This window comes from Brevundimonas sediminis, from assembly GCF_048799765.1.
Classification (GTDB): domain Bacteria; phylum Pseudomonadota; class Alphaproteobacteria; order Caulobacterales; family Caulobacteraceae; genus Brevundimonas.
Genome location: NZ_JBLYQK010000021.1, coordinates 1 through 45,796, shown reverse-complemented (window position 1 = coordinate 45,796; position 45,796 = coordinate 1). Strand labels below are relative to the sequence as shown.

40 protein-coding genes are annotated in these 45,796 nt (G+C 68.6%); 19 read left to right on the top strand and 21 right to left on the bottom strand.

All coding sequences use genetic code 11. From position 1 onward, the window contains the following. The 4 genes from ACLQ7T_RS11955 to ettA all read right to left on the bottom strand — a co-directional run. The coding region (locus tag ACLQ7T_RS11955; protein WP_420479636.1) for a beta strand repeat-containing protein at positions 1–3,189 on the bottom strand (3,189 nt) is incomplete at its 3' end. A 151-nt stretch (positions 3,190–3,340) separates the two neighbouring features. Beyond that, a complete protein-coding gene (locus tag ACLQ7T_RS11950; protein WP_420479635.1) occupies positions 3,341–4,954 on the bottom strand; it encodes a bifunctional AfsR/SARP family transcriptional regulator/alpha/beta hydrolase in 1,614 nt (537 codons plus the stop codon). A gap of 134 nt (positions 4,955–5,088) precedes the next feature. After that, the gene (locus ACLQ7T_RS11945) at positions 5,089–8,880 is read right to left on the bottom strand and encodes a calcium-binding protein (RefSeq protein ID WP_420479634.1); all 3,792 of its coding nucleotides are present in this window, start codon (positions 8,878–8,880) and stop codon (positions 5,089–5,091) included. Positions 8,881–8,986: 106 nt separating this feature from the next. Further along, on the bottom strand, positions 8,987–10,654 hold the full coding sequence (gene ettA / locus ACLQ7T_RS11940) for an energy-dependent translational throttle protein EttA (RefSeq protein ID WP_420471013.1): 1,668 nt from the start codon (positions 10,652–10,654) through the stop codon (positions 8,987–8,989). 185 nt (positions 10,655–10,839) lie between these two features. Here ettA and ACLQ7T_RS11935 point away from each other — a divergent pair, with 185 nt between their 5' ends. Further along, entirely contained in the window at positions 10,840–12,357 is a 1,518-nt protein-coding gene (locus tag ACLQ7T_RS11935) for a serine hydrolase (RefSeq protein WP_420479633.1), read from the top strand. 6 nt (positions 12,358–12,363) lie between these two features. Here the strand turns inward: ACLQ7T_RS11935 and ACLQ7T_RS11930 are convergent, their stop codons facing one another. Then, on the bottom strand, positions 12,364–13,113 hold the full coding sequence (locus ACLQ7T_RS11930; protein WP_420479632.1) for an SDR family oxidoreductase: 750 nt from the start codon (positions 13,111–13,113) through the stop codon (positions 12,364–12,366). Positions 13,114–13,224: 111 nt separating this feature from the next. On the opposite strand from ACLQ7T_RS11930, the gene ACLQ7T_RS11925 reads away from it, so the two are divergent. Next, complete coding sequence (locus ACLQ7T_RS11925) at positions 13,225–13,827, top strand: TetR/AcrR family transcriptional regulator (RefSeq protein WP_420479631.1); 603 nt, start codon at positions 13,225–13,227, stop codon at positions 13,825–13,827. On the opposite strand, the gene ACLQ7T_RS11920 is transcribed toward ACLQ7T_RS11925, so the two are convergent. The 3 genes from ACLQ7T_RS11920 to ACLQ7T_RS11910 form a co-directional block, all read right to left on the bottom strand. Then, on the bottom strand, positions 13,824–14,702 hold the full coding sequence (locus ACLQ7T_RS11920; protein ID WP_420479630.1) for a hypothetical protein: 879 nt from the start codon (positions 14,700–14,702) through the stop codon (positions 13,824–13,826). The genes ACLQ7T_RS11925 and ACLQ7T_RS11920 overlap by 4 nt on opposite strands. A 70-nt stretch (positions 14,703–14,772) precedes the next feature. Continuing rightward, on the bottom strand, positions 14,773–15,384 hold the full coding sequence (locus ACLQ7T_RS11915; protein WP_420479629.1) for a TIGR02466 family protein: 612 nt from the start codon (positions 15,382–15,384) through the stop codon (positions 14,773–14,775). 157 nt (positions 15,385–15,541) lie between these two features. Further along, positions 15,542–16,300 carry a tRNA1(Val) (adenine(37)-N6)-methyltransferase gene (locus tag ACLQ7T_RS11910; RefSeq protein ID WP_420479628.1) on the bottom strand — a complete coding sequence of 253 codons (759 nt, stop codon included), beginning with the start codon at positions 16,298–16,300 and terminating at the stop codon, positions 15,542–15,544. 116 nt (positions 16,301–16,416) lie between these two features. On the opposite strand from ACLQ7T_RS11910, the gene ACLQ7T_RS11905 reads away from it, so the two are divergent. Both ACLQ7T_RS11905 and ACLQ7T_RS11900 read left to right on the top strand, forming a co-directional pair. Further along, complete coding sequence (locus tag ACLQ7T_RS11905) at positions 16,417–17,433, top strand: polyprenyl synthetase family protein (protein WP_420479627.1); 1,017 nt, start codon at positions 16,417–16,419, stop codon at positions 17,431–17,433. Between the two features lie 181 nt (positions 17,434–17,614). Next, positions 17,615–17,854, top strand: coding sequence for an acyl carrier protein (locus ACLQ7T_RS11900; protein WP_092312098.1), 240 nt, complete (start codon positions 17,615–17,617; stop codon positions 17,852–17,854). A 66-nt stretch (positions 17,855–17,920) separates the two neighbouring features. On the opposite strand, the gene ACLQ7T_RS11895 is transcribed toward ACLQ7T_RS11900, so the two are convergent. Beyond that, positions 17,921–18,394: a MarR family winged helix-turn-helix transcriptional regulator gene (locus ACLQ7T_RS11895; protein WP_420479626.1), complete on the bottom strand. Its 474-nt coding sequence runs from the start codon at positions 18,392–18,394 to the stop codon at positions 17,921–17,923. Between the two features lie 64 nt (positions 18,395–18,458). On the opposite strand from ACLQ7T_RS11895, the gene ACLQ7T_RS11890 reads away from it, so the two are divergent. From ACLQ7T_RS11890 to gmk, 7 genes are all read left to right on the top strand, one after another. Then, entirely contained in the window at positions 18,459–20,234 is a 1,776-nt protein-coding gene (locus ACLQ7T_RS11890) for an N-acetylglutaminylglutamine amidotransferase (RefSeq protein ID WP_420479625.1), read from the top strand. Beyond that, positions 20,224–21,993 carry an N-acetylglutaminylglutamine synthetase gene (gene ngg, locus ACLQ7T_RS11885; protein WP_420479624.1) on the top strand — a complete coding sequence of 590 codons (1,770 nt, stop codon included), beginning with the start codon at positions 20,224–20,226 and terminating at the stop codon, positions 21,991–21,993. Before ACLQ7T_RS11890 ends, ngg begins: the two co-directional genes overlap by 11 nt. Positions 21,994–22,003: 10 nt before the next feature. After that, on the top strand, positions 22,004–23,128 hold the full coding sequence (locus ACLQ7T_RS11880; RefSeq protein WP_420479623.1) for an osmoprotectant NAGGN system M42 family peptidase: 1,125 nt from the start codon (positions 22,004–22,006) through the stop codon (positions 23,126–23,128). A 107-nt stretch (positions 23,129–23,235) separates the two neighbouring features. Next, positions 23,236–24,516 carry a beta-ketoacyl-ACP synthase II gene (gene fabF, locus ACLQ7T_RS11875; RefSeq protein WP_420479622.1) on the top strand — a complete coding sequence of 427 codons (1,281 nt, stop codon included), beginning with the start codon at positions 23,236–23,238 and terminating at the stop codon, positions 24,514–24,516. Continuing rightward, the gene (gene mltG / locus ACLQ7T_RS11870) at positions 24,517–25,656 is read left to right on the top strand and encodes an endolytic transglycosylase MltG (RefSeq protein ID WP_420479621.1); all 1,140 of its coding nucleotides are present in this window, start codon (positions 24,517–24,519) and stop codon (positions 25,654–25,656) included. It begins immediately after the preceding gene. Further along, positions 25,653–26,537, top strand: a complete 885-nt coding sequence (locus ACLQ7T_RS11865; RefSeq protein WP_420479620.1) for a YicC/YloC family endoribonuclease — start codon at positions 25,653–25,655, stop codon at positions 26,535–26,537. The genes mltG and ACLQ7T_RS11865 overlap by 4 nt, the downstream gene beginning before the upstream one ends. Then, entirely contained in the window at positions 26,527–27,168 is a 642-nt protein-coding gene (gene gmk, locus ACLQ7T_RS11860) for a guanylate kinase (RefSeq protein ID WP_420470999.1), read from the top strand. The genes ACLQ7T_RS11865 and gmk overlap by 11 nt, the downstream gene beginning before the upstream one ends. A gap of 4 nt (positions 27,169–27,172) precedes the next feature. Here the strand turns inward: gmk and ACLQ7T_RS11855 are convergent, their stop codons facing one another. The 4 genes from ACLQ7T_RS11855 to ACLQ7T_RS11840 are packed head-to-tail and all read right to left on the bottom strand — an operon-like array spanning position 27,173 to position 29,500. Beyond that, the gene (locus ACLQ7T_RS11855) at positions 27,173–27,601 is read right to left on the bottom strand and encodes a DoxX family protein (RefSeq protein WP_420470998.1); all 429 of its coding nucleotides are present in this window, start codon (positions 27,599–27,601) and stop codon (positions 27,173–27,175) included. Then, on the bottom strand, positions 27,598–28,362 hold the full coding sequence (locus tag ACLQ7T_RS11850; protein WP_420479619.1) for an HvfC/BufC family peptide modification chaperone: 765 nt from the start codon (positions 28,360–28,362) through the stop codon (positions 27,598–27,600). The genes ACLQ7T_RS11855 and ACLQ7T_RS11850 overlap by 4 nt, the downstream gene beginning before the upstream one ends. Continuing rightward, the gene (gene bufB / locus ACLQ7T_RS11845; RefSeq protein WP_420479618.1) at positions 28,359–29,207 is read right to left on the bottom strand and encodes an MNIO family bufferin maturase; all 849 of its coding nucleotides are present in this window, start codon (positions 29,205–29,207) and stop codon (positions 28,359–28,361) included. Before bufB ends, ACLQ7T_RS11850 begins: the two co-directional genes overlap by 4 nt. Then, positions 29,207–29,500, bottom strand: a complete 294-nt coding sequence (locus ACLQ7T_RS11840; protein ID WP_420479617.1) for a BufA1 family periplasmic bufferin-type metallophore — start codon at positions 29,498–29,500, stop codon at positions 29,207–29,209. The genes bufB and ACLQ7T_RS11840 overlap by 1 nt, the downstream gene beginning before the upstream one ends. 163 nt (positions 29,501–29,663) lie before the next feature. On the opposite strand from ACLQ7T_RS11840, the gene ACLQ7T_RS11835 reads away from it, so the two are divergent. Both ACLQ7T_RS11835 and ACLQ7T_RS11830 read left to right on the top strand, forming a co-directional pair. Beyond that, positions 29,664–30,203: a sigma-70 family RNA polymerase sigma factor gene (locus ACLQ7T_RS11835; protein ID WP_420479616.1), complete on the top strand. Its 540-nt coding sequence runs from the start codon at positions 29,664–29,666 to the stop codon at positions 30,201–30,203. After that, the gene (locus tag ACLQ7T_RS11830; protein ID WP_420479615.1) at positions 30,193–30,828 is read left to right on the top strand and encodes an NrsF family protein; all 636 of its coding nucleotides are present in this window, start codon (positions 30,193–30,195) and stop codon (positions 30,826–30,828) included. Before ACLQ7T_RS11835 ends, ACLQ7T_RS11830 begins: the two co-directional genes overlap by 11 nt. A 19-nt stretch (positions 30,829–30,847) precedes the next feature. On the opposite strand, the gene ACLQ7T_RS11825 is transcribed toward ACLQ7T_RS11830, so the two are convergent. The 8 genes from ACLQ7T_RS11825 to ACLQ7T_RS11790 all read right to left on the bottom strand — a co-directional run bounded on the left by ACLQ7T_RS11825 (position 30,848) and on the right by ACLQ7T_RS11790 (position 41,411). Beyond that, the gene (locus ACLQ7T_RS11825; RefSeq protein WP_420479614.1) at positions 30,848–31,633 is read right to left on the bottom strand and encodes a crotonase/enoyl-CoA hydratase family protein; all 786 of its coding nucleotides are present in this window, start codon (positions 31,631–31,633) and stop codon (positions 30,848–30,850) included. Between the two features lie 414 nt (positions 31,634–32,047). Beyond that, positions 32,048–33,205, bottom strand: coding sequence for a pyridoxal phosphate-dependent aminotransferase (locus tag ACLQ7T_RS11820; protein WP_420479613.1), 1,158 nt, complete (start codon positions 33,203–33,205; stop codon positions 32,048–32,050). A gap of 1 nt (position 33,206) precedes the next feature. After that, on the bottom strand, positions 33,207–34,085 hold the full coding sequence (rsmA, locus tag ACLQ7T_RS11815; protein WP_420479612.1) for a 16S rRNA (adenine(1518)-N(6)/adenine(1519)-N(6))-dimethyltransferase RsmA: 879 nt from the start codon (positions 34,083–34,085) through the stop codon (positions 33,207–33,209). Positions 34,086–34,222: 137 nt separating this feature from the next. Further along, positions 34,223–35,242: a 4-hydroxythreonine-4-phosphate dehydrogenase PdxA gene (gene pdxA / locus ACLQ7T_RS11810; protein WP_420479611.1), complete on the bottom strand. Its 1,020-nt coding sequence runs from the start codon at positions 35,240–35,242 to the stop codon at positions 34,223–34,225. Beyond that, positions 35,242–36,582, bottom strand: a complete 1,341-nt coding sequence (locus ACLQ7T_RS11805) for a peptidylprolyl isomerase (RefSeq protein WP_420479610.1) — start codon at positions 36,580–36,582, stop codon at positions 35,242–35,244. The genes pdxA and ACLQ7T_RS11805 overlap by 1 nt, the downstream gene beginning before the upstream one ends. Before the next feature lie 81 nt (positions 36,583–36,663). Beyond that, the gene (locus tag ACLQ7T_RS11800) at positions 36,664–39,105 is read right to left on the bottom strand and encodes an LPS-assembly protein LptD (protein WP_420479609.1); all 2,442 of its coding nucleotides are present in this window, start codon (positions 39,103–39,105) and stop codon (positions 36,664–36,666) included. A gap of 45 nt (positions 39,106–39,150) precedes the next feature. Next, entirely contained in the window at positions 39,151–40,281 is a 1,131-nt protein-coding gene (locus ACLQ7T_RS11795) for an LptF/LptG family permease (RefSeq protein ID WP_420479608.1), read from the bottom strand. Continuing rightward, positions 40,278–41,411 (bottom strand): LptF/LptG family permease, encoded by a 1,134-nt coding sequence (locus ACLQ7T_RS11790; RefSeq protein WP_420479607.1) that lies wholly within the window; start codon positions 41,409–41,411, stop codon positions 40,278–40,280. Before ACLQ7T_RS11790 ends, ACLQ7T_RS11795 begins: the two co-directional genes overlap by 4 nt. 133 nt (positions 41,412–41,544) lie before the next feature. Between ACLQ7T_RS11790 and ACLQ7T_RS11785 the strand changes: the two genes are divergently transcribed. From ACLQ7T_RS11785 to ACLQ7T_RS11760, 6 genes are all read left to right on the top strand, one after another. After that, a complete protein-coding gene (locus tag ACLQ7T_RS11785; RefSeq protein ID WP_420479606.1) occupies positions 41,545–43,020 on the top strand; it encodes a leucyl aminopeptidase in 1,476 nt (491 codons plus the stop codon). 85 nt (positions 43,021–43,105) lie between these two features. Continuing rightward, positions 43,106–43,564, top strand: a complete 459-nt coding sequence (locus ACLQ7T_RS11780) for a DNA polymerase III subunit chi (protein WP_420479605.1) — start codon at positions 43,106–43,108, stop codon at positions 43,562–43,564. A gap of 194 nt (positions 43,565–43,758) precedes the next feature. Continuing rightward, positions 43,759–43,890 carry a hypothetical protein gene (locus tag ACLQ7T_RS11775; protein ID WP_420479604.1) on the top strand — a complete coding sequence of 44 codons (132 nt, stop codon included), beginning with the start codon at positions 43,759–43,761 and terminating at the stop codon, positions 43,888–43,890. A gap of 25 nt (positions 43,891–43,915) precedes the next feature. After that, positions 43,916–44,209: an I78 family peptidase inhibitor gene (locus ACLQ7T_RS11770; RefSeq protein ID WP_420479603.1), complete on the top strand. Its 294-nt coding sequence runs from the start codon at positions 43,916–43,918 to the stop codon at positions 44,207–44,209. Continuing rightward, the gene (locus ACLQ7T_RS11765; protein WP_420479602.1) at positions 44,200–44,472 is read left to right on the top strand and encodes a peptidase inhibitor I78; all 273 of its coding nucleotides are present in this window, start codon (positions 44,200–44,202) and stop codon (positions 44,470–44,472) included. The genes ACLQ7T_RS11770 and ACLQ7T_RS11765 overlap by 10 nt, the downstream gene beginning before the upstream one ends. Before the next feature lie 54 nt (positions 44,473–44,526). Then, positions 44,527–45,796: tetratricopeptide repeat protein (locus tag ACLQ7T_RS11760; protein ID WP_420479601.1), on the top strand; the 1,270-nt coding region annotated here is incomplete at its 3' end.

Genomic DNA, 45,796 nt, shown 5'->3' with positions numbered 1-45,796 from the left:
GATCAGCGTATTGCCCCCCGCGCCGCCGCGCAGCACATCGTTCCCGTCGCCGCCGTCCAGGGTGTCGTTGCCGCGGCCGCCCAGCAGGACATCGTCGCCGGCCCGGCCCTCGAAGGTGACCGAGACGCTGCCGTCATCGCCCTGGGCGTCGACCGCCAGCCGGTTGGCCGCGCCGTTGCCGCGCACCGTGTGCGACCCGGCGCCCGTGCCCTCGATGGTGACGTTCTCGACGGTGTAGATGCCCACCGCCGTCCCGCCGACCGTCGCGGTTCCCGCCGCGAGGTCCGTCGTGCTGGACGCGCCGCGCAACACGGCGGTGTCCACGCCGGCCCCGCCCGCGATCAGCGATCCGGCCGCGCCGCCCCCGCCGGTGAAGACCAGGGTGTCGTCGCCGTCCTCGCCGTACAGGGCGTCCCCCGCATCGCCGTTGACCGTGTCGTTGTCGGCCCCGCCGTACAGCTGGTCCACGCCCGCCCCGCCGGTGATCACGTCATCGCCGTCTTCGCCGCGCAGGACATTGTCGCCCGCGTCGCCGGTCAGGACGTCATCGAAGGCTGAGCCGAGAATGTTCTCGAATCCCGAGACCACGTCGCCTTCCGCATCACCGCCCGAGGCCGTACCGTCGGCCAGGCTGACCGTGACGCCCCCGGATGTCGCGTAGTAGTAGCTCAGGGTGTCGCGACCGGCGCCGCCGTCCAGGACATCGGCCCCGTCGCCGCCCTCGATGTAGTTGTCCCTGGCGTCGCCCGTCAGGGTGTCGGCGAATTCCGAACCCATCACGTTTTCGAACCCGGAGATGGTGTCGCCCTGGGCTTCGCCGCCCGAGGCGGTGTTGTTCAGCAGGCTGACGGTCACGCCGGCCCAGGAGGTGCTGTAGTCGACCGTGTCGAAGCCGCCCGCCCCGCCGTTGAGCAGGTCGGCGCCGCCGCCGCCGGCGAGCCAGTCGTCGCCGTAGGAGCCATAGAGGGCGTTGTCACCGTCGTCGCCGGTGAGCCTGTCGTTTCCGTCGCCGCCCGCGATACCTTCGATACTGATCAGGGTGTCTTCGCGGCTGTTGAATCCGGTGAAGAGATCGATCTCCAGATCCTCGTCGAGTTCGTCATAGGACGCGATGTCGAACCCGTCGCCGCCGTCGAGGATGTTCTGGCCGATGCGATCCTCCAGAAAATCGTCGCCGTCGCCGCCGAACAGGGAGTCATTGCCCTGTCCGCCGAACAGCTGGTCATCGCCGGCGTCGCCGCGCAGGACGTCGTCGCCGTCATCGCCGATCAGATCATCGTTTCCGTCGCCGCCGCGCAGAAGGTTATCCGGATCGCCGCCCAGCAGTATGTCGTCGTGGCTGGAGCCGGTCAGGTTCTCGATGCCGGAGAAGGTGTCCCCCTCCGCGCCCGACTGGGCGTTGTTGAACAACAGGTCCACATAGACGCCTTCAGAGGAGTCATAGTAGTTGACCGTATCGTTCCCGGCGCCGCCGATGAAGGTGTCAGCGCCGGCGCCGCCGAGCAGCATGTCGTCGCCATCGCCCCCGTCGAGGGTGTCGTCACCGTCACCCCCGTACAGAATGTCGGCGCCGTCGCCGCCCTCCAGGGTATCGTCGCCCTCTCCGCCTCGAATGACGTCATCCCCGGCGCCGCCCTCGATCAGGTCGGCTCCGCCAAGACCCTCAAACGCATTGGCGCCGTCGTCGCCGATGATGTGGTCGTTACCCGAAGTGCCGACAGCGTCCCGGAAGCTGAGCATGGTTTCGGTATGGCCGTCCCCGTCTGTCGCCGTCCCTGCGGCAAGGTCGATGATCAGCCCGGATTCACCGGATCCGCTCCAGTCGATGGTGTCGGCGCCGCGTCCACCCAGATAGGCGTCCCCATCGACGACAGAGCCCACATTGATCCGGTCGTTCCCGTCCCCGCCGTCGAAGGTGCGCAAGGAGCCGGTCGAGGTGGCGTTGATGGTGTCGCTGCCCGCGCCGCCGCCGATGTAGGTAGCCGCTCCTTCGTAGGTGATGATGTCGTTTCCGATCGTGCCGGTGACGATGGAGCCGCCTGCGCCGGTCGTGTTTCGGGTGTCCAGAATTTCCATCACGACCTGTCCGGAGGCGTCGATGAAGGTGACGACCAGCCGGCCATCTGGCGTGAGCGCGAGATCAGGCGGCGAACTGGCGTCGGCCGTATGGAAGATGCCCCGCGCGCCCGCCGGATCCCCGGTGACGTCGAAGCGCTGAACCTGGATCGTGCCGGTGGAGCTGTCTGTCACGACTACGGCGTAGCCATTGTCGCCCAGGTCCTGGACGACAGGCCGGTCACCCTCTCCGACGGTCAGCCCCGGGATCCTGCCCTGTGCGCCGACCGTATTCCCGTTGTTGCTGAACAGCTGCACCTGAATCTCGCCGTCGGCCGACCAGGTCATCACGAACCGGTCTCCGAGGCGGGTCAGGCTGGGCGCCACATCCGCAATCCCCGTCGCGCCGTTCACTGCATCGTGGGCATTGGAAACATCGCCTTCTGCGTTCACGATATAGAGCCGGATCTGGCTGTCGCCGTCGATGTCGGCCTGAACCGCGACCGCATAACTGCCGTTGGCCAGAGCGACAATCGCGGGCTCGCCCTGGATGCCGGCGCCCGTCGCGAGGTCGAACAGGTTGGGATCATTATGCCCGGCAGAAGCCGGGCTGGAGGCGTCGAAGACAAAGCCGCGAAGGATGCTCTCCCCCGTCTCCGTCGTTTGGCGCCAGATCGCCAGTCCGGAGGTCTCCGAAGCGACCGCGACCTGCGGATCGAAGCCGGAAGGGTTCGCCCCCGATAGCGTTGTGTCAAAGAACAGATTGCCCAAGGGGGACGGCGTGCCGGACGCGTCGAACCGGACGATCAGGATATCTTCAAACCCGGCCTGGTTCCGCTCAAACACAGCGAAGAAGCCGCCGTCCGCCGTCGCCTGGATGTCGCTGTTGCCGACCAGGTTGCCCGCGATGCCCGCGCTGACGACGAACTCGCCGTTCACCGGATTGCCGAGCGGGTCCAGGATCTGGCCGACGATGTTGCTGACGTCGCCCCCCCCCGGCGCCTCGGTCGTCGCGGTCCAGGCGATCAGGATGTTGCCGTTGCTGAGAACGGTGACGCGCGCGTCGGCGCGGGTTCCGTCGGTCGTGGTGTTGACGGTGACGGCGTCGAGCCAGGTGGTGGGCGTAGTGGGCATCGGACAGTCCTTGCACGCCGAGGCTCCTCCGCCGCGGCGTCTCTGAACCGCCAGTTGAACAGCCGGGCGTTGGCGTCACCGTTTGAATCAGCGTTGGAATCGCGAGGTCCGCCGAGATTTCCGGTCGCGCGCCGGAGCGCGGATCGGCCCTTCAGTGGTCGGCGATGAAGCGGCGCACAGCCGAAATGAAGGCCGTGGCGGCGGGCTCCCGGCCGATCAGCAGGTGATTGTTGCTGTCCAGGCCGATGAACTCGGCCGAGGGAATGCTGGTCGCCAGGTCTCGTCCGGTCGACAGGGGAATCCGGCGGTCGCCACGACTGTGAATCACCAGCGTCGGGGCCTTCACCTGATCCAGCCGATGTCGGACGTCCAGCGTCGAGAAGGCCTCAAGGAAGCGAACGGCGTTGCGCGCGGACGTGGTCCGGCGCTGGAACTCGTCGAACCAGTCCAGCTCGTCCGGGGTGGCGTCCGGCATGAAGGTGCCGGAAAACAGGCGGCGGTAGGCCGGATCGGCCCGGCCCCAGCCCGCCTCGGTCAGCACCATGACGGCCTCGCGCTCGCGCACCTCCGCAGGGGTCGCCAAATGGCGCCATCCGGCGGGATAGCCGCCGAACAGGATCAGGTGGGAAACACGCTCCGGATGGCGGACGGCGTATTCGATCGACACCGACGCCCCCTGGCTGATGCCGAGCAGCGGGAAGCGGTCCAGACCGGCGGCGTCGACGGCCGTCTCCAGATCGGACACGAAGGTCTCGAAGGTGATCTCCGGGACTTCCCAGTCCGACAGGCCGCAGCCCCGACCGTCATAGCGCACCAGCCGGTGAGACATCGCCAGCTCACGGTAGAGGGGGCTCCAGATCGGCGCTTCCCAGTCGAGCTCCAGGTGGGTCAGCCAGTTGGCGGCCTTGACCAGCGGCGGAGCGTCTTCCGCGCCGACCGAGGCCCAGGCCAGGTTCACGCCATCCCGGGCGCGGACGAACCGCACGGTCTGGCGCGGGCGGGGCGGCGGCGCCGGGGTGGACAAGGGCGGGGGGGCGTCGTTCGTGGTCGTCCAGTCCGGCGCGGGCAGGCCCGCGTCCCGGAAGGCGGCGTCGAGGTCGTCGGCGCGCCGGCCGGCCTCGACGCCGCCCCTGATGCGTCGCGTCAGGCGGACCACGGCGCGCGCGGCTTCCGGGTCAAAGGGGGCGTCTTCGAGCCAGCGGCCGGCCCAGACCAACTGCTCTTCAGCCGGGACCTCCGGGACGAAGGCGAGGCGGCGCGCCAGAGTGGCCCGCGCCTGCCGGATGCTGTCCCTCTCGGCTTCCAGCCACAGGGTGAAAGCGCCCTGATTGGGCAGGTCGCTGTCCTCCAGAAGCACGCCGGTGGCGCTCCTCCACGCCTCGGCCAGCGCGTCGGCGGGGGCGGCGGCGTCGTCCGCGCAGGCGCGGACCCGATGCAGGTCGACGTCAATGTCCGGCGTCAGGACCTCGACGCGTTCCCGGTCCGCCGTGAGCCGTTCGGCGCCGTCGCGGTTCAGCAGGGGGCGAAGCTTGGTCAGTGACCAGCGCAGGGCGCCGCGCGGATCGTCGGGAATGTCCCAGAACAGCTCGCACAGCCGGTCGCGTCGCTGCGGACTGCCTGTGAGGAGCAGATAGCCGAGCAGGGCCCGCGTCTTGCGGGACGCGGGCAGGGGGAGGGGCTGGGCCCGGTCGCGCGACCGCACCTCGAGACGCCCCAGCAGATTGACCGACAGACCCGGGGAGGGCGCGGAAGGAGAGGTGGCCATTACGCGCCTCCGTCTGATTCCGGGGATACGAGCTTGACCTTACCACGCGCGGATCGACGAAGAGAATGATTTGCAATGTGCGCGCGACTTCGCCGCACGACCGCGCCCCGCCTTCCGGAGTTGACGACCGTGTATCAGGCCCAGGGGTCGTGGGGGACGCCCGAATGCAGGAGGTGGAGGTCCAGAAGGACAGGGCCGTGCCGCCCCATGACGACCAGTCCGGAGTCGTCCGCCGCGCGGAAGAGGCCTCCACCCGGCTCCTCGGCACCCGGCAAGACCAGCGGCCCGTCGTCGAAGACCTTGCCGGAGAGTCCAGGCAGGACATGCGGGGCATCAGGCAGGAGGAAGTTGTCGTCGGCGGGCAGGACCTGGGGCTGGTCGGTCTTGGAACCGGTCGAGGGCTCGGAGGGACGAACCTGCGGTTCGTCGCCGGCCCCGAAGCCGTCCACGAAGGCGCCCCAGCCGTTCGGACCGTACTGGATGCGCAGATCGATCATCTCGCCGTCACCGAACTTGATGAGTTCGACGTTGGTCAGATAATCGCGGCCGTCGGCGCTTTTCAGAATGAAGCCGTCATTGGTGATGAGCAGCCGCGCGAGTGCCCGCTCACCGCTGACGATCACAGTGTCCAGGCCGGCGCCGCCGTCGATGACGTCGTGGCCGAGGCCGGGTGTAAGAATGTCGTCGCCGCCGCCGCCGGAGATGATGTCGTTCCCGGCGCCAGAGGTAATGACGTCAGCCGCCCCGCCGCCGTTCAACACGTCCGAGCCTGAGGTGCCGAGGAGCTCCATGGGCAGGCTCTGGCCGCTGATGTCAAACAGGCCGTCGTCGAAGCGGAACCGCTCAATGCTGGTCAGGACATCCATCCCGTCCGCGCCGAACACCTGGACCGAACCATCGGCGAGGGTGTTGATGATGTAGCTGTTTCGCACGCCCGAGAAGACCGCTGTGTCCGTGCCCGCACCGCCGCTCAACTTGTCGTCACCGCCCCGCCCAATGAGGATGTCGTCGCCGTCGAATCCCTCGAGCCAGTTCTGTCCGGCGCTTCCGGTCAAGATGTCCGCCCCCAGTGTGCCGATGTGCACCAGACGGCCGCCGGCGACCTGAACGAATTCCACATTCGTCAAGTACGAGAGGCCGCCGCCCTGCACGAAGATGCGACCATCGCTGACGCCGAAGGCGTTCTCGGCGAGATTGGCGGCGTTGACGAAGGTGTCGATGCCGGCGCCGCCGTCGACGATGTCGCCGCCGCGGTTGCCATAGATCACGTCATCACCCGCACCGGCATACACCTCGTCCCGGGCCGATGTGCCGTTGATGATGTCGCTTCCGGCTGTGCCTATCAGCACCGAGTAGGTGAAGAACTCCTCGGCGAAATGCAGGCGCTCGACATTGACGAGGGTGTCGGTGCCCTCCGGGCCAGTCACAATGATAGTGTCGCCGGAGAAGGTAAGGGTATTCAGTGAGCGGCTGGTTCTGAATATCGCGGTGTCCATTCCGGCCCCGCCATCGATCCGGTCGTTTCCGCCACTCCCGATCAGCACATCATCGCCGCCCATGCCGACGAGGTTTTCGTCCAGATCGGTCCCGGTGACGGTGTCGCCGTCCTCTGAGCCGCGAACCCAATCGCCATAGGGCTCGCCGAAGTTGTCGAACGGGCCGTCGGCGAACAGAAACACTTCGACCCCGGTGAGCGTGTCTACGCCGTCCGGACCGGTGACCGTGGTTACGCCTGCGGAGACACTGAACGTATAGCCCGAGCGGGGGCCCCCGAAGACAGCGACATCAGTCCCATTCCCACCGTTCAAGGTGTCATTTCCGGCGCCGCCGGTCAGGGTGTCGTCGCCCTCGTCACCGTTCAGCACATCCGCGCCGACGCCGGCGGAGATCGTATCGTCGGCATCTCCACCGGAAAGGGCATCGTCGCCCTCGCCGCCTTCGATGGCATCCTTTCCCCTGCCGCCTGAAACGGTGTCATTGCCGTCATCGCCGCTCAGCTTGTCGTCGCCTGCGCCGCCGTACAGCCTGTCGTCGCCTGTACCGCCGTGGAGTTCATCGACGGCAGCCGTCGCGCCCCAGTTCGGGTCTTCATACTCGCCCCAAAGCGAGTCATCGCCTTCGCCGCCGTAAATCACATCGGCGCCGCTGCCGCCCATCAGGCGGTTCGCGCCGCTGTTGCCATGAATGTCATTGGCTTCGGTGTTTCCGTAGCCGGTGATGGAGGCGCTGCCTGTGAGGACCAGGGTTTCGACATTGGCTGCAAGGCCGATGCTCACGGAGCTTCGGTAGGTGTCGTGCCCTTCGAACGGATTCTCCTCGACCCAGTCGGGTTCGGAATCTTCGTGGTCGAAGATGTAGGTGTCGTCACCGAGACCGCCATAGAGGCGATCGATGCCTTCACCGCCGTCGAGGGTGTCGTTTCCATCGCCGCCGTAGAGCATATCCCGCCCGCGCGACCCGTAGAGCCGGTCATTCCCCGCGTCGCCGTAAAGCGTATCGTCCCGGTCGGCCGCACCGGCCGCGGCGCCCCGGATAACGTCATCGCCGCCGCCGCCGTGAATGATGTCGGCGCCTTCGCCCCCGGTAAGCGTCTCATCGCCCGCCGCGCCGTCGTACTGGATACCCAGAAGGCTGACGTCGTAGCCGCTGCCCCATTCGTTGATCCAGACGGTCTCGATGTTGATCAGGGTATCGATCGCGCCGTCGCCGGTGCGGACGAACACCCTGCCGGATATGTCCTTCCAGATCTCAACGGCCTCTTCGGCGTCGCCGCTGCCCGCGGGGCCCCAGGTCTTGTAGTAGACAACGTCCCAGTCGGCGCCGCCGTCGATGCGGTCGGCGCCCGCTCCACCCCAGAAGAGATTGCGCGTGTCGTCGCCTGTCAGGACGTCGTTGAACGAGGAGCCGATAATGTTCTCGAACCCGGTGAGAGTGTCGTCGCCCTCACCGCCGGTGGCTTGGACCGTTCCCTGGGCCGCCAGCGAAACCGTGACGGCGCTTGTGGCGCGCGAATAATCGACCGTGTCCCGGCCCTCGCCGCCGATGAGGATGTCGTTGCCCGCGCCGCCGGCCAGGGTGTCATCCCAGGCGCCGCCATCCAGGTAGTTATCGCCGCCATCGCCTCGCAGGACGTCCGCGCCGGCGGCGCCGATCAGCGCTTCGATACCCGTGATTGTATCCATGCCCTGTCCGGTGTTCTGGGGGCCGGTAAGGGTGAGGTCTACGGTGAGGGCATAACCGATAAAGGTGTAGGTCAGGACGTCAAAGCCCTCGCCGCCGTCAATGACGTCATCGCCTAGGCCGGCGTCGATGAAGTCATCTCCGGAATCGCCACGCAGAACGTCATTGCCGCCGTCTCCGATCAGCACGTCGTCGCCGCCGCCGGCATTGACGATATCGATGCCGGAATGACCGATGATCTCCTCGGCGCCGGAGCCGCCATAGACCGTGCCGCCCGCCTGTCCGAGGTAGAGACGTTCAATGGAGAGCAGGCGTAGTCCGACGTTCCCGGCGTCGTTCAGGCGGATGTTCACCGGCGCGGTGGCTGCGCGCAGGTCCACGATATCGAAGCCCAGGCCTCCATCGAGGCTGACCGTGGTCAGGGGGGCCGCATCGACGATGAACAGGTCACTGCCGGCATCGCCGTAAAGCGTGTCGCCCGAGCCAAAATAGATGTCGTCGTCGCCGTCACCGCCACGGAGGGTGTCATTGCCCAGGCCGCCGATCAGGACATCGTTTCCGGCGTCACCCCAGAGGCGGTCGTTTCCGGCGTCACCCCATAGGACGTCGTTGCCGGTCCCGCCGTACAAGTCATCGGAACCTTCCCCGCCCTGAATCTGATCGTTGCCGCCGTTGCCACGGATCTGGTCGTCTTGGGTCGTGCCCCAGATGTCCTCAGACTCATCGGATCCATTGTACGACGGCATGCGAGAAACTCCCCCAACTGCAAGCAGTTAGAGGAGTTTTGCTGTTTCGTACAACCGCGAAATGCGACGACGCACCAAATCGGCGCGCCGCCGGCGTCCTATTCGCTTACCGCCCGAATTTCTGGAACTTGATCCGGTGCGGGATCAGGGCGTCGGTGCCGAGGCGACGCTTCTTGTCTTCCTCATAGGCCTCGAAGTTGCCTTCGAACCATTCGACGTGGCTGTCGCCCTCGAAGGCCAGGATGTGGGTGGCCAGGCGGTCCAGGAACCAGCGGTCGTGGGAGATGACCACGGCGCAGCCCGCGAACTCCTCCAGGGCCTCCTCGAGGTTCTGCAGGGTCTCGATGTCCAGGTCGTTGGTCGGTTCGTCGAGCAGGATCAGGTTGCCGCCGGCCGCCAGGGTCTTGGCCAGGTGGACGCGGTTGCGCTCACCGCCGGACAGCTGACCGACCTTCTTCTGCTGGTCGCCGCCCTTGAAGTTGAACGAGCCGACGTAGGCGCGGCTGTTAATCTCGCGCTTGCCCACCATCATGATGTCGGTGCCGCCCGAGATTTCCTCCCAGATGGTCTTGTTCGGGTCCAGGGCGTCACGCGACTGGTCGACATAGGCCAGCTTGACGGTCTCGCCGACCTTGATCGAACCGGCTTCCGGTTCTTCCTGGCCGGTGATCAGCTTGAACATGGTCGATTTGCCGGCGCCGTTCGGGCCGATGACGCCGACGATGCCGTTGGGCGGCAGCTTGAAGGTCAGGTTGTCGAACAGCAGCTTGTCGCCGTACGACTTCTTCAGGCCTTCCACTTCCAGCACCACGTTGCCGAGGCGCGGGCCCGGCGGGATCTGGATGACGGCGAAGGACTGGGCCTGCCGGCTGTTTTCCTGCTCGGCGACCATCTTCTCATAGGCGGCCAGACGGGCCTTGGACTTGGCCTGACGGGCCTTGGCGCCCGAGCGGACCCATTCCAGTTCGCGGGTGAGGGCGCGCTGGCGGGCTTCCGATTCCGACTGCTCCTGCACGACGCGCTTCTGCTTGGCTTCCAGCCACGAGGAGTAGTTGCCCTCGTGCGGGTGGCCGCGACCGCGGTCCAGCTCCAGCGTCCACTTGGTGACCTGATCCAGGAAGTAGCGATCGTGGGTGACCAGGATCACGCAACCCGGGAAGGTCTCGAGGTGGTGCTGCAGCCAGGCGACGGATTCGGCATCCAGGTGGTTGGTCGGTTCGTCCATCAGCAGCATGTCGGGCTTCGACAGCAGCAGGCGGGCCAGCGCGACGCGGCGCTTTTCACCCCCCGACAGGTTTTCGACCGACCAGTCGTCCGGCGGGCAGCGCAGGGCGTCCATGGCCATTTCGATGCGGCTGTCGATGTCCCAGACGTCGCCGGCGTCGATCTTCTCCTGGAGGGCGGTCATCTCCTCCATCAGTTCATCGGTGTAGTTCTCACCCAGTTCGGCGGCGACGGCGTTGAAGCGGTTGACCCACTGCTTCTCCTCGCACCAGGCCTCGACGTTCTCGCGAACGTTCAGGGCCGGATCGAGCTGGGGCTCCTGCTCCAGGTAGCCGCGCTTGACGCCGTCGGCGGCCTTGGCTTCACCGCTGAACTCCTTGTCCAGCCCGGCCATGATCTTCAGCAGGGTGGACTTGCCCGAGCCGTTGACGCCGACCACGCCGATCTTGGCGTCGTTGTAGAAGCTCAGCCAGATGTTCTCGAAGATCTTCTTGCCGCCGGGGAAGGCCTTGGTGAGGCCCTGCATCTGGAAAATATATTGCTGCGCCATGAGGTGCGGTGCGCCCTGTCGTTCGATCGAATGGGGAGGTTGGCGCGGGATGTAGCGACCGCGCGGCTTCAGGGCAAATCACTAGGCGCAAGGCGGGGCGGTTTGATGGCGGTTGCATCCATTCCGCCGGGTGACGGCCTCCTTGACCATACGCCCCCGCTTTCGGGGGCGGCCGGGAGCTGTTCATGTCCTCACATCGCCTGCCGACGGCCCTTGCGGCTGCGATCCTGCTCACCCTGCCGTCCGGTGCGGTCGCGCAGGATCGGGCCGCTTTTCCCGCCGCCCTGGACGCCTTCGCGCGCCGGGCGCTGGACCGGACGGAGGCAGTTCCGGGCATGGCCGTCGCCGTGGTGGACGGCCAGGGCGCCGTCCATACGGCGGGGTATGGCGTCGCGGACGTGGAGACCGGCGCGCCGGTGGACGCCGACACCCGCTTCTACATCGCCTCGGCCACCAAGTCGGTGACGGCCCTGGCCATCGCGGCGCTGGCGGCGCGGGGCGAGGTCGATCTGGAGGCGCCCCTGTCCCGCTGGGCGCCGGCCTCGGGCGTGGCCCCCGATATCGCCGCCCGGGTCACCCTGACCGATCTCCTCAGCCACCGGTCCGGCGTGGACAACGCCCCGATCAGCTTCCGCGCCGCCTTCTCGGGCGAGTGGACGCCGGAAATCATGTGGCGGCTGACCGACCGGACGGCGCCGCTGGAGGATGGGGCCCCGGGCGACTTCGCCTACTCCAACGCCGGCTACAATCTGGCGACGGTCCTGCTGGAACACGAGCGGGGGCAGGACTGGCGGGCGCTGGTGCAGGCCGAGGTGCTGGGCCCGCTCGGCATGGACCGGACCACGGCCTTCATCGACGAAGCCCGCGCGGACGGCGGGCGTGTCGCCGCCGGACATCTGGGACTGGAGCCGGGCGGCGCGACGCGTTCGCCGCTGCAGAAGACCGACGCGACCATGCAGTCCGCGGGCGGCCTGATCTCCACGGCGGGCGACATGGCCCTGTGGCTGGAGGCCCAGATCAATGATGGACAGGTGGGCGGACGTCAGGTCCTGCCGCGCGGTCTGGTGGCCTCCACCCATCTGTCCCGGGTCGCCCAGGACGCGACCTTCGGCGACTACAGCCGCACCGGCTACGGGCTCGGCTGGCAGGTGGGGCGCTATCGGGACGATGTCCTGATCCACCATTTCGGCAACTTCTCCGGCTCGCGCGCCCATGTCTCCTTCATGCCGGAGCGGCGGCTGGGCGTGGCGGTGATGGTCAATGAGGACGCCGTCGCGGGCGAGCTGGCCGATCTGGTCGCCAACTACGCCTACGACTGGTTCGCGGGGCTGCCGGACATCGAGGCGGTCTATGACGCGAAGCTGGACGAGCTGGTCGTGCGCCGCGACCGGCGCAGGGCGGGGCTGGCGGCGGGCCGGGCGGCGCGGGCGCAGCGGCCCCGAACGCTGAGCCGGCCGAACGCCGCCTATGTCGGCGACTATGTGAGCCCGGCCTACGGCGTGATGTCGGTGCGCGAGGACGGGGAGGGGCTGCGGCTGTCCATCGGGGTGCAGGGCGCGCCGGCCGAGAATTTCACCGACCCGGAAAGCATAAGGGTCGAGCTGACCCCGCTCTCCGGGCAGGTGGCGACCTTCAGCATGGACGCCGAAGGCCGCCCCGTGTCGCTGGTCTACGACGGCGAAAGCTTCTTCCGGCGTCCCTGAGCCTGATCAGGCGTTGGCGCCGCCGTCCACAAGGATGCCGGAGCCGGTCACATAGGCTGCTCCGGGGCCGGCGAGGAAGGCGACGGCGGCGGCGACCTCGTCCGGACGACCGTAGCGGGGGATCGCCAGGCCGGGCACGACGCTGTCCGCCAGCGGGCCGTCGGCGGGGTTCATGTCCGTGTCGGTCGGGCCGGGGCGGACCAGATTGACGGTGATGTGACGCTCGCCCAGCTCGCGGGCGAGGCCGCGCGTGAAGGATTCCAGCGCTGACTTTGTGGTCGAATAGACGGTCAGGCCCGCGAAGGAGACCTGTTGGCCGACGTTGCTGCCGATCGTGATGATCCGGCCGCCGTCGGGAATGTGCGTCAGCGCGGCCTGGGTAGTCAGCAGGACGCCGCGCACATTGACGTTCAGCAAGGCGTCGATGTCTTCGAGCGGCTGATCGGCGAAGGCGCCCATACGGGCGATGCCGGCGTTGTTGACCAGGATGTCGATGCCGCCGAGGCCGGATACCGCGCCGTCGACGGCGTCGTGGGCGCCTGCGGCCGATCCGGCGTCCGCCTGGACCGCCACGGCCTTGCGGCCCAGGGCGCGGATTTCGGCGGCGACCGCCTCGGCCTTTTCGGCGGATTTCTCATAGGTGATGGCCACGTCGGCGCCGTCGGCGGCCAACTGTTTCGCGATGGCGGCGCCGATGCCGCGGCTGCCGCCGGTGACGAGGGCGCGTTTGCCGGAGAGAGGAAGAGAGGCGGTCATGATCTGTTTTCCATTCTGTAACGAGTGCTACAGAACGCCAGATGGAAAGCTTGCCTCCGACCGTCAAGGGATTATGTATCGATTGTTCTGAAATGAGGTCCGGAAGCCGCCATGGCGGGACGTCCCCGCAGTTTTGATCGCGACGAAGCCCTGGACAGCGCCCTTCGGGTGTTCTGGTCGAAGGGCTATGCCGACGCGTCGATGACGGACCTGACCGGCGCGATGGGCATCAATGCGCCCAGCCTCTACGCTGCCTTCGGCAGCAAGGAGGACCTCTTCCGCGAGGCGGTGCGGCTTTACACCGAAACCGAGGGCGCGAGCCTGTGGGCCTCGATGCGCGAGGCGCCGACGGCGCGCGAAGCCATCGAGGGGCTGCTGCTGGCCACTGCGAACGTCAGCGGCCAGTGCGGACGACCGCAGGGCTGTCTGATCGCCCTGTCCGGCGCCAATCCCGACGCCCTGCCGGAAAAGGCCTGCAGTGAGCTGAAACAGGTGCGCGTCGATTCGATTGCGTCACTGCGCGAACGTCTGGAGATAGCGCAGGCGGCGGGCGAACTGGCCCCGACCGCCGACCCGGCGGCCATCGCCGCCTTCTACCTGACGGTCCAGCAGGGCATGACTTTCCGGGCCCGCGAGGGCGCAGGGCCGGAGGAACTCACCGCCACCGCCCGCGCGGCCATGCTGGCCTGGGACGGGCTGGCGGGCACGAGTTAGTCGCCGGCCGCATCATCGGGCGCAGCCGACTCCGTCCCTTGGTTGCGAATGGCTTTTCGCAGGGCAAACCAGGCACCGAACAAGGCGGTCAGCGCCACGAGAATGGCCGTCACAGCCTTTATCCAACCGGGCGCCGCCTCAAGGGTCGCGCGTATGCGGCTAAGAATGCCGACGCCAACTGTCACCTTGTAGGGCTCCGCTCTCTGTTCCAGCGCGAGATAGGTGCCGTCAGTGCGTCTAAACTGGACGTTGGTGACAACCAGAAAGGTGAGGTTACCTTTTCGCTTCGGCGTAAGCGTCCAGTCCCACCCCGTTTGTCCGTAGCGAGGCACTTCCTTGGTGACTGGTTCTCGCGGTGAGATATCGAAATCCGTCCCCTCAAGGCGAGCTGAGGTGAAGCGTCCTACAATGGGGTGGTAGGTCACGATGACCTCCGGCTCGGGCTCCGGTTCCGGTAGATCGAACAGGTCACCATCCGTTTCCCGGACGTGGTCGTGGCCGTTCGCCGGCCCCGAGGCTTTGGCCGCCACCTCTGCCGCATCGCGTGCGGCCGTACCGGCCTGCTCTGCGGTCTCCTCGTCGACAGGTCGAATTGAAGCCGGAGGCTTTCGATCCAGAACAAGTCTGACGGAACTGGGCTCGTTCAGTGTCATGAAATGAGGATAGCTGAGGGTCGCCAGACCTTCGGCAGCCTGGGCCGAGGCGTGCGCAGCCAGCCAGCAGTCTCGCGGCGTGACCTCCTGTTCGACCAGGTCGCAATAAGTCAGATCGTTGGCGGACACCGCAATGGCTGCGGTTGGCGGTGGCGCCTGCTCCTCCTGCGCGGGGCTGCAGGCGACCAGAAGGCATAGGCTCGCGAAAATTCCATGGCGCATCGCGTTGTCTCCGATAACGTCGATATTCCACCATTTCGTGCTTGTATAGAGTTTCTTCGGTTGCGCTTCCTCAGGCGTAGTTGAAGCTGATCGAGATGCGCTCGGTCTTCGCCGCGTTGACCGGCACCTCGTGTCGCAGCCAGCTTTCCCACATCAGGATCGTGCCTGCCTTCGGAGCCAGATAGACGAAGGGCTGTTCGGCCTCGGGGGCGTCGGGGCTGACGCCGGGGCGGGCCATCATCATCGCCAGCCGCGGATCCTCCAGCTTCAGTGCCGAGGCGCCGTCCGGCACCTCCACATAGATGGTCCCCGACAGGAAGGCATGGGGGTGGATGTGGCTGGTGTGGCCGCCGCCGGGCTTGAGGATATTGACCCAGATATTGTCCAGTCTCGGTTTGCGGGCCAGATCAAAATTCAGAGCTTTCGCATAAGCTTGCGCGTGCTTGTCGAGGTGACGCTTCAGCTCGGCGAACTCCGGCAGTCGCACCGGCAGGTCGGTCAGCGAGCCGTAGGAGGTGTAGCCGCGATAGCCGTGCGCCTTGCACCACTGGCGCCCCGCGATGTCCTCGGCCGCCAGCATCCGGCAGGCGTCGACCAACTCCGCATTGAACGCCTCGAACCCCGCCGAACCGGCGAGGGAGGCTTCATAGACCTGGGTGACGAAGAGGGGGCGCAGGGACATTCGGGTGGCATAGCTTGTCGGGGGCGGCGGGAGAAGGGCGGCGCGGGCGGGTGATTGGTGATTGGTGATTGGTGACTGGACTGGCCGGAGCGGGCGCCGGCGTCCCTCCGGACGCTCCGCTGCAACCACCAATCACCAACCACCAGTCACCCTCGCATCACCACCCCAGCCCCGCTTCCCCCCGCAGGATCGCCTCGGCCTCCGCCGTATGCTTCGCCCCGCCGCGCGCGTGCAGCACCAGCGGCGGCAGCAGCCTCAGCGGGGCCTTGCCGGTCTTGATGGCCTGCACCAGCACGCGCTTGGCGGGTTCATCGGCGAAGGCGTGGATCGGGCGGATGGAGAAGGAGCCCGCCGTCTGACCCAGTCCGGCCAGCAGGTCGGCCAGCCGGTCGGCGCGGTGGATGACCACGATCCGACCGCCCTCGCGCACGGACTTCAGCAGGAAGCGCGTCCACGCCTCCAGCCCGTCGTCGGCCATCCAGGCGCCGGTCTTGCCGGGCGCGGGCGCGCGCAGGGCGCCGGGGTCGTCGAAGAAGGGCGGGTTGGAGACGGCGCGGTCGAAGACCGGCAGGTCCAGCGCCCGGAAGCCCCGGGCCACGTCACCCTCCAGAATCGTGGCATCGGGGCTGTTCAGGGTCGCGTTCCGGCGGGCGAGGGCGGCCATGGCCGGATCACGCTCCAGCCCGGTCAGGCTGACGCCCGGACGGCGCGCGGCGATCTGCATCAGCACCGCGCCCGCGCCGCATCCCGCCTCGATCACCCGCTCGCCGGGCGCGGCGTCGCAGGCCGCGGCCAGCAGGGCGGCGTCCATGCCGGCGCGGTAGCCCTTCGCGGGCTGCAGGAACCGAACGCGACCGCCCAGCAGGCGGTTCTCGACGATTTCCGATGCGGATTCAGTGGTGGATGCGACGGTCACGCGGCTTGACCCCTCTTGGCCCGATCACCATTGTGCGCCGCATCGTCGCCGGGCAAGGCGGCGGCTGGATTTTCCGGTGCGATCCTCCTCCCGCGCCGACCCTGAAGAGTATTCCGTTGGACGCTGTCACCGTCGCCGAAACCCGTCGCAAGGGGGAAGTGGAGCCGTTGATCCGGCTGTCGCGCGACGACATGGCGGTGGTCGACGCCCTGATCGTCGAGCGCATGCAGTCCGACGTGCCGGTGATTCCGCTGCTGGCCGATCATATCGTGGCGGCGGGCGGCAAGCGCCTGCGTCCACTGCTGACCGTCGCCGCCGCGCGCGCGGCGGGCGCGCCGAACGGCATGGAGGCGCCGGTCCGGCTGGCCGCCTCGGTCGAGTTCATCCACACCGCCACCCTGCTGCACGACGACATCGTCGACGCCTCGGATCTGCGCCGGGGCAAGGTGGCCGCCCATCTGATCTGGGGCGCTCCGTCCAGCGTGCTGGTCGGCGACTTCCTGTTCGCCCGCGCCTTCGAACTGATGGTCGAGACCGGTCAGATGCGTGCGCTGGGCATTCTGGCCAGGGCTTCGGCGGTGATCTCAGAGGGTGAGGTGCTGCAACTGACCCGCGCCCACGATCTGGGGCTGGATCAGGACACCTATCTGCAGATCATTTCGGCCAAGACCGCCGAACTGTTCGCCGCCGCCGCCGAGTCCGGCGCGGTGGGAGCCGGCGCGCCCGAGGTTCAGGTGCAGGCGCTGCGCGATTACGGCCTCTATCTGGGCCTGGCGTTCCAACTGGCCGATGACGCCTTGGACTACGGCGGCCAGGCCGAGGCGCTGGGCAAGAACACCGGTGACGACTTCCGCGAGGGCAAGGTCACCCTGCCGCTGCTGCTGGCCGCCGCCCGCACCACAGGGCACGACGACGGCTTCTGGGAGCGCACCATCAACAAGGGCGATCGCCGCGAGGACGATTTCGCCCGGGCCCGGGAACTGGTCCTGGGGGCCGGCGCCGTCGCGGCCACCCTGGATGTCGCCTGGGACTATGCCGACAGGGCGCGCGAGGCGCTGGCGGCGCTGCCGGACAGCGAGTGGAAGAGCGCGCTGGCGCTTCTGGCCGATTTCGCCGTCAGCCGGGTGGCCTGAAACGCCATTTGATGCCGCCCCGGACACGGGGATTTGCCTATTTCCCCACCGTAAGGCTGTGCTAGAGGCCTGCAACCGGCCGGGGTGAGTCTTCGTTGAGGACTTGCACAGCCGTCGCCGTCGCCGTACGGCAAGGATTGAGACAACAGCCGCACCGGCGGCATCAGAAGGCAGAGACATCATGTCCGATACCCTGGAACGCGTCCGCAAGATCGTTATCGACCACCTGGACGCCGATCCGGACAAGGTCACCGAAAAGGCCAGCTTCATCGACGACCTGGGCGCTGACTCGCTCGACAACGTCGAACTGGTCATGGCCTTCGAGGAAGAGTTCGACATCGAGATCCCGGATGACGCCGCCGAGCACATCCAGACCGTCGGCGACGCCGTGAAGTTCATCGACGAGAAGCTGGCGGGTTAAGCCCCACCGGTTCTTTCGAACGGTACAGAGACCGCCGCGCAGCCGAAGGGCCGCGCGGCGGTTTTTCTATGGGCCGGTCGTCGGATCCGGCGACGGCGCCATCAGGGTCGAGAGCAGGTCCATCGCCTCGGCCAGGGCCGCCCGCCGCTCCAGCGGCAGTTCCGCCCAGCGGGTCAGGGCGTCGGCGCGCAGCAGGCCGGGAGAGGTCTTCAGGGCGTCTTCACCCGCCTCGGTCAGGCGGGCGTGGACGACGCGGCGGTCGGTGGTCGAGCGATAGCGCACGATCATCCCGCGGGCCTCCAGACGGTCCAGCACCGCCACGACCGTCGGCGGCGACATCGAGACATCGCGTGAGATCGCGCTGCTGCTGACCTCGCCCTGCGCGCGGATCGATTGAAGCACCAGCAACTGCGGCAGGGTCAGGCCCGTCAGCCGCGCGATTTCGCGCGAGCGGACGTCCACGGCTTGGGCGATCCGGCGCACGGAGCGAACCAAGGTGTCCGTCGGCGCGGCCTCCGCTTCGGAACGAAATTCAGTCATGGGGTTGAACTCTTTCGTGCACTAACCATTTGTGTGCGCTGCATCCACAATTCAAGGAGGCCCCATGTGCGGTCTGAGCGGCGAGATCAATTTCGACGGACGACCGGCCGATGCCGGCGCCGTGCAACGCATGACCGATGCGCTCTCGCCGCGGGGACCGGACGGCTCCGGGATCGTCATGCGCGGTCCGGTGGGGCTGGGGCATCGCCGTCTCAAGATCATTGACCTGTCCGAGAAGGCCCAGCAGCCCATGGTCGACGCCGACCTGGGCGTCACCCTCGCGTTCAACGGCTGCATCTACAACTACCCCGAACTGCGTGAGGAGCTGCAGGGGCTGGGCTTCCGCTTCTTCTCGCACGGCGACACCGAGGTGATCATCAAGGCCTGGAAGGCCTGGGGCGAGGCCTGCGTCGACCGGTTCAAGGGGATGTTCGCCTTCGTTCTGCACGAGCGCGACAGCGGACGCACCGTGATCGCGCGCGACCGCTTCGGCATCAAGCCCCTGTATCTGTCCGAACGCGGAAAGCGGCTGCGCTTCGCCTCGACCCTGCCGGCCCTGCTGGCCGGGGGCGATGTGGACACCGCCATCGATCCGGTCGGCCTGCACCACTACATGACCTTCCACGCCGTGGTGCCGCCGCCGCATACGATTCTGAAGGGCGTGAAGAAGTTCCCGCCCGCGACCCTGCGTGTGATCGAGGCGGACGGGACCTTCCGGGATCGCCTTTACTGGCAGCCCGACATGACCCGCCACGCGGAAGACGCGACCCTGTCGGCCGAGGACTGGCGCGACCGGGTCCTCGACAGCCTGCGTGCGGCTGTGAGGCGGCGCATGGTGGCCGATGTGCCGGTCGGCGTCCTGCTGTCCGGCGGCGTGGATTCCAGTCTGATTGTCGGCCTGCTCGCCGAGCTGGGCCAGAAGGACCTGATGACCTTCTCGGTCGGCTTCGAGGCGGCCAACGGGGAGCAGGGGGACGAGTTCGTCTATTCCGACCTGATCGCCAGACACTACGGCACGAAGCACCATCAGATCTTCGTGCCGCACCAACGGCTGATGGAGGCCCTGCCGGGCACCATCGGGGCCATGTCCGAGCCGATGGTCAGCTATGACAACGTCGGCTTCTACCTGCTGAGTCAGGAGGTCTCGAAGCACATCAAGGTGGTGCAGTCCGGGCAAGGCGCGGATGAGGTCTTCGCCGGCTACCACTGGTACCCCCCGATGCTGGACGCCGCCGACCCGGTGGAGACCTACGCCCAGGCCTTCTTCGACCGCAGCCACGCCAGGCTGAAAACCCAGCTGAACGGCCAGTACATGGCCGATACGGATGTCAGCCGCGCGTTGGTCGAGGCGCATTTCGCCCGGCCCGGGGCGGCTGGTCCGGTGGATCAGGCCCTGCGTCTGGACAGCCAGGTGATGCTGGTCGACGACCCCGTGAAGCGGGTCGACAACATGACCATGGCCTGGGGGCTGGAGGCGCGTGTGCCCTTCCTCGACCACGAGTTGGTGGAACTCGCCGGTCGCATCCCGCCGGAACACAAGCTGGCGCAGGGCGGCAAGGGGGTGCTGAAGGAGGCGGCCCGTCAGGTCATCCCGTCCGAGGTGATCGACCGCAAGAAGGGCTATTTCCCGGTGCCGGCCCTGAAATACATCCAGGGCCCCTATCTCGACATGGTGCGCGAGGCCCTGACCAATCCGGCGGCGCGGGACCGGGGCCTGTTCGATCCGGCCTATCTGGACACCCTGTTCGCCGACCCGACGGCGCACATCACTCCGCTGCGCGGTTCCGAGCTGTGGCAGGCGGCGGTCCTCGAGATGTGGATGCAGCAGCATGGCCTCTGAAATCCGCCCCGCGCGGGCCAAACCCCATCGGCTCAAGCGGATGCGTCAGCAGGGGCTGAAGCCGCTGGTGCTGACCGGTGACGGGCCCGCCGCCGACGCGGTCCTCGACTGCGGCTGGGGGCGGCTGCTGTTCGCCCAGACCTTCGGGACCGCCGAGCCCCTGATCGAGGCCCTGAGGGCGGAAGGGCCGGACCGGCGCGATATCGCCTTCTATGTGCGCAATCCGCACGTTCTGCTGGCCTCCGCCCCGCAGGAAGTCTTTCTCGATCCCTCGCATACCTACCGGCTGGATCTGGCGACCTATCGCGCCGGACGTCGCCAGCCGCGGGGCTTCACGGTGCGCCGCCTGACCTCCGAGCTCGATGCGCAGGCGGTCAACGACATCTATGCGAAGCGCCGCATGGTGCAGGTGCCGCCGGACTTCTTCTGGTCCCGCCGTGACGACCGGACCCTGACCTATTTCGTGGCCGAGGACACCACGACCGGCGCGGTGATCGGCACGGTCATGGGGGTGAACCATGTCCGCGCCTTCCAGGACCCGGAGGGTGGATCGTCCCTGTGGTGCCTGGCCGTCGACCCACAGGCGACGCAGCCGGGCGTGGGCGAGGCCCTGGTCCGTCGATTGGCCGAGCATTTCAAGACCCAGGGGCTGGCCTACATGGACCTGTCGGTCATGCACGACAACGAGCAGGCCATCGCCCTGTACGAGAAGCTGGGTTTCCGGCGGGTCCACTTCTTCGGCGTGAAGCGCAAGAATCCGATCAACGAAGCCCTGTTCGTCGGGCCGAGCGACGATCAGGACCTGAACCCCTATGCCCGGATCATCGTCGACGAGGCGCGGCGGCGCGGCATCCATACCGAGATCATCGACGCGGAAGGCGGGCTGTTCCGGCTGAACTGGGGCGGCCGGTCGGTCCGGTGTCGCGAAAGCCTGTCAGAACTGACCTCGGCGGTCGCGCTGAGCATCTGTGACGACAAGCGCATGACCCGACGCATCGTCGAGGCGGCGGGCGTGCGCGTGCCCGAGCGTATCGACGCCACGGACCCCTCCGCGCTGGATGCGGCGCTGGAGCGCTACGGCCGGCTGGTGGTCAAGCCGGCGCGGGGCGAGCAGGGGCAGGGCGTCGCCGTCGGTCTGTCGACGATGAGCGAGGTGCAGACCGCGCTGCAGCGCGCCCGGCGCCTCTGCCCGGAAGTGCTGGTGGAGGAACAGGTGGAGGGCGAGGACCTGAGGCTGGTGGTCATCGACTACAAGGTGGTCGCCTGCGCCCTGCGTCGCCCGCCGCGCGTGGTCGGGGACGGCCGCTCGACACTGCGCGCCCTGATCGAGCACCAGAGCCGTCGTCGTGCTGCCGCGACGGGCGGAGAGTCGACCATTCCGGTCGATGCCGAGACCGAACGCACACTGGCTGAGGCCGGCTACCGGCTTGAGGATGTCGCGCCCGAAGGCGTCGAGATTCTGGTGCGCAAGGCCGCCAACCTGCACCTCGGCGGTACGATCCATGACGTCACGGAGGAGGTCCATCCGGCCCTCATCCGGGCGGCTGTCTCCGCCGCGCGGGCCATCGACATTCCGGTGACGGGGATCGACCTGGTGGTGAAATCGCCGCGCGAGCCGGACTACGCCTTCATCGAGGCGAACGAACGTCCCGGGCTGGCCAACCACGAACCCCAGCCGACCGCCGAGCGTTTCATTGATCTGCTCTTCCCCCTGTCCGCGCCCGCGGCGGCGCGCATCGCTTCGCGCACAGACGCCTGAAGGAGGCCGCTTGGCACACCCCTCGATCGACCTGGACTATCTGAAAGCCCGCCTGACCGATCTGCTGAACACCCCCAGCCCGACCGGCTACACGGACGAGGCCGTCTGGCTTCTGTGCCGCGAACTGGAGCGTCTGGGGCTCGACTATGAGCTGACCCGTCGGGGGGCCATTCGCGCGCGTTTGCCGGGGCGCGACGCGCGACCGGCCCGTGCGATCGTCGCGCACGTCGACACCCTGGGGGCGCAGGTCAAACAGGTGAAGGACAACGGCCGGCTGGAACTCGTGCCCATCGGGCACTGGTCGTCCCGGTTCGCCGAGGGCGCCCGGTGCACGGTCTTTTCCGAAGGCCGGACGTGGCGGGGCACGATCCTGCCGCTCAAGGCGTCGGGCCACACCTTCAACGAGGAGGTCGACAGCCAGCCGGTCAACTGGCGACAGGTCGAACTCCGGATCGACGCCGTCACCGGCGACCGCGGGGAGACCCTGGCGCTGGGCGTCGACGTCGGCGACATCGTTTCAATCGATCCGCAGCCCGAGCTGACCGACACCGGCTTCATCGTCTCGCGCCATCTGGACGACAAGGCCGGGGTCGCGACCCTTCTGGCGGCCCTGGAATGCATGGTGCGCGAGAACCGCATTCCGACGGTCGATACCTGGTGGCTCTTCACCATCGCCGAGGAAGTCGGCCTGGGGGCCTCTTCCGTGCTGGTCCCGGACGTCGCGGCCATGGTCACCGTCGACAACGGCACGACCGCGCCGGGACAGAACTCGTCCGAGTTCGGGGTCACCATCGCCATGGCGGACCAGACCGGGCCGTTCGACTGGCACCTGTCGCGCAAGCTCGTGCAACTGGCCCGGGAGCACGAGATCCCGCATCAGAAGGACGTGTTCCGCTACTATCGGTCGGACTCGGCCTCTGCGCTGGAGTCCGGCGCGGATATCCGGACGGCGCTGGTCACGTTCGGCATCGACGCCAGTCACGGCTATGAGCGCATTCACGAGACCGCCCTGCGCGATCTCGCCCGCCTGCTGGTGGCCTATGCGGAAAGCGATGTCGAGATCGGGCGCGACGCCAAGACGATGAGCGGGGTGAAGGGCTTTACGCACCAGCCGATGGACGACCAGAGAGGGTAGCCGACGGGCGAAATTCGCCTTCAAGGCCATTCGCCACGCCCGCCTAGCCCCGCGCCTCTCCGATCACTATTCTCTCGCGCGAGAGATTCACTGTGAAGGATGCAGGAATGCGTCGCGTCGTTGTTACCGGCCTTGGCCTTCTGACCCCGCTCGGCTGGGGCGTCGAGCATAGCTGGAAGGGAATTGTCGAAGGCCGGTCCGGCATCGGTCCGATCACCGCCTTCGATACCGAGGGCTACGGCTGCACCATCGCCGGCGAGATTCCGTCGGTGGACGGTCGCGGCGGCGGCGTCGCGGGCGAGCCCGGCGTCTTCGATCATGAGAAGATCATGTCAGCCAAGGAGCGCAAGCGGGTCGACGACTTCATCGTCTATGCGATCGCCGCCGCGGACGAGGCCCTGGCCGACGCCGGCTGGAAACCCGAGAGCGACGAGGACAAGGAGCGCACCGGCGTCATGGTCGGCGCGGGTATCGGCGGCCTGGGCCCCATTGCCGACACCGCCATCATCCTGAAGGAACAGGGACCGCGTCGGGTCAGCCCCTTCTTCATTCCCATGTCGCTGATCAACCTGGCCTCGGGCCAGATTTCGATCCGCCACGGCCTCAAGGGGCCGAACCATTCGGTGGTCACCGCCTGCGCCACCGGCGCCCACGCCATCGGCGACGCGGCCCGCATGATCGCCCTGGACGACGCCGACGTCATGGTCTGTGGCGGCGCCGAAAGCTCCATCGTGCCCATCGGCATCGCCGGCTTCCTGGCCTGCAAGGCCCTGTGCACCGCCTTCAACGGCACGCCCGAGAAGGCCAGCCGTCCCTACGACAAGGACCACGCCGGCTTCATCATGGGCGAAGGCGCCGGCATCATGGTGCTGGAAGAGTACGAGCACGCCAAGGCGCGCGGGGCGAAGATCTACGCCGAGGTCGTCGGCTACGGCATGAGCGGCGACGCCTATCACATCACCGCCCCGTCGGAAGACGGCGACGGCGGTCTGCGGGCCATGAAGGCGGCGCTGAAGCGCGCGGGTCTGGAGCCGTCCGACCTCGACTACATCAATGCCCACGGCACCTCGACCATGGCGGACTGGATCGAGCTTCATGCCATCGAGAAGCTGGTCGGCGATCACGCCAGGGATCTGGCGGTGTCCTCGACCAAGTCGATGACCGGCCACCTGCTGGGCGCCGCCGGCGCGATCGAGTCGGTCTTCTCGGTGCTGGCCATCCGCGACCAGATCGCCCCGCCGACCATCAACCTCGACAATCCCGAGGAAGAAACCGCCATTGATCTGGTCCCGCACAAGGGCAAGCCGCGCAAGATCGACGTGGCCATGTCCAACAGCTTCGGCTTCGGCGGCACCAACGCGTCGGTCATCTTCAAGAAGGTCGACTGAGTGTTCGGCCGGTCGGTGGAGAAGGGCTCATCCGGACGCAAGACGGCCTTTCTGGCCGCGACCGCGACCTTCAGCCTGTTTCTGATCGCCGCCCTGGTGGCGGCCTGGAGCGTCTTCTACGCGCCCGGGCCGTCCGCCCGGCAGGGGGACGTGACCATCGTGACCCTGCCCAGCGGGGCCGGGGTCAGCGCCATCGCCGCCAATCTGAAGGCGGCGGGGGTGATCCGCTCGACCGATATGTTCAAGGCCGCGGCCAGCCTGACCGGCGCCGACCGGAAGCTGCGCGCGGGCGAATACGAAGTGCCGTCCGGCGCCTCCCTGCGTCAGGTCCTGGTCCTGCTCGTCTCGGGCAAGGTGGTGCGCCACTATGTGACCCTGCCGGAGGGCTGGAGCTCCGCCCAGGCCGTCGACATCCTGATGCGCGAGTCCGTTCTGACCGGCGAAGTGACGGAAACGCCGGAGGAGGGGACGCTCTGGCCGGACACCTATGAGGTGTCGCGGGGCGAGACCCGCGCCTCGGTGATCGCCCGCATGCAGCGCGCCCGTGACGACAATCTGGCCCGTCTGTGGGCCACGCGAGGCCCGAACAGCGTCGTCCGCACCCTCGACGAGGCCGTGATCCTGGCGTCGATCGTCGAGAAGGAGACCGGCGTGGCCGCCGAGCGGCCTCGCGTCGCCGCGGTCTTCTCCAACCGGCTGCGGATGGGGATGCGGCTCGAGAGTGATCCGACCATCGTTTACGGGATCACCAAGGGGCGGCCGCTGGGACGGGGTCTGCGCCGGTCGGAGATCGACCGCCACACCGACTGGAACACCTATCAGATCGACGGCCTGCCGCCGACGCCGATCGCCAATCCCGGGCGCGACGCCGTGGCGGCGGTTCTGAACCCGCCGGTCAGCGAGGACGTCTTCTTCGTCGCGGACGGCACGGGCGGCCACGCCTTCGCCCGCACCTATGAGGAACACCTCGCCAATGTCGCCCGCTGGCGCGCCATCGAACGCCGCCGGCAGGGATTGCCGCCTCAACCGGCTGCGCCGGTCGTGCCTGAGGTCACGCCGAATGACCTCCCGAACGGCGTCACGGTCCCGCACGGCGCGCAGGTGATCCGCGTGCCGCAACAACCGGCTGCCGCCCAATGACCCGCATCTCCGGAATGACCGGCTTCGGCCGGGCCGACGGCGCCGAAGGCGACTGGAGCTGGTCGGTCGAGGCCCGCTCGGTCAACGGCCGCAATCTGGAGGTTCGCTTCCGCGGCCCGCCGGGGTTCGACAATCTGGAGCGTCTCGCCAAGGCCTCGGGTCAGGCGAAGCTGAACCGGGGGCAGGTGACGTTGGGCGTGCAGGCGAAGCGCGCCGACGCCGGCGCCGCCGCGCTGAAGGTCAACGAGGCCGTTCTGGCCCGCTATCTCCAGCTGGCGAACCAGCTGGCGGAGGAGGGGGCCGTGCCGCCGACCGCCGACGGTCTGCTGGCCCTTCGCGGCGTTCTGGAAGCGCCGGAGGACGAGGACGACGCGGAGGTGCGGGCCGCCGTGGAGACGCAGATCGCCGCCAGCATCGACGCGGCCCTCGACGCCCTGAAGGCGTCGCGTGAGCGCGAGGGCGAGCAGCTCCTGCCCGTCATCACCGGCTTCATCGACCGCATCGAGGCGTTCGTCGCCGATGCAGAGGCCGAGGCGGGGACGCAGGTCGAGGCCATTCGCGAGCGCTTCACCCGCCGCATCACCGAACTGGCGCCTGACGCCCCCGGACTGGAGGACCGCATCTTCCTGGAGGCCGCGGCGCTGGCCACCAAGGCGGATGTGCGCGAGGAGCTGGATCGTTTGACGGCCCACGTGGCTTCGGCCCGCACCCTGTTGCAGCAACCCCCCGCCGGGCGGAAACTCGACTTCCTGATGCAGGAATTTATGCGGGAGGCGAACACCCTCTGCTCGAAATCGGCTACGACCGCGCTCACCGGAATCGGTCTTGAGCTCAAGGCCGTCATCGAACAGCTCCGCGAACAGGTCCAGAATGTCGAATGAACGCACGCCCCGCCGGGGCGTCCTCCTGATCGTCGCCAGCCCCTCGGGCGCCGGCAAGACGTCGCTCTGCCGCCGCCTGATGGCGGATCACGGCAAGCTGGAGCTGTCGGTGTCCATGACCACCCGCGACATCCGTCCGGGCGAGGTCGCCGGGCGGGACTATAATTTCGTCACCCGGGACGAGTTCCAGCGCCTGATCGACGAGGACGCCTTCCTCGAATGGGCCGACGTGCACGGCAATCGCTACGGCAGCCCGCGGGCGCCGATCGACCGCGCCCTCGCCGAGGGCCGCGACGTTCTGTTCGACATCGACTGGCAGGGCGCCCGCGACATCGCCCGCAAATGCCCGGAAGACGCTGTCCGCGTCTTCATCCTGCCGCCCAGCCTCGAGGAGCTGCGCCGCCGTCTGGTGACCCGTTCGCAGGACGCCGAGGAGGTCATCGAGCGCCGCATCAAGAACGCCAAGGGCGAGATCGAGCACTGCGACGAGTTCGACTACGTCTTCGTCAACGACGACTTCGACCGCTCGTACGCCGAGCTGGCGCACATCTATCACGCCGAGCGCAGCCGCCGCCGTCGGAACCTGTGGGTCGACGGCTATCGCAAGGCGCTGTTGAACGAGGCCGTCTGAACGCTCAGTCGAGCTTCAGCAGCCGGTCCAGGCTGGCTGCGCCGGGACCACGGGCGATGAGATAGATCAGCGGGCCCGCCCAGAGCAGATGCGTCGGCCAGCCCGTGGGCACGACGAACAGCTGGATCACCAGTGTCATCGCCAGCAGCCCCAGGGCCGCGGAACGGGTCATCAGTCCCGCGACCAGCAGGACGGGCAGGATGTGCTCCGCGCCCGTCGCCAGGGGCGCGGCGATTTCGGGCGGGAGCAGCGGCAGCCGGTAGTCCTCCGCGAACAGGTAGCGCGTGTTGTCGGAAAGGGTGAACAGCCCCTCGACCTTGGTGCGGCCCGACAGGAAGAACGGCGTGGCGACGCCGAGCCTCAGCAGTAGGGCCAGCGGCCACTCCGGGATCGCGGCGGTGATGCGGGCGTGCAGGGCGGCGAGGGCGCTCATCGGGTCTGGTCCTGTCGGGAGGGGGTGCAGAAGACGCCGTCTCTCAGCAGACGGCTGAAGAGGGTGGGGATATGCGGGCTCGGGCGCGTGGCGCTGGCGGCGAGGGCCGCCACGCCGAAGGCGCGGCCCTTCCGGCAGGCGTCCAGGAACACCCATTCGGCCCGGGACACCGGACGGGCCAGCACGGCGCCCCGGGGACGGTGGATCAGCAGGCCCTCGGGTTCCGGTCGCCAGTCCAGGCGGGTGCCCTGTTCGGGATAGCGGTGCGCCAGCCAGAGCGAGGGCGCGCTCCAGTCGAACCAGAACAGCCGGACCGACGGATGCAGGCGGGCCGCCCGGACCGTGAGCGCCAGGCCGGACGCGGCGGCGTCCTCGACCTCCAGAACGGCGTCGTCCGAGGCGAGGTGCGCCTCCGTCCAGGCGCGGTCCAGCCGCGCGCTCGGCGCGACAAACGGCATCTCGCGCGCGGGCTCGAACGCCGCCAGCCAATCTGGGAAGCCGGCGCCGAAATCGGCCAGGACCGGGTCCCCGCCGGGATGAGCCTCGACAAACTCGCGGGCGGCGGCCCTGAACCAGTCCCGGCCGACCATCTGCGCCACCGTCGGATAGTTGGCCTCCAGGGCGTCGATCCGTCCGCGGGTCGCGGTGTTGCGGTAGACGGCGAGGGCGCCGAGGGTCCGCTCGTCGGGCTCGAGGTCCGGCCAGAGGGAGTCGAACCGTCCCTCCAGCGCCAGCGAAAAGGCCTGATGGAAGCGGGTCATGCGGCGAGCGCCCGGGTCTCGAGCGCGCCCGCCGCCCGCGCCTGTTCGGCCAGGAGGGTCGCGAAGGCGGGGACGTCGGCGTCCCGCTCGATCAGGGTCGGGCGCGGGCCGATGCGATCGATCAGGCGGGCGTGGAGGGTCCAGACGGCCTCGCTCACCGGAGCGTCGTGGCTGTCGATCAGCAGGGCCTCGCCCCAGACCGGATCCGGACGATGTCCCGCCAGATGGATTTCGCCGACCCGGTCGGCCGGAACGCGGTCCAGCCAGTCCTCGGCCGACAGACCCATGTTGCGGGCGCTCAGATAGACGTTGTTGACGTCGACCAGCAGGCCGCATCCGGTGCGGCGGCTGATCTCTGTCAGGAAGTCGACCTCGTCCCACTCATGCCCGGCGAGAGGGAGGTAGGCTGTCGGATTCTCGAGCAGGAGCGGTCGGCCGAGCGCGGTCTGGGCCTCGTCGATGTGTGCGCAGACCAGGGTCAGCATCTCCCGGCTGCGCGGTACCGGCAGCAGGTCGGGATGGTAGACGCCGTCCCGCCGGGACCAGGCGAGATGCTCGGACACCACAAAGGGCTCGAACCGGTCGATCAGGGCGCGGAAGCGCTTCAGATGTCCGGAGTCGGGCCGCTCGTCGCCGGCCAGGGACAGGCCGACCCCATGCAGGGACAGGGGGTGGGCGGCGCGGACCTGTTCAAGCCAGGTCAGCCGGGGCCCGCCCGCGACCATGTAGTTCTCGGGATGGACCTCGAACCACAGGCCGGCTTGCGACCCGACCGCCGGACAGGCCGCGGCCTCGGCGTAGTGCTGGGGCTTCAGACCGAGCCCGGCGGTCGGACGCGCGCTCATCAGCGGTTCGGGATCGGGGTCAGGGAGCCGTTGCCGCGCGGGGTGCGGATGCTCGCGCAGGTGCCCTTGGCCACCAGCTTCCAGGCATTGCCCTGATAGTCGCGCGTCGAGGTGCCGGCGCAGGTGGTGCCGGGGCCGGCGGCGCAGTCGTTCTGGCCGGTGCGGGCGATGCCGTAGCATTTCTCCTTCTCGTTTTCCTGCGCCTGGGTGGGGCGGGTCTGGGCGGCGGCGGCGTTGACGCCGAGGACCAGCAGGGCGCCGGCGCCGGCGATGAGAGCGGCTTGGGTCTTCATGGGAGGGTCTCCTCAGGCGGTCGCTCCGGACTGGATCGACCTGACGCTGGAGGGTTCGCGCCGCCGGGACGGAAGGTTACGTCCGGCCCACCGAATTATTTTTTCGGGGCATGGCGGTGTGCGATGTAACCTTTGACGGGGTCCGCGCGAATGAGGGAGCGTGGTGGACAGGGAAGCCGAGCTGAAGCGTCTGATGTTACGGGGTCTCGACGGAGATCCCGTGGCCTGGCGCGAGCTGTTGACGGCCCTGCGCGGCGCCCTGACGCCCTTCTTCCGTCGTCGGCTCGGCGGGCTGGAGGCGGATGTCGAGGATCTGGTGCAGGACGCGCTGATCGCCATCCACGCCAAGCGGGCGACCTATGATCCCGGTCTGGCCTTCACGGCCTGGGTCTACGCCATCGCGCGCTACAAGCTGATTGATCATTTCCGCCGGCAGGGTCGGCGGGTCGTTGTGCCCTTGGAGGATTCAGGCGTGTTGCTGGCCGAACATTCGGTGGAGGACGGGGTGGTGCGTCGGGACCTGTCCCGCGTGCTGTCGATCCTTCCCCTGCGCCAGCGCCGGCTGATCGAGGATGTCCGCATCGGCGGCTACAGCCTCGCCGAGGCCGCCGCCCGCAACGGCTGTTCGGAGGGGGCGGCCAAGGTGAGCGTGCATCGCTCCATGAAGGCCCTGTCGGCCAGTGTGGTGTCCCATGAAGACTGATGACCTGATCGACGCCCTGGCGGTCGGCCTCGAGCCGACCCGTCCGGCGCGGCTGGACCCGCGGATGCTGGCGCTGGCGGCTCTGGCGGCGACCCTGGCGCTGGTGGTCGTGCTGGGCCTGCGTCCGCACCCCGGCGATATCCTGACCACGCCGTCCATCTGGCTGAAGGGCGTCTATACCGTTCTGATCGCCGGCGGCGCCCTGTGGCTGGCCCTGCGTCTGGGGCGGCCCGGCGCCCGGACGACCGCGCCGGCCGTCTTCCTGTCCGTCGTCCTGGGAGTCGCCCTGCTGTGGGGCGGGGTGGAGCTGGCGATGACTCCGGCCGGTGAACGGATGGCGGACTGGCTGGGCCGCACTTGGACGATCTGCGGCCGCAACATCCTGATGCTGTCCCTGGCGGCGGGCGCGCCCACCTTCCTGTCCGCGCGACGCCTGGCGCCTACACGCCCGGCGCCGGCGGGCCTCGCCCTCGGGCTGGCCGCGGGCGGGATCGCCGCCACGGCCTACGGGGTCCTGCACTGCCCGGAAGCCACCGCCGCCTTCGTCGCGACCTGGTACACGCTGGGCATCGCCGCGGCGGGCGCGGTCGGGGCCCTGGCCGGGCGGTTCGCCCTGCGCTGGTGAGCCCGTCAGGCGCCGGAGCCTAGTCCGCGAAATTCGGCGGCCGCTTCTGCAGATTGGCCATCACCGCCTCCACCTGGTTGGGGGTGGCGATCAGGGCGGCCTGCTCGCGGGCCTCGGCCAGCAGGATCGCGCCCGCATCGCTGTCCCGTGACAGGTTGGCCAGACGCTTGGCGCCGCGCACGGCGTCCGGGTTGCGGGCGGCGATCTCACGCGCGAGGGCCAGGGCTTCGGCATGGGGGTCATCGGCCAGCCGGGTGACGAAGCCCAGGTCCACGGCCTGTTCGCCGGTGAACTCGCGCGCGGTGTAGATCAGCTCGCGGAGCACGTCGTCACGCACCAGACCACGCCACAGGGCGTAACCGGCCATGTCAGGCACCAGCCCCCATTTCATCTCCATCACCGACAGCCGCGCATCCGGCCGGGCGATGCGGATGTCCGCGCCCGAGAAGACCTGCAGCCCGCCGCCGAAGACGACGCCGTGACCGGCCGCGATCACCGGGACGGGCAGGGTGCGCCAGCCCCAGCCGGTCTGCTGGAAAAGATTGGCTAGGCCGTGGGTGCGGCTGACGATATCCAGCCCCGCGCCGGCCAGCCCGGTCATCGTCTCCATATCCAGCCCGGCGCAGAAGCCGCGCCCTTCGCCGGACAGCACCACGGCCCGCAGACCGGGCTGGGCGGCCAGCCGCGCGGGCGCCTCGGCCAGGGCTTCCAGCATGGCCTGATCAAGGGCGTTCAGCTTGTCGGGCCGGTTCAGACGGACGTCGGCGACGCCGTCCTTGAAGTCGATGCTCAGGCGGTCGGTCATGGCTTTTCCCTCGGACTGGGCGACAGTGTTAGGCGGCTTACCGCGGGGAAGGGAAGGCGGTGTTAAACCGCAAAACGTGGATGGTGCGGGGAAATGGGAGGCGGGATTTCCACCCGCAACTGCGGTTGTGACCGGCGCTTTGCTTAAGCTACTCCCGCTTCCAGACTATCCGGCCGCCCGAGACGTTCAAGGCCCGCATCCCGCTATCTGACGGCTCCGCTTGCCCGGCGCCGCTGCGGCGCCCATCTCCTCCCTGTTGTCTCAACACTCGAAAGGAGGTGGTCGAATGTCTCATTGTCTCACGCCGCACGCGGCTCTGACGGACGTGGCCTCCGCCCTCATGGGGGCTCGCGCCTGATCAGCCGCCAGGGCTGAACAATGGAAAGGGCCGCTCCGGAAGGGGCGGCCCTTTTGCTATGCGCCGGGCATCGCGGACCGCCCCGCGAACCACGGCTCCATCCGCCGCAGGGCCTCCTCGATCTCCTCGGTGGAGACGGCGAAGCTGAAGCGCATGAAGCGGTGACCGTGGACGGGGTCGAAGTCGACGCCGGGGGCGGTCGCCACCCCGGTGTCGCGCAGCAGCTGTTCGCAGAAGGACAGGCTGTTGTCGGTCAGGTGGCCGATGTCGGCCCAGATGTAGAAGGCGCCGTCGGGCGGGGCGATGGAGCCCGAGCCCTGTCCAAGCCCCAGCCCGGGCAGGGCGGCCAGCATCAGGTCGCGATTGCAGGCGTACGCGGCGACGTGGCCTTCCAGCACCTCCGTCTCGTCCATCGCCGCCAGACCGGCGTGCTGGGCCAGGGACGGGGCGGTCAGGAACAGGTTGCCGATCAGGGCGCGGCACTGCGCCAGCAGGTCATCTGGCGCGACCAGCCAGCCCAGACGCCATCCGGCCATGCTCCAGTATTTGGAGAAGCTGTTGATGACGAAGGCGTCCGGGGCGAACGACAGTATCGACGGCGTCGGGCCGACATAGCTGAGCCCGTGGTAGATCTCGTCGGAAATGATCCGGATGCCGCGCTCGGCGCAGACGGCGGCGATGGCGGCCAGTTCATCGGCGGCGATGATGGTTCCGGTCGGATTGGCCGGGCTGGCCACGATCAGGCCCGCGGGTGCCGGATCGAGCGCGGCGACGGCCCCGGCGGTCAGCTGGAAGCGCACCTCGGGCCCGCAATCGATCTCGACCGGGACCATGTGCAGGGCCTTCAGGGTGTTGCGGTAGGCGACATAGCCGGGCCGGGCCAGGGCGATCCGGTCGCCGGGCGCGAAGGCCGCGTTGAGCGCCAGCACCAGGGCCGGCGACGCCCCGTTGGTGATCAGGATGTTGTCCGGATGGACCGTCGCCCCATAGCGCTCGTCATACAGCCGGGCGATCCGCTCGCGCAGGGGCGTGCTTTCCCAGTAGCCCATGGCGTCCGTGTCCAGCACGCGATGCGCCTCGGCGATGGCGGCAGGCGGTGCGCCGGTGGACGGCTGGCCGAACTCCATATGAATGATCGACCGTCCCTCGGCCTTCAGGGTATGGGCCAGACGGCTGAGGCCAATGGCGCGGAACGGGTCGATGTCGGCGGTCACGTCAGGTCCGCTTGCGGCGCATCAGGGTGGCGCCGCCGTCGGTCGGGGCAGTGGGCTGCTCCAGTCCGGCGTGGGCGCGGGCCAGCCGGAGGAAGCCGTTCAGGTCGATCACCTCGGCCCGGTCCTCCGGCGAAATCCCGGCAGCCTCGCAGAGCTCGGCGCCGCCCAGCTGCTTCAGGCTGGAGCGCAGCATCTTGCGGCGCTGGCCGAAGGCGGCGGCGGTCACCCGCTCCAGCGCCTTCAGCAGGTCCCGCTCCGGTCGATCCTCACGAGGGACCAGATGCACCACGGCGCTGGCGACTTTCGGCGGAGGCGTGAAAGCGGCGGCGGGCAGGTGCATGACCAGTTTCGCCTCGGCCACCGCCTGCGAGATCACCGCCAGACGGCCATAGGCGTCGTCTCCCGGTCGGGCCACCACCCGCTCGGCGACCTCCTTCTGGAACATCAGCGTCAGCGACGCGGGCGTCCACGGCCCGGTCAGCCATTTGATCAGCAGCGGCGTGCCGACGTTATAGGGCAGGTTCGACACCAGATGCGCCGGCCCCTCGACCAGCTGGTCCTCGCGCACGTTCAGCGCATCGGCCTCGACGACCGTCAGCCGCCCGTCGCCCCCCGAATCTGGAGTGGCGAGTTCATTCAGCAGGGGAATGAAGCGTGGATCCTTCTCGACCAGCACCACCCGGCCCGCGTCGCTTTCCAGCAGCGCCCGCGTCAGGCCGCCGGGACCGGGACCGACCTCGATCACCGCCCGGCCCTCGAACGGCCCGGCGAAGCGGACGATCTTCCGCGTCACGTTCAGGTCCAGCAGGAAATGCTGGCCGAAGCTCTTCTTGGCCGCGAGGCCATGAGCGTCGAGATGTTCGCGGAGGGTCAGGTCCATGGAGGGGTTCATAGGACGAAGCGGCGGGCTCGTCAGCATCGGTGAGTGGCTGGTGAAGAGTGAATGGTGACTGGTGAGTGGTGTGGCGAAACTCGGTGTGAACCGAGCCTGACCGGTGCGAGCGACCGACTCACCACTCACCATTCACTCTTCACTCCCGGCGCCCGCGCCGCCGCCATCACCCCCGCCAGCCGGATCGCCGCGATCAGGCTGTCGGCGCGGGCCACGCCCTTGCCGGCGATCTCGAAGCCGGTGCCGTGGTCCGGTGACGTCCGCACGACCGGCAGGCCCAGGGTCGCGTTGACCCCGCCCCAGAAGTCCAGCGTCTTCACCGGGATCAGGGCCTGGTCGTGGTACAGGCAGATGGCGGCGTCATAGGTCGCGCGCGCCTCGTCGTGAAACAGGGTGTCGGCGGGGAGGGGGCCGACGATGCTCAGGCCCTCGTCGCGCAGGGCTTCCAGCGCCGGGCCGATGACCTCGATCTCCTCAAGCCCCAGCGCTCCGCCCTCGCCGGCGTGCGGGTTCAGACCGGCGACGGCCAGACGCGGGCGGGCGATGCCGAAATCGCGCTTCATCGATTCATGAACGACCCGGGCCGTGCGCTGGATGCGCTCGGCGGTGACCAGTTCGGGCACCTGGGCCAGCGGCGAATGAATGGTCACCAGACAGGCGCGCAGGTCCTTCGCGGTCAGCATCATCACCGGCCCCCGCGTCCCCCGGAACGGCGCGTCGGCGGTCAGTTCGGCGATAAACTCGGTATGGCCCGGGAAGCGGAACCCGGCGGCGTAGAGCGGCGCCTTGGCGATCGGGGCGGTGACCACGCCCGAGGCCTCGCCGGACATCGCCAGATTGACCGCCTGTTCGATCCAGTCGGCGACAGGCCCGGCGTTGGCGGGGCTGGGCACGCCGGGCGTGACCGGGCCGGGCAGCGGCTGGTCCAGCACCGGGATGGCCCGGGCGAAGACGCCGGAGGCCTCGCTGATGTCGGGGATGGACTGGACCGGCTGGCCCTGGGCGCGCAGCAGGGCGGCGTCGCCGATGACGGCGAAGACAGGGCCTTCCGCCTTCAGCGCGGCCCAGGCGCCGGCGATGATCTCGGGTCCGACGCCCGCCGGCTCCCCCATCGAGAGCGCCAGCGGGGCGGACGACGGGGTCATCAGTTCTTGTACTCGATCAGCGCGTCCTCACGCAGGTCGCGCATGTAGCGACGGCCGAGCGTGGAGAGGTTCTGGCGGAAGAGCTGGTTCTCGACCGCGCGGGGATCGGGCGCCTCGGCGCCGCCGACGCGGCGGCCGCAGACCGCCAGAAGGTGCACGCCCAGCGGCGTCCGCACCGGCGAGCTGATCGAGCCCACCTCGGCCGAACGGGCGACCTGCTGGAACTGGGGCGCCAGGTTCTGGACGTCGGACTCGCCGAGATCAGCGCCGAGCAGACCCTGCTCCGAACGGGCGCGGGTCAGGATGTTGTCGCAGGTCAGCTGCCCGCGAATGGCCTCAAGCCGCTGGCCGGCGGCGGCGACATCGGCCTCCGTCGCCGTTTCCGGCAGTTCGACCATGACCTGCTTCATGGACACGAGGCTGGCCGACGCCCCCTCGCGCTTGTCGCGCATGTAGATGATGTAGACGCCGCCATCGACCGGGATCGGGCGCGACAGCTGGCCCGGCGAGAGCTGGTCGAGCGCGGTCTGGAGAGCGGGCTGGACCGTGCCCTCGACAACCCAGCCGGCGTCACCGCCGCGGGTGGCGGACGGCGCCGCCGAGAACTGCTGGGCGACGGCCTGGAAGGGCGCGCCCTGGACCATCTGGGCGACCAGCTGGTTGGCGCCGTTGAGCGCGGCCTGCTGGCCGCCGACGCGGCTGGCCTCGATGTAGATTTCGCCGACCAGATACTGCTTCTTGGCCGCCGCCTCGTTGATCTGGCGCAGGGCGGCCTCGACGGCGCCGCGGCTGACGCGGGCGCGGCTCTGGAAGCGGCCGCCGACCAGCTGGGACCAGCCGATCTGGGTCCGGAGCTGGTCCCGGAAGGTTTGCGGGCGAATGCCGCCCTGGGTCAGGTAGGCGACATAGTTCTCGCCGGTGGTGCCCACCTCGCGCGCCATGTCCGCGATTTCGCGATCCACTTCCTCGTCGCTGACCACGAGGTCCTCGTAGCGCGCCAGCTCCTGGTTCTGCAGGCGTTCGTCGATCAGCGCGTTCATGGCCTGCTGCTGGATCGCCGGGATGTTCTCGGGCGTCGGCTGCACCTGGGTCATCGCGATCAGCATCAGCATCCGCTGGCGAAGGTCGTATCCGGTGATGATGCTGTCATTGACCGTCGCCAGAACGCCGTCGGCGAGCTGGAACTGCGGCGTGGCGGCCGGTGCGGCGGGCGGAGCCTGCCCCGCGGCGGGATTCAGCGTGCCGGCGGCGGGGGGCTGCCCCGGTGCGGTCTGGGCCACGGCCGAACCGGCCAGCAGGGCGGCCATGGCCACACCCGTCAAGTAACGCTGCAAACGCATTATCAGTCCTGGTTCCTCAAGCGGCGCCGCCGGTTCAACGTCGGGAGGCGTCAGTGTCGCCCGGCCCGAGTCGCGCGTCGGTCAGCGCCCGTCGCCCTGTCCATACCCTGTACCGCCGAAAGTGGCGAGGTTTAGGCGGATATAGATGCCCTCGGACGGCCCACTGGGGCGCACCTGTGTGTTGTCGCGGCGCCACCCGATCTCGAACCGGAAGCAATCGTCGTCAAACAGCAGGCCCACTTCTGAGCGCGTGATCAGGTCGCGCTCCATGTCCGCGATGCCCGATGCGGCCACGCCCCAGTTGCCGTAGATGAACTGCTGGCCGGAGATCTGCAGGAATTCGTAGTTGCGGTTTTCCGGGCCGGCCAGCGGGTTGGAGCGATCGACGATGTAGCTGGCCGAGGCCAGATTGCGGCGACCCCAACGGCCATCCACGGCGATTTCGGCCCGGCGGACATCGCCGGACGAGTCGATCGTGGCATGCCCCCAGCCGCGGATGCCATCCGACGGAGAGAAGCTGCCCTGAACCACCCAGTCGGAGGCGTCGGACGACAGACCGCTGGGGTCGTAGAGCTGGGCCGGCGCATCCGGGACCGGAGTCAGGAAGGCGGGCTCGTCGTCCTCGCGGAAGCTGCGGCCGACGAACAGCGACGCCTGCCGTCCCCCGCTCCAGCGCAGGGTCGCCCGCGCGCCGGTGGTCAGGCGGATGCCGCCTTCGATCTGGTCATACCCCGGGAACCGGTCGACCCGGAACAGGGAGCTTTCGTCAAGCTCCAGGGCCGGGCTGTCCTCGTTCGGAATGCGGACGTCGCGGTCGGGATTGGTCGAGGCGGACAGCTGGGCCATCGGCTCCAGGATCAGGTCCGCGTCCTGGCCGATGCGGCGGATGAGGGGCCAGGACAGATCAACGCCGGCCGTCGCCCGGCTCCGCGTGATGGCGCCGTCGTCGACGCCCATCATCGGCGGCAGCTCGCTGACGGAATACAGGTCAGCTCTCAGGTCCACGAACGGCTCGAAGCGCACGCCCATGGCGGTGATCATCGCCCGTCGCCATTCGACCTGTCCGGAAACCCGGCGGCTGTCGACGCCCGGGAGACCGGCCGTGGGGCCTCCGGGGATGAGCTCGGGCCGGAGAACCGGGCTGCCGATGTAGGTGTCGCGGGTCAGGGCCACAGCGGATCCCCGCAGGCGCAGGCGTCCGCCCAGCACCGGGCCGTCGGGCTCCCAGCGCGCCTCGACCAGCGGACCGACGAAGGGCAGATCACCGTCGCTCTCGAAGATGTTGAGCGCGGGCGTAACCGGACTGAACTCCTTGACCCTCAGGCTCTGGATGCTGAAGGCCGCGATGGAGACGTAGGACCGCTCGGTCTGCCGTTCCGCATAGAGTTGCGAGATCAGGCGACGCTGGTCGCCGTAATAGAGCCCGTTGTCCTGATACGGATCGCGCACGTCGTAGCGATCGAACAGGGTCTTGTCCGAGGTGCGTTCCGCCGTGAAGCCCCACCGCCAGGGGCCGGCGGGATCAAAGGCGCCCTGACCCAGGAAGTAGCTCCGGCTGGTCTGGTCGCCGAACCGCACATTGCCGTCGACATCGCCGTCGTTGTCGATGTCGAAATCGCCGAAATTCCGCTCGTAGGTGTAGCCGCCGCGCAGCACGATCGTGCCGTCAGAGAAGCGCCGCCGCCACTGGAGGTTCATGAACGGCGCGACGTCGGTGTTGAACTGGGGGCTGATCAGCCAGTCCTCGGACGGCGAAATCACCTGCAGGTAGGGAACTTCAAGGCTGTAGCCCCGGCCCTCGTCATAGCTGGGGATCGGCACCAGGAAGCCGGAGGCCCGTTCCACCGTCGGGTCCGGGTGGGAAAAGACCGGCAGGTAGAAGACCGGCACGCCGCCCACGCGGAACACGGCGTTACGATACAGGATGGCGCGCAGACCCTCGTCCTGGACAACCTTTTCGGCCTGGATCGAAATACTGGGCTGTCGCGTGTTCCCCGCCTCGTCGCAGATCGGGCACGGCGTGAAGATGGCGTAGTTCAGCTCGTTCAGGTTCTCACCGCGCCGGACGGCGGTGGCGGCCATCAGGCTGGCGCCGTTGCGGAAGCGGGTGGCGAAGTCGACGGCCACGCCCGCGCGCAGGTCGGAATCGATCTGCAGCAGGCTGGCGAAGATCTGGTTGCCGTCCGGATCGGTGAACTCGACCCGGTCGCGGGCGCTGGCGATGCCTTGGTTCAGGTCGTAGGCGACTTCGCCGGCGCGCAGGGTGGTGTTTCGGAACCGGGCCAGCACCCGCTCCTCGCCGCCGTTGGCGGTGATGGTGTCGCCGGTGCGTGTCGTCGAATCAGCCTCGATGTAGACGGCGTTCGGTCCCAGGCCGTCCGGGCCCGGCTGCGGGGGCTGGGCGGGCTGGGCCTGCTGCGCCCACGCCGCGCCGCCGGAGGCGACCAGCGCGACCACGCCGACCCCGGCGAGGAGCCGTCGACGCAGGGCGGCGGTGCGGAACCGGCGGCGTTCAGACTGCATGCAAGCTCACTCGGAAGGATGGGCGACGGACGGGCGACGGATCGCTTAGCCGTCCTCGGTATAGAACAGCAAGGTGAAGGCGGCGAGCGCTGTCAGCAAGGGCGGGAGCCAGGCCGCCAGCCAGGCCGGGATAACCTCCGCCGAACCGAAGGCGGAGGCCGCCTGGTTCACGAAGAAGAAGGCGAAGCCCAGCACGACGGCGGCGGCGCTCATCCGCGCCAGGTCGCCCAGGCGCATCAGGCGCAGCGAGAAGGCGGCCGCCAGAATCGACATGGCCGCGAACATCAGGGGCGTGGCGAGAAGCTGTTGCAGCCGCAGGGCGTAGGCCGTGGACGAGAAGCCGGCGTTCTCGACGCGGGCGATCTGGGCCGGCAGGGACCAGAAGGACGTCGCCTGCGGCCGCGCGAACCGCTCGAAGGCTTCGTCGTCGGCGAGGCTGGACGGCAGGTCCAGGGTCGCATAGCGCACGGCGCGCTGTCCGATCTGCGCGCCGACCGCGTCGACCAGCCGCCATCGCCCGGCGCTGAGCGAGGCCGATTGCGCGTCGATCCGTTCCGAGAAGGTGCGCAGGCCCTCGCCGTCATTGACGTAGATGAAGAAGGTCACGCCCAGCAGGCGACCGCCGGCGCGGTCCTGACGGTCTGCGCGGATGACCATCTGGCGGGCGTCGTAGCCTTCGCGAATCCAGACGGCCTGGGCCGCATCCGCCCCGGCGACGGATCCGGACAGGCGGGCGCGTTCGCGCTGGAACAGGCCGTCCGCGGCGGAGGCCGCGGGGCCCAGGGCCGTGACGGTCAGGACGCCGAACAGGAAGGCGAAGCCGGCGGCCGGCAGGACGAACCGCCAGGCCGAGACCCCGGCCGCGCGCATGGCGATCAGTTCACTGCGCCGGTTCAGGCCGACGAAGGCCGCCAGGGTGCCGAACAGGAAGACGAACGGCAGCAACTGGACGATGACCTGCGGCGACTTCAGCAGCATCAGCCCCAGGGTGCGAAGGGCGGAAAGGTCCACGTCGGAGCCGACGCCCCGGGAAATCTCCACGAAATCGATCAGCATGATCAGGGACGCGATCACACCGAGCGCCACGGCGAGGGAGCGGGCCTGCTGGGTCAGAACATAGCGCTCGATGCGGCCGAGCCGCAGTCGGGGCGCCTTCAGGGTCGCGCGGCCGGTCATGCGGGTTTCGTCCTGAAACGGGCGAGCAGGGGGCGGAGCCGGCTGTGTCTGGGCTTCAGGGACCGGAACAGCACGCGAAGGGCGATCGCCGCGGCGGCGATGGGCAGGACGTACTGCAGGATGTTGAGCCAGCCGTTCCAGGCGCTGGCGGCGACGATGCCGTAGCCGAGGATGCGCACCAGCAGGAAGGCGGCGGCCGCCTTGGCGATCCGGAGGCCATAGCCCGTCCGGCTGAACGAGCCGCCCATCAGGGCCGCCAGCGCCATCGCCATCGCCACAAGGGCGTACAGGGGCGAAGACAGACGTGAATGGCCCTCGGCCATCAGCTCACCGGCGGATCCGACCTTGTCGAGGTCGCGCGGCGAGGGGTTGAAGAGCTGCGGCAGGTAGAGGTCAGACGGTTTGTAACGGACGGTGTCGTTCACATCGACATACTGCGCCAGGGGCAGGTCCTGCCGCCCGAACGACAGATATTCCAGGACGCCGCGCGACGAAAACCGCTGCCATGACCCGTTCAGAAGGGTGAGGTAGGGCTGGCCGTCGATCCGGCTGAACCGCGCCTCGGCGGCGTCCCAGGTCGTCGTCTTGTCGCCGTCCTGCACATAGACGAAGAGGTTCTTCAGCAAGCCGTTCTGCTCGATCTGCTGGACATAGACGGTCAGGCCCTTCGGTCCCTGAACGAAATTGCCCTCCTCGACGAGCAGGGCGGCGAGATCCGTGCGAACCGCGAAGGTCGCGTTCCGGGCCTCCCGTTGCGCCCACGGCTGGGCGATCGTGGTGATGAACAGGGTCAGCAGGGTGGCGAAGATCGCCAGCCTCACCGCCGGGCGGATCGCCTGCCAACGCGTCACCCCGGACGCGAAGACGGCGGTCAGCTCCTGTTCGCGCTGCAGCCGGGTCAGGGCGGTGAGGGCCCCGACGAACAGGCCGATCGGAATGATCACCGCCAGAAGCTGCGGCAGGGCCAGAAGCGTCAGCTTGACCATCACCCAGACGCTCTGGCCGCGCTCGACGATGAATTCGAGCTGGTCGAGGCTCTGGCTCAGAATGCCGATTCCGGCCAGCGCGGCGCACGCCGCCAGCACGGGACGGCCGATCTGTCGGAAAAGGTAGCCTTGAATCAACGTCATAAGGGAACAGAAATCGCCCGTTGCAGCCGGCGGCGAGGGAGAGCATCTAATACACACCCGTTTGCGCCCATGAAACCGCGCGGACAATCCCACTCGCACAAGACCGGGGCGTTCATCCCGGCGGGAGTAGTAAATGAATATCGAATTCGTCGCCTCGGCCGCTGCCGCCGAGGTTCTGGCCGTCCTCGTCAATGACGGGCGCGTGCTGGCGGGCGTCGGCCCCGGCCTCGACAACACCGCCGCGGGCGCCCTGACCCGGGCCATGACGAACAGCCGCTTCACCGGCGGATCGAACAGCACCCTGATCGTGGCCGCCCCGGCCGGCGTGGACGCCGGGACCGTGGTGCTGACGGGCGCGGGCGCGCCGGACAAGTTCGATGACCTGGCGCTCGAGGCCGCCGCCGGCGCCGCCTACCACGCCGTCAAGCTGTCGGGCGCCGCCTCGCTGACCATCGAGGTCAGTCACCTGTCGCCGGACCAGGCCGCGCGTGCGGCGTTCGCCGCCCGTCTGGCCAGCTACCGCTTCCTGAAATACCGCACCACGCTGAAGCCCGAGAAGACACCGTCGATCGAAACCATCAAGGTGGTGACGGGTGATGTGAAGGCCGCAGAGGCCGCCTATGTCGCCTACGCCGCCGTGGCCGAGGCGGTCGAGTTCTCGCGCGATCTCGTCGCTGAACCGGCGAACGTCCTGTACCCGGAAGCCTACGCCAGGCGCGTGAAGGGCCTGGAGAAGCTGGGCCTCGAGGTCGAGATCCTCGGCGAGAAGGAGCTCGAGAAGCTCGGCTTCCGCACGCTTCTGGCCGTCGGTCAGGGCAGCGTCCGTGACAGCCAGGTCGTCATCATGAAATGGAACGGCGGGGCGAAGGACGACCAGCCGATAGCCTTCGTGGGCAAGGGCGTCTGCTTCGACACCGGCGGCATCTCCCTGAAGCCGGCGGAAGGCATGGAGGAGATGAAGTGGGACATGGGCGGTTCGGCCGCCGTGGTCGGCGCCATGCACGCCCTCGCGGGCCGCAAGGCGAAGGTCAACGCCGTCGGTGTGATCGGCCTGGTCGAGAACATGCCGGACGGCAACGCGACGCGTCCGGGCGACGTGGTTGAATCGCTGTCGGGTCAGACCGTCGAGATCCTGAACACCGACGCCGAGGGCCGCCTCGTCCTGGCGGACTGCCTCTGGTACACCCAGGAGCGTTTCAAGCCGAAATTCATGCTGGACCTGGCCACCCTGACCGGCGCGATGATCGTGGCCCTGGGGCTGGAGTACGCCGGCGTCTTCTCCAACTCGGACGAACTGGCCAACAACTTCCTCGCGGCCGGCCCCAAGGTGGGCGAGAACGCCTGGCGGATGCCGATCCCGGCCGCCTACGACCGTCACATCGAAAGCCCGATCGCCGATCTGAAGAACATGGGCAACGGCCGCGCCGGCGGATCGATCACCGCCGCCCTGTTCCTGCAGCGATTCACCAACGGCACGCCGTGGGCGCATATCGACATCGCCCCGACCGCCTGGGTCAAGGACAGCCGCAACCCGACCGTGCCGGACGGCGCCGTGGGCTGGGGCGTGCGGACCCTCGATCGGATGGTGAAGGACGCCTACGAGTCCTGATCGACACCGGAGATTTTCTCCGGAAACCCGACAACCCCGTCCGCGATCTCTGGATATGCGGGCGGGGTTTCGTCATTCTGGGGGCATGGCGAACAGTCCCGAATTCTGGTTCTACCATCTGGAGCGCTCCACCCTGGGCGAGGTCCTGCCGGGCCTTCTGGAGAAGACGCGCGACCGGGGCTGGAAGGCGCTGGTCCGGGCGACCGGGACGGACACGCTGGACTCGCTCGACGAACACCTCTGGACTTGGCGCGACGACAGTTTCCTGGCCCACGGGCGCGCAAACGAACCGCATCCGGAGCGGCAGCCGATCCTGTTGACGGACCGCCTGGAGAACCCGAACGCCGCTCAGGCGCTGTTCATTGTGGACGGAGCAGAGCTGGGCGACACGGAGACACTGGAACGATGCTTCATCATCTTCGACGGACGCGACGAGGCGTCGCTGCAAGGCGCGCGGGCGCGCTGGAAGACGCTGAAGGACGCGGGCGCCAATCTGGCCTACTGGAAGCAGTCGCCGGAGGGGCGCTGGGAAAAGGCGGCCTGATCCTCGGGGTCGGGCTGGCGCTCACGGCCTGCTCCTCGTCCGCCCCCGTTTCGAGCGGCCCCGCGCCGCGCGCGGTCGAGGAGGCGCGTCAGAACCAGCCCGTCGGCACGCGCACGCCGCGCAATCCGGAAGCGGACACCTGCCGCGCCTCGGAGCTCCAGTACCTCGTCGGGCGTCCGAAAAGCGAAATCCCGGTGCCGGTGGAGGTGGTCAACCGCCGGGTGACCTGCACGACCTGCCCGGTCACCGAGGACTTCTCGCCCTACCGTCTGAACATTTTCTTCAACGCCGAGACCCAGTTGGTCGAACAGGTCCGCTGCGGCTGACCGGAATTCCGAAGGGAGACTGTCGATGAGAACCCTGATGCTGAGCCTCGCCGCCGCCGGCCTGCTGGCCGCTTGCGCCCCGATGGATGCGGGCGCCCCCGCGCCGACCCTGCCCGACGACGGGCTCATGGCCTGCAAGGCGGACCAGTACCAGGGCTATGTCGGGCGCAACCGCTCCGAACTGCCGGCCACGCCGGCGGGAGAGACCTGGCGGGTGACCTGCACCAGCTGTCCGGTGACCATGGACTACAACCCCGGGCGGTTGAACATCCTCTACGACGAGGCGACGGGCGTGATCCGTCAGGTCAAATGCGGCTGATCGCCGCCGCGGCGGTCGTCGGGCTGGCTGCGGCCTGCGCGCCGTCGCAGCCGGTCGTGGAGCCGACGACGCCGCAGACCTGCGACGCCGCCGGCGCCGGCAGCCTGATCGGACGTCATGTGGGCGCGGTGGACTTCGCCGCGGGCGCCAATGTGCGGATCGTCTGCACGACCTGCCCCACCACCCGGGACTACAGGCCGGATCGGCTCAATGTCCGTTTCGACCAGTCCACGGGGCTTATTCGGCAGGTCGACTGCGGCTGAGGTTGGCGAACCCGGGCTTCGACGGCATGATCGCCGGAGCGAGGGGGAGCGACCATGAAGCGGTTTTGGCTGGGCGGGATCGCGCTGGGCGGAATCATGCTGGCCCCGGGAGCCGTGGCGGACGCCACGACCGGGCGTTCCGCCCGGGACCTGATCGAACGGCCTGCGGTGTGCGGTCCCCGCGACGCCGAGGACGCCGGCGCGCCGGTGGCGGACATGGTCATGGTCGACGGCTTCGGCAGCGGCGGGTTCACCATCGACACGGCCAGTCCGGAGGCCCAGGCGTGGTTCAACCATGGGGTCCGATTGCGCTGGGCTTTCGAGCACACCGAGTCGGTCCGGGCCTTCCGCAAGGCGCGTCTCCTGGACCCGACGTGCGCCATGTGCGCCTGGGGCGAGGCCTGGGCGATCGGGCCGAACCTCAACGGCGGCGGGAACGGCGAGGACAGCCGTCTGGCCGGTCTCGCGGCGGCGCGGGACGCCCGCCGGATGGCCCGTCGCGCCACCCCGATGCAGCGTCAGATGATCGACGCCCTGATCCAGCGCTATTCCGGCCGGGAGGACAGCCGGGCGCGTCGCTTCGCCCAGGCGATGGACCGCATCGCCCGGCGCAATCCCGGGGATGTCGCGGTCGCGGCCATCACCGCCGATGCGTGGATGCTCAAGGCGGACACCTGGTGGGACGACGAGGGCAAGGCGGCGGATCCCGGCATCACCCGCGCCATGGACATTCTTGAACAGGCGCTCGCGCGCGCCCCGGATGATCCGGGCGCTATTCACCTCTATATCCACCTGACCGAATGGTCGGACGATCCGCACAAGGCGATCCCGTACGGCGAACGGCTGGCGCTTCTGGCGCCCGGGGCCAGCCACCTCGTTCACATGCCGTCCCACACCTTCTTCCGCGTCGGCCGCTATCGCGACGCCATGATGTCCAACGTCAACGCCGTGGCGCTGGACCAGCGCTACGACACGCTGGCGCGGCCGCCGGGCGGGGTGAAGGGGATGCCCCTGCACGGCCACAACATCCATTTCGGCATGGGCGGCGCCCTGATGGCCGGGGGCGCCGGGCAGGGGCTTCCGCTGGCCAGCCGGTTTCTGACCCTCTACGCGGCCGAGCCCCGGCTGGACACTCTCTGGGGGCAGGCGATGGCCAACAACGCCTATGCCCTGTTCGGGCGTTACGGCACGGCGGAGCAGGTCGCGGACCTGCCCGAGCCGCCCGCGAGCCGGCGGGTGCAGCGGGCGGGCTGGCGCTATGCCCGCGGGGAGGCGGCGGCGCGGAAATGCGCCAAGGTCGTCGGCGAGGTCATGGGCGGCTACC

Excerpts from the sequence above, each read along its gene's own strand:
- ACLQ7T_RS11770 (WP_420479603.1), top strand. The coding sequence starts at position 43,916 with ATGAGAACCCTGATGCTGAGCCTCGCCGCCGCCGGCCTGCTGGCCGCT.
- ACLQ7T_RS11930 (WP_420479632.1), bottom strand. The coding sequence starts at position 13,113 with ATGACCGCCTCTCTTCCTCTCTCCGGCAAACGCGCCCTCGTCACCGGC.
- fabF (WP_420479622.1), top strand. The coding sequence starts at position 23,236 with ATGCGTCGCGTCGTTGTTACCGGCCTTGGCCTTCTGACCCCGCTCGGC.
- ACLQ7T_RS11855 (WP_420470998.1), bottom strand. The coding sequence starts at position 27,601 with ATGAGCGCCCTCGCCGCCCTGCACGCCCGCATCACCGCCGCGATCCCG.
- ACLQ7T_RS11935 (WP_420479633.1), top strand. The coding sequence starts at position 10,840 with ATGTCCTCACATCGCCTGCCGACGGCCCTTGCGGCTGCGATCCTGCTC.
- ettA (WP_420471013.1), bottom strand. The coding sequence starts at position 10,654 with ATGGCGCAGCAATATATTTTCCAGATGCAGGGCCTCACCAAGGCCTTC.
- pdxA (WP_420479611.1), bottom strand. The coding sequence starts at position 35,242 with ATGACCCCGTCGTCCGCCCCGCTGGCGCTCTCGATGGGGGAGCCGGCG.
- ACLQ7T_RS11795 (WP_420479608.1), bottom strand. The coding sequence starts at position 40,281 with ATGACCGGCCGCGCGACCCTGAAGGCGCCCCGACTGCGGCTCGGCCGC.
- ACLQ7T_RS11800 (WP_420479609.1), bottom strand. The coding sequence starts at position 39,105 with ATGCAGTCTGAACGCCGCCGGTTCCGCACCGCCGCCCTGCGTCGACGG.
- ACLQ7T_RS11830 (WP_420479615.1), top strand. The coding sequence starts at position 30,193 with ATGAAGACTGATGACCTGATCGACGCCCTGGCGGTCGGCCTCGAGCCG.
- ACLQ7T_RS11850 (WP_420479619.1), bottom strand. The coding sequence starts at position 28,362 with ATGACCCGCTTCCATCAGGCCTTTTCGCTGGCGCTGGAGGGACGGTTC.
- ACLQ7T_RS11780 (WP_420479605.1), top strand. The coding sequence starts at position 43,106 with ATGGCGAACAGTCCCGAATTCTGGTTCTACCATCTGGAGCGCTCCACC.
- ACLQ7T_RS11915 (WP_420479629.1), bottom strand. The coding sequence starts at position 15,384 with ATGTCCCTGCGCCCCCTCTTCGTCACCCAGGTCTATGAAGCCTCCCTC.
- ACLQ7T_RS11765 (WP_420479602.1), top strand. The coding sequence starts at position 44,200 with ATGCGGCTGATCGCCGCCGCGGCGGTCGTCGGGCTGGCTGCGGCCTGC.
- ACLQ7T_RS11825 (WP_420479614.1), bottom strand. The coding sequence starts at position 31,633 with ATGACCGACCGCCTGAGCATCGACTTCAAGGACGGCGTCGCCGACGTC.
- ACLQ7T_RS11945 (WP_420479634.1), bottom strand. The coding sequence starts at position 8,880 with ATGCCGTCGTACAATGGATCCGATGAGTCTGAGGACATCTGGGGCACG.
- ACLQ7T_RS11900 (WP_092312098.1), top strand. The coding sequence starts at position 17,615 with ATGTCCGATACCCTGGAACGCGTCCGCAAGATCGTTATCGACCACCTG.
- ACLQ7T_RS11890 (WP_420479625.1), top strand. The coding sequence starts at position 18,459 with ATGTGCGGTCTGAGCGGCGAGATCAATTTCGACGGACGACCGGCCGAT.
- ACLQ7T_RS11790 (WP_420479607.1), bottom strand. The coding sequence starts at position 41,411 with ATGACGTTGATTCAAGGCTACCTTTTCCGACAGATCGGCCGTCCCGTG.
- ngg (WP_420479624.1), top strand. The coding sequence starts at position 20,224 with ATGGCCTCTGAAATCCGCCCCGCGCGGGCCAAACCCCATCGGCTCAAG.
- ACLQ7T_RS11865 (WP_420479620.1), top strand. The coding sequence starts at position 25,653 with ATGACCCGCATCTCCGGAATGACCGGCTTCGGCCGGGCCGACGGCGCC.
- ACLQ7T_RS11895 (WP_420479626.1), bottom strand. The coding sequence starts at position 18,394 with ATGACTGAATTTCGTTCCGAAGCGGAGGCCGCGCCGACGGACACCTTG.
- bufB (WP_420479618.1), bottom strand. The coding sequence starts at position 29,207 with ATGAGCGCGCGTCCGACCGCCGGGCTCGGTCTGAAGCCCCAGCACTAC.
- ACLQ7T_RS11925 (WP_420479631.1), top strand. The coding sequence starts at position 13,225 with ATGGCGGGACGTCCCCGCAGTTTTGATCGCGACGAAGCCCTGGACAGC.
- ACLQ7T_RS11785 (WP_420479606.1), top strand. The coding sequence starts at position 41,545 with ATGAATATCGAATTCGTCGCCTCGGCCGCTGCCGCCGAGGTTCTGGCC.
- ACLQ7T_RS11950 (WP_420479635.1), bottom strand. The coding sequence starts at position 4,954 with ATGGCCACCTCTCCTTCCGCGCCCTCCCCGGGTCTGTCGGTCAATCTG.
- ACLQ7T_RS11920 (WP_420479630.1), bottom strand. The coding sequence starts at position 14,702 with ATGCGCCATGGAATTTTCGCGAGCCTATGCCTTCTGGTCGCCTGCAGC.
- rsmA (WP_420479612.1), bottom strand. The coding sequence starts at position 34,085 with ATGGACCTGACCCTCCGCGAACATCTCGACGCTCATGGCCTCGCGGCC.
- ACLQ7T_RS11840 (WP_420479617.1), bottom strand. The coding sequence starts at position 29,500 with ATGAAGACCCAAGCCGCTCTCATCGCCGGCGCCGGCGCCCTGCTGGTC.
- gmk (WP_420470999.1), top strand. The coding sequence starts at position 26,527 with ATGTCGAATGAACGCACGCCCCGCCGGGGCGTCCTCCTGATCGTCGCC.
- ACLQ7T_RS11805 (WP_420479610.1), bottom strand. The coding sequence starts at position 36,582 with ATGCGTTTGCAGCGTTACTTGACGGGTGTGGCCATGGCCGCCCTGCTG.